Genomic DNA, 57671 nt, shown 5'->3' on the forward strand with positions numbered 1-57671 from the left:
CCGGCATCGCGCTGCAGGGCGGCATTGCGCGCGACCTGTTCGCTGAGAGCGGAGCGCGCGAACTCGCTCACGGTGACCGCCTCGGACCATTCGCGATCACCGGCGAACTGGGCCGGGGCGGCATGGCCATCGTCTACGCCGCCGAACGCGCCGACGGGGAGTTCGAGCAGGACGTGGCCATCAAGTGGGTCGCCGGGCTGCGCGTCGACGAGGAGAGCGCGGCTCTGTTTCGCCGCGAGCGGCAGATCCTCGCCCTGTTGCGGCACCCGAACATCGCCCGTCTGCTCGACGGCGGCCGCACCGAAGACGGCATGCTGTGGTTCGCCATGGAGCGGGTCGACGGCCTGCGCCTCGACCATCACCTGGCCGCCGGCCATGACGCCGGATTCGATGCGCGGCTGGCGCTGCTGCGCCAGGTCTGCGCGGCACTCGCCTTCGCACACGGCCGCGGCCTGGTCCATCGCGACATCAAGCCGGGCAACATCGCGGTCGACGGCGACGGAACGGTCAAGCTGCTGGATTTCGGCATCGCGCAACTGGCCGGACAAGATTCCGACAACCTGCGTACGGCGCACACACCGGCCTGGGCCAGCCCGGAACAGCAGCGCGGCGAATCCACCGGCGCGGCCTCGGACATCTATCAGCTCGGCCTGCTGCTGCAATGGTTGTGCAGCGACGCAACCGGTGCGCCGAACGGCCTCCGGTCGCGCGAACTCGAGGCCATCATCGACCGCGCCTGCGCAGCGACCCCGGAAACACGCTATGAATCGGTAGCCAGCTCCGAACGCGATCTGATCGCCTGGCAGCAGCGTCGTCCGCTCAACGCGTTCGCCGGCGGCTCCGGCTATCGGCTGCGCCTGTTCCTGCGCCGCCACACGCTGGCGGCGGCGGCGGCGATCGCCGCCTTGCTCGTGCTGGTCACGCTCAGCGCCGGTTTCGCGTGGCGCCTGAAGCAGGAGCGCGACTTCGCCGTGACCCAGGCACACCGTGCCGACGCCGCGCGCGAATTCCTCGTCTCGCTGTTCCGCGGCGCCGATCCGATGGCACGCAAGGGGCTCAACCTGACCGCACGCGACCTGCTCGACCGCGGCGAGGCGCGAATCGACACCGAACTGGCCGGCGAGCCCGAGTTGCGCGCCGACCTGCAGGAAACCCTCGGCTCGGTGTACTTGTATCTGGCCGAGTACGAACGTGCCGAGACGCTGGTGCAGGCCTCGCTGGATGGCACGCCCGACGATGCCGGCGACCCGCGCCGCACGCTCGATCGCGTGCGCCGCACCCTGCTGCTCGGCAGCGTCTACAACCGCAGCCGGCAATCCGCGAAGGCTCTCGAACAATCCGACGCCGCACTCGCGCTGCTGGCCACGTTGACCGGCCCGGAGGCGCTCGAACACGAGCTCAGTGCGATGAACGCGCGCGCGATGTCGTTCAAGAACCTGGGGCGAAGCGAGGACGCGGCGCAGGCGCTGCAGCACCTGCTCGCCCGCGTCGATGCCAGCCCGGAGGCTCAGCGCCACCGTGCTTATGCCGCCGACAACCTCGCCCACGTCCACCAGTCCCGTGGCCGTTGGCACGATGCGCTGGTGCAGGCCGGCGTCGCCGAACAGGCCTTCCTCGACCTGCGCGGTCCGGACCATCCCGAGCCCTGGGCGGTCGCCCGCTTCCGCGCCAGCCTGGAACTGGCGACCGGCGATCTCGCATCCGCGCGAGGACGTTTCGAGAAGGTGCTCGCCGCACAGCAACGCATCCACGATCCCGGCGATCGCCGGATCATGAATACGCGCACCGGCCTGGCGAGCGTCGCCCTGCAGCAAGACGATATCGCGGGTGCCAGGCCCCTGCTCGACGAGGCGCTGGCCGAATGCCGGCAGTTGTTCGGTGACGATCGCAGCCAATGCGCGGTCACCTGGCAACTGCACGGCGAGCGACTGCTCGCCGATGGCGATGTCGATGCCGCCCTGCCAGTGTTGCGCGAGGCGCTGTCCCTGCATGAACGGGCGACGACGCCGTCACATCGCACGATCGGCCTGGCGCAGCTGGCGCTGGCCGCGGCGCTGTGCCAGAACACCGCCATCGATGAAGGTCGCGCCCTGCTCGCCGATGCGCGCCGAGAATTGCACGTCACCCCTCCGGCACCGCTGGACCTGCAGCGGATCGACGCCACCGGACTCCTCTGCCATGAATGATCATGCTGGCATCTCGACGACACCGGACGAAGTCACCCTGTTGTTGCGCGCTATCCGCGAAGGCAATCCGGATGCGCTCAACGACGCCTTCAACCTGCTCTACGGCGAACTCAAGCGCATGGCGCAACGCGCACTCGGCAGTGGCAACGGCACGCTCAATCCGACCGGCCTCGTGCACGAATGCTTCCTGCGCATGTCGGCCGGCGACGCAAAGCCCGGCGACCGCAGCCATTTCTTCGCGCTCGCATCGCGCGTGATGCGCCAGGTGATCTGCGACCATGCACGGCGACGCCTCGCGCAGAAGCGCGACGGCGGCATCGCCGTCACCCTGAACGACGCCGACACGGCCCTGCTCGACGAAGCGCAGCGCCTGGTCGAACTGGACGAACTGCTGATCCGCCTGGCCGAACGCGACCGCCGCCAGGCCGACGTCGTGGTCTGCCGAGCATTCGCCGGCCTCACCGCCGACGAAACCGCCGAAGCGCTGGGCATATCGGTGCGCACCGTGCAGAGCGACTGGGCCGCGGCGAAGGACTGGCTGGGGGAGCATCGCGGGTAGATCGCGACGGGGTTTCGACAGCGAAGCCGGTCGGTCGCTCCCGCTGTGCAGACACGAAAAGCCCCGCGTCTCGGCGGGGCTTTTCGTTGGAGCCTGGGTTTGTCGGTGAGGAGTGCGGCCACGGATGGCCGCTTCCCGATCCTCGCGATCACGCACGATCGCTGAAGTACATCCTTAAGCGATGCTCTGATCCCTATGGCGACGAGACGCGGTTCCGCGACGCCGTCGCCCGGCCGATGGCGGCCGGGCGGAGGCGGTGGCTTCAGTTGCAGGAGGTCGCCGGGGTGCTGCCGTTGCTGGCAGGCGTGTTGTTTGATTTGTAGCTGTGCACGCAGGTGAGGTTGCCGGAGCCGGTGAACTTGTTGCCGACGTACTCGACCAGGGAGCCGGCGATTTGGACCACGGCCGTACCGGTCGTCTCCAGCAGGAAGGCGCCCGTCGTCGAGCTGGTTGCCACATGGCTGTCCTGGATGCGGACGTTGCCATTGCTGCCGAGATAAATCGCTCGGTGACCGCCGCACAGGTAGCTGTCACGGATCAGCGGTGAGGACGACGTGCCCTGGAAGGCGAAACCGGTGCCCGTGGCGTTGCTGCAGGTCAGATCCGAGGCCTCGGCACCATACAGATGGCTGTTTTCTATCAGTGCTTGCGGAAAGCCTCCCGTGTTGTTGACGCTGCCAACGGCGGCATTGACGGTGGTCGCGCCGCTGGCGCGCAGCGTGGCGCGACTGATGTGCGGTTCGGAGTCGTACAGATAGACGGCGTAGCGTGCGGTACCGGAACCGGCGGCAACGATTTCGACATCTTCGATCCGGGTGCTGCGACTGGCGCCTTCGTTCCCGTAGACGCCGATCCCGTAGGCGCCGCTGCCAGTGTGTTCGATCCGAAGATTGCTGAGGCGGGCTTGGTTGGCGAGGCTGAACACTGCCGCGTTCGGCACCGGCGAGGCCGCCGTATTGCTGGCGCGGATCACCGTGCTGCCCTTGCCCATGCCGCGGACATGGACGTAGCCGGGCACGTTCAATGGACCGGCCTCGTTGTAGATGCCGGGGCCGACCAGAACCAGGTAGGGGTTGCTCGCGCTGGGAGCGCTGATCGATGCGAGGGCGGCGGCGACGGTCGCGAACTGGCCGCCGCTCACGCCGACCGTGCGCAGGTTGGCCATGGCGATGCTGCCGGCCTCGGCCGCACCGAGAGCGAACAATGCCTGCGGCGCCGCCGTCACCTTCTGTCTCGGGCTCAGCAGCGTGTAGCTGCCGGTGCTAGCGCCGGGTCGGACTTCGATCTGCAGCCAGTGTTGGCGATCTGCGATCGGGCTGGTGCCGAAGTCGAGCTCGAGGGCGAAGGTGCCCCCGGTCACGGAGACGTCATCGCTGGTGAGCTGTGGGCCGACCAAGCTGCCTCCGGTGGGCGCGTCGTACAGGCGCAGGCGGAAGTCGAACTGGCCGTTGGACGGGTTTCCGGATTGCCGCAACTCGCCCTGATAGGTGATGGCGGTGCCCAACGGCGCAGCGGACAGGTTGCCGATGGTGGCGGTAGCCAGGACTGCCAGCATTGCGAAACGGATGCAGGTGTTCATCTCGGTCTTCCTCTCAGGGTTCGAATCCATTGGCGAAAATCAGGTCACCGGTCGATAGCGGCGATGCCCAGAACCCGCCGTGCACGGTGTAGGTGCCGCTGCCGGCCTGGCCGGGATCGGGCTGGCCGATCGTGCCGGTGAGGGCATACGCCCCTCCGGTCGAGTAGCCTCCGCCGGTGTCGATGGTGCTGCGACGGATGCTGAACTCGCCGCCAGACTGTGCCGCGACCACGGCGGCGGATGCCGCCAGCGTGGCCGCCAGGGCAAGACAAGGTTGTCTCATCTGCTGTGTCCTCCATCCCCGGCTGCACCCGCCCGATTGCGGAAGCGTGTGGGGATGACGGCCAGCCTGTGGCTACCGGCGGGGCCGATCTTGAAGAATCCTTGATGGATTCCTGAATTCGCTTGATGAACCGGGAAAACTACCCGATAGGTTGACGGCGCCTGCGAGGAAGGCTTCTGGCACTTCATCCACCGCCCGGGTAACGGCGAGGGGATCAAAAACGCCGGCCCGGATCGAAGGAGGCCGCATTGGCCACCCCCACCTTCACGATGGTGAACCCGGCCAACGCCAGGCGGCTTCCGGCGCGTTCGACGAAATCGGCGTGGAAGTCGACGCTCACCACCTCGCGAACCAGATTGCAGGTGGTGACGTCAATGGAAATGACCCGCTTGAGGCGTTGCGCCCAGGTCATCGCGCGGCACTGCTCCTCGGGGCTGCGCGGCTCCTCGTTGACGCTGACCTCAACCGGTGTGGCATCGGTCGCAGGCCGCTTGCCTCACCCCGAGGGTGTCCGTTGTGCGCGCAGGTTCGCATTCGGCGCAAACACGTCATGCAAGCGGGCGAGATGCGCACGTGAAGCAGCTCTACATCTGGCGCAAACGGGCGGCCTGATCCGCAGCGTGTGATTCCTGCACTTGCACCGACACCGCCCGCCTGTCAGCGTGCGCGTTGCGATGAAGCATTGGATTCCCACATGCGCCTGACCCTCCTGATCATGGGTCTGCTGCCCGCCTGCGTGTTCGCTGCGAATTGCGTGCGGCCCGGCGATTCGGTGTTCGCCTCCAGCTTCGATATTCCCGCGCAACGGGCCTTCTATGTCGCCAGCAACGGTAGCAATGGCGCCGACGGCAGCCTGGCCACGCCCTGGCGCACGATCCAGCATGGCATCGACGTGGCCCAGGCCGGCGACCTCGTGTGCGTGCGCGGCGGCATCTACAACGAACTGGTGAGCATGACCCGCTCCGGCTCGCTCGCCGCCGGACCCATCGTGCTGCAATCGGTGCCGGGCGAGACCGCGATCATCGACGGCACCGGCCTGCCGATCCCCGATGGCCAATACGGACTGGTCACCCTGATCGATGTCAGCCATGTCAGCGTGCAGGGCCTGGAACTGCGCAACTACACGACGGCCTCGACCGCGCTGGTTCCGATCGGCATGTACGTGACCGGCGCCGGCACCCGCATCCGCCTGCTCGACAACCACATCCACGCCATCCGCAACACCGGCAACGGCTGCGCCGCCAATGCCTTCGGTCTCAAGGTGGATGGCACGCGCGCGCCGCAATCGATCAACGACCTCATCATCGCCGGCAACGACATCCATGACCTCGTGCTCGGTTGCAGCGAATCCTTCTCCCTGGATGGCAACGTGGAGAACTGGATCATCAGCAACAACCGCGTGCACGACACCAACAACATCGGCATCGGCGCGATCGGCTTTGAAGGTGTTGCCCCGAACCCGGCCTTCGACCAGGCCCGCGACGGCCTCATCGTCGGCAACCATGTCTACAACATCAGCTCGTTCGGCAACCCGGCCTATGGCAACGAGTACGCCGCCGATGGCATTTATGTCGACGGCGGCAAGCGCATCACCATCGAGCACAACCGCATCCATCATGTCGATATCGGCATCGAGGTGGCCAGTGAACATGCCGGGCGCACCAGCAGCGAAGTGATCGTGCGCAACAATCTGGTCTATTCCGGCAATTCGGCCGGCATTTCGATCGGCGGGTATGACGCCAGCGTCGGTGGCAGCACGGCCGTCGAAATCTACGGCAACACGCTCGTGCGCAACGACCAGGCCGGCACCGGCTCCGGTGAATTCCAGATCCAGTACCACGCGACCAACAACCGCTTCGCCAACAACATCCTGTACGCCAGCAGCGACGGCGTGCTGATCAGCGCCTACACCGGCGACACACCCGCACCCGCCATCCTCAACCACAACCTGTACTGGACCGATTCCGGCAGCACACCCGCCTGGACCTGGCTCGGCACCGAGTACAACACCCTGGCCAGCTATCGCAGCGCTTCCGGCCAGGACGGCGCATCGCTCTTCGACAATCCCGACTTTTTCGACCTGGTCGCACCCGACCTGCGCCTGCAAACCGGCTCACCCGGAATCAATGCCGGCAGCGATCCAGGCAACGGCCTCGCCGGCCTCCTCGACTTCGCCGGCCTCCCACGCATCCAGGGCGCCGCCATCGACATCGGCGCGCACGAACGCTGACGTGCCTGGGCGGCTCCGTGCAGCTCAGCCGCGACCGCTATCCAGCGGCGCGCGAAGCGGGCCGTGAAGTGGGAGGGTTTGGAACTTCAACCGGCCTTTCCGGGCGGCCTGGCGGATAGGCGGCAGTCGTGCAAGCGTCGGTCCTGGCACCGAATCGGACGTTCACGCGCTGGATTTCGGCATCTCGGGGCCGCGCATCGGCGCCATCCAGGTGAGCGAGCCGGCGAAGGCGAGCGCGCAGCCCGCGATCATGAGGTGGATGATCGATTGCATGACGAAACCGCGTGACCCAGGTGCGGCCCGCCGGAGCCGGCGCTGCGCGGTGCTCACGGTTCGGCCAACCCCAGTCGCGTGGCGAGCCGCTCGGCCGCTGCGCGGCTGACTTCGTGCGCCAGCAGCGTTTCGCGCAACACCGGCAGCGCCGCATGCAACAACTCTCGCGCGCCCACGCGGTCGCCCTGGCGCAGGCGGATGCCTGCCAGTTCGCTGCGCGCGATCGCGAGGTCGACCGGCGCCGTATCGGCACGCTCGAAACCCGCGACCGCGGCGGCCTGTTCCTGGTCGGCGCGTTCGAGGTCGCCCATGTCCATGGCAAACGCCGCGCGTGCGCGGTGTATGTGCAGGAACAGCGGATGCTCGGGCGGGACCAGCGCCTGCCACAGGCGCGTCACCTCCTCCAGCATGGGCAGGCCGCGATCGGGCCGATGCATCTGCCGCGCAAGCACGACCAGTTGCCAGGTGAGCATCGCGTACTCGGCCGAGTCCACGCCGTCGATGCGCGCGGAATCGGCGCGCAACCGGGTCAACATTTCCAGCGCGCGGGCGTGTTCACCGGCCAGGCCAAGGGTGCGGGCCTGTGCGCGCAAGGCCCGTCGGCGCGCCTGGTGGTCGGCGGCGAGCCCGGCCTGGTCGAACACCGCCAGTGCCTCGCGGTACAGCGGTTTGGCCGCGGCATAGTCACCCGCGCTTTCCAGCACGCCGGCGCTGTTCAACAGGCCGATGGCCTCGTCCTGGGTGCCCTGGATGCCGACATCGAGGCGGAACCGTTCCGACTGGGCCAGCTGTTCGGCAGCTTCGCGGTAGCGGCCCAGGTCGTTGAGCGCGAGCGCGAGCTCGTTGGTCAGGTACATCATGCGCACGCCACCGGGATCGACCACGCGCGCATGCAGCGCAATGGCCTCACGCAGCAGCGTGGCGGCGGCGTTGGCGTCGCCGGAGGTGCGCAGCGCGACCGCCTTGGCCAGCAGCAGCCCCACGCGCGAGGGCGCATCCTTGGGGCGTTGTGCGGCCAGCCGTGCGAGCGCGGCATCGGCCACCGCCAGCGCGAGCGCGGGGTCTCCGGCCGTGGCACTGAGTGACGCCAGGTTCTGGGCGATGTCCACTTGCAGTTCCAGCGGCAAGGCCGCGGTTTCGCTGGCCGAACCCAGTGCCTCGCGCAGCAGCGGGATCGCCGCCTCGTCCTTGCCGTCGCGGTGCTCGATGATGGCCAGGTTGGCGAGGCTGCGCGCGCGTTCGCTGCGCTCACCCGGTGCGAAGCGCTCGCGCCATTGGGCAGCCTGCTGCGCCGCTGCGCGGGCACCGGCGATGTCGCCGGTGATACCGCGCTGGTTGGCCAGGGTGTCGAGGTCGCCGGCCAGTTCCAGCGCCTCGGCGCGATCGGTGGGCACGAGCCCATGCAGGCCCGCGCGCATCAATTCCGCGGCGCGCACCGACTCGCCCAGTTCGCCGTACAGCGACGCGAGCAGGCGCTGCATCGATTGCACCAGTACCGCATCGTCGCGTTGCGCGAGCTCGTGGCTGGCGGCGTCGAGCAGGTCACGGATGCTCACCTGGCGGTTCATCGCCACCTGCGGTGCGGCGGCGGCGAAAGCGGCACGCAGGAACTCGAGCGAGGCACGCGCGCGCCGCGCGTCGCGTTCGGATGCCGCCTGCGCGTGTTGCGCCACGGCCTGGGCCTGGCGCGCCAGGGTGCGCTCGTGGGCGAGGCGCCAGACGAAGGCGGCGGCCACCACGAGCGCGAGCAGCGCGGTGGCGACGGCGCCGCGGTAACGGCTGATGAACTTGCGCAGGCGATAGCGGCGGGTCCAGCGCGCCGCACGCACGGGCCGGCCTTGGCGGAAGCGGTGCAGGTCGTCGCGCAGTTCGCCGACGCTGGCGTAGCGCTGCGCGGGTTCGCGTGCGGTGGCCTTGGCGATGATGCCGGCGAGCTCCGCGCCCACCGTCACCGGCGGCACCACCGGCGGATCGGACGGCGGTTCGCCGCGGTGTCCGCTGAGCAGTTCGCGCAGCAGCACGCCGAGGCTGTAGATGTCGCTGGCGGTGGTGATGGTGCCGCCGGCTTCCTGTTCCGGGCTGGCGTAGCCGTGACTGAACACGCGGGTGGAGGGTTCATTGACCGGATCGGTGCCGGCATCGACCAGGCGCGCGATGCCAAAGTCGAGCAGCTTGACCGCACCGTCGGGCGTGACCATCACGTTGGCCGGCTTGAGGTCGCGGTGCACGACCAGGTGGCTGTGCGCGTGCGCGACCGCGTCGAGCATCGCGTCGAACAGGTCCAGGCGCTGCGCCAGGCCCAGCCGCTGTGTCAGCACATGGTCGAGCAGCCGTTGCCCGGGCACGTACTCGATGACCAGCCAGGGCTGGCCTTGTGCGGTTTCACCGCCATCGAGCAGGCGCGCGATGTTGGGGTGGTCGAGGCTGGCGAGGATCTGCCGTTCGTGACGCAGGCGGCGGATCGCATCGTGGGTGGGAAAGCCGCGCAACAACTTGATGGCCACTTCACGTTGGAACTGGCCATCGGCGCGCTCGGCCAGCAGCACCGTGCCCATGCCGCCCGCACCCAGTTCACGCACTGGCCGCCACGGTCCGAACTTGTCGTGCGCGCCTACCGCGCCCGCTTGCAGGCGCGCAGCACCTTCGCTGATCAGGCGGTCGAGGCGGTCGTCGCCAAGCGCGTCGGCGGCCAACATCGCCGCCAGGCGCGCCCGCTGGTCCGCGTCCAGCGGCAGGCTGGCCAGCAGCTGGCTGCGTTGCGGTTCGGGCAGTTCGCACAGGCGCTCGAAATGCGGCGCGAGTTCGGTCAGTGGCGACTGCATCGTGTTCATGCCGCGGGCACGCTGGCCAGGCCGGCGCGTACCAGGCGCAGGTCATGGCCGATGTCGGCTTCGGACCGCTGCAGCGCCTGCGCAGTGGCACGGAAGAAATCCAGATGGTCGGCGCAGGCAGGCACGGCATCGTGCATGCGGCGCACCGCCTCGGGCGCCAGCGAGGTGGCCTCGCCTGCCCTGCCCGGGAACGAGCGCTGCGCCTGCGCAACCAGCGCACGCACGTTGGCATGGACGCGCTCGACCGGCGTCACGTGCGCCGACCCGCCGCCCGCGCGCCAGGCGCGGGCCAAGCCGGTGGCTTCAAGCTCCTGGACACGCGCCTGCATGCTGTGCACCCGTTGTGGGATTGGCCATCCGGCCGCGTATCAGGATGTTGCGAAAACCCATGGAGCAAGCTGCCGTGATGATACTCCTTCGACCCATCGCGCGTGGCCTGCTGGCCGCCGCGCTCGCGGTCCCGGCCGGCGCCAACGCGCAGGTCCTGGCCGGGCCGCATACCGGCACACTGGCGCCGCTGTCCGTGCCCGGCCCGCACATGGTGATGCCATGGTACAACGGCGCGCTGGCCAACATCGGCACGGTCCAGTCCTGCCTCAGCAACCCGCCGCTGTTTGGCACACGCGTGATGGGCTATGCAGGCTTCAGCCATCCACCGCCGGACCTTCCGCCCGCGGTCGGCGAGGTGTTCTACACCCACCTCGTGCTCGCGCATCCGGGCAATCCCTGTGCCGGCAGTGCGGTGGCGATCGAGCTGATCCTGCCGGCGGGCCTGCAGACCGCGGTGTCGGCTGCCAACCCCACGTTCTGCTTCGCGATCCTGCCCAACCCCAACCGCCTCTACAACCTCGATGCCGACGTCGACTACGGTTGCCCGACGACCTTTCCGATGGGCCTGCAGGGTCTGGCGGTGCGGCCGTTGCGCGGCGGCCTGGGCAACAGTGGCGCCTGGGGCATGCACATGGGTTTCTGGCTGGAACTGCTGATCCCGTTGCGTGCGACCCAGCCGCAAAATGGCAGCAACTCCATCGTCTGGCGCGTGAATCCCGACATCGCCGTGGTTGGCTACCCGCAGGTGGCGGCGTTCGTCAATGGCGACGTGATCTTCCGCGACTCGATGGAGAACACGATGCTCAACCTCGACCTGTGCACGCTCAATCCCGCGCCGCAGGGCTGCTGAGGCTTGCCCCGCCAGGCCCGGCCGAGGGGCCGTGCGGAGATGTCGCGGGCACGCGCGCGCCTGAATCGGCGGCCGCACGTGCGCGTGTGGAGTGCGCGCGCGAGGCGCCAGGGTGCGCGGACAGTTCCAGGCCTCACCCACCGCGCGGCAATGGAGCGGCCGCCAGCGCGGGGGCTGGTGTTTTGGCCGCAAACCTGCGTTGTGTGGCGCACTCCACCAACGGAGTGCGTCCATGCGCCGGTTCCCGCAGCACCTCATCCAGTTTGCTGCCGGTCTCGTGCTGGTCGCTGCCGGTGCCGCCGCAGCCACGCCCGCAGCATGTAGTGGACACCTTCGACGTCGCTACCTGCAGCCTCATCATGCGCGCAGTGCTACGCGGCAACACCGCGCCAGAGCTGCAATTGCACAGGGCATTGCGTCGGATCGGACTGCGCCAGGTCAGTAGGCGCCGTGCGGCGGCTCGCGCTGTCGATGGCCTGCTTCAGCGCGCGCCCTTGACCAAGGCCTCGAACGCATCGGCGGGCACCGCCGCCGAGTACAGGAAGCCCTGGAACTCGTCGCAGTCGGTTTGGCGCAGCCAATCCAGCTGCTCCTGCGTCTCCACGCCTTCGGCCACCACGCGCAGGCCGAGCGTGTGGCCGAGCGCGATGATGACTTCGGCGAGCGGGCGGGAAGGCTGCGCCGCGCTGATGAACGAGCGGTCGATCTTGAGGCTGTTCAGCGGCAGGCGCTGCAGGCAAGCGAGGTTGGAATAACCGGTACCGAAGTCGTCGACGATGACGCCGCAACCCAGTTCGCGCAGGCCGTGCAACAGGGCCTGCGTGGTCTCGTCGTTGCCCAGCAACACCGATTCGGTGATCTCCAGCTCCAGCCCGCGCGCATCGCAGCCGCTGGCGTCGATGATGCGACGCAGGCTGGCCAGCAGCGAGGCACTGCCGAACTGGCGCGGTGACAGGTTGACCGCGATGGATTGCAGCACGCCCGTGCGTTGCCAGTGCTCGAGCTGGATCGTGGCCTGCTCCAGCACCTGTTCGCCGAGCGCGACGATGAGGCCGGTTTCCTCGCACAACGGAATGAATTCGCCGGGCGGGACCAGGCCGCGCTGCGGATGGTTCCAGCGCACCAGTGCCTCGGCGCCGACGATGTGGCCACGGCCGATGTGGTAGCGCGGTTGGTAATGCAACACGAACTCGCGCCGTTCCAGCGCGCGCCGCAGCTCGATTTCCATGCCCAGGCGGCTCTGGGCCTTGGTCAGCATCGCTTCGGAAAAGAACTCGAGCCGGTTGCGCCCGGCATCCTTGGCACCGTACATCGCCAGGTCGGCCTGGCGCATGAGCGTGCCCAGGTCGTTGCCGTCCCTCGGGAAACGGGCCACGCCCATCGACGCCGTGACCGACAATTCGTGGTGGCCGAGCCGGACCGGTTGCGACAAGGTCGCCAGCAGTCGCTGGCCAAGTTCGTGCACGGCCGCGTCGGCGCCGTCGGCGGTGGTGAAGATCAGGAACTCGTCGCCACCCAGGCGCGCGACCAGATCATTGCCATGCATGGTCTGCTGCAGCCGCGTCGCCATCATGCACAGCAACTGGTCGCCCGTGGCGTGGCCGAGCGAATCGTTGATCTGCTTGAAGTTGTCGAGATCGATGAACATGAGCACCGCCGGTTGTCCGACCGGCAGCAACTGATCGAGGCGCTGCTGGAACGCGTCATTGACGAAGTGGCGGTTGGGCAGGCCGGTGAGCGAGTCGTGCATCGCGAGAAACTGCGCGCGCGCCTCGACCTGCTTGAGGTCGCTGATGTCGACTTCGCTGCACAGCCACGCCCGCTGGCCGGTCACCGCATCCTGGCAACGCCGCGCCGATACGCGGTGCCAGCGCGCACCATCGGCGGTGTTCACGCGTGACACCTGCAACACCGAACCATGCTGGCGCAGGTCAGCCAGCATCTGGTCGGTTTCGGCCGGATCGACGAAATGCTGCCACAGGCCGTGGAGGGGATTGGCCACGCTGCTGCGCGCGGCGGGATTGCGGTACAACGCACGCCCCGACTCGTCGAACAGCGTGATCATGACCGGCGTGTGCAACAGCGCCTCGGCACTGCGCAGCGTCTCCGGATCGGCGTGTTGCTCACCGATCGCCTCGCACAGCATCGCCATGCGCCCATCGCCCAGGCGCACGCCGCTGAACATCACCCGCACCGTGCGCGGCACGCCCTTCGGGTACAGGGTCCACAGCTCACTGAAACGCGCGTCGTGGCGCTCGAAGTCGAGTTGGTACTGGCGCAGGCGGCGCGCCACCGATTCGGACATGTCGCTGCCCATGTCACGTGCGCCGAGCTCGGCCAGGCTGTCGGCGCACCACACCTCCAGGGCTGCCGCATTGGCCCAGTGCACGCGCGACTTGTCGATGTCGAATACCCAGATCGGCGTCTGCAGGCGCGACAGCTGCTGAATCATTGCCTCATCAAGCCGCAACAGCGCGGTCGGCTGCTGCGGATCCGCCGCAGGCATGGTCGCGGGGCAAGGCACATCGGGCCTTGCCGATGGCTGATCCGCTTTTTGCTCATCGTGACGCTTCATCAGGAATCGCCCGTCAGTGCCTGCCTGTCAGTGGGCGTGGCTGCGGGATCGCAGCCGCGCCGCGCGACTTGCGTGTCCATTTATCACATGTTTCAGCCACCCGCACTGACCCGGGCGCAGTCCCGGGCGACCTGCTCGCTGCCTCGGTTCACGTCGCCGGCGCGAGGCCCGCTTGCGGTCGTTTTCGGTCAGGTGGCGCCTGCGCAGGCTGATGGACTTGGGCGTGACTTCCACGAGTTCGTCGTCTTCCATGTACTCGAGCGCCCGTTCCAGCGACATGCGCACCGGCGGGGTTAGCTGCACGTTGTCGTCCTTGAGCTGCTCGATCGGTTCGCTGGCGACGCCGTCGGTGTCCTTGATGATGACCTCCGGGCGCGACACGGCCAGTTCGCAGCCTTCGCGGCGCATGGTCTCGATCAGCACCGACAGATGCAGCTCGCCGCGGCCGGACACCTTGAACTTGTCAGGGTCTTCCGTTTCCTCGACCTTGAGCGCAAGGCGGGCATGGGCGACTGCAGAACTGTCTCCTGGGCGCCTCAGCGCGGGGCCGCGTCGCGGGTCTGGATGCGATAGGCGGCATGGCAGGCCACACAATAACCGCTCGCCTCGGCCAGATGTTTCATCGCCTCGCTGCTGCGGCGCTCACCGCGTGCTTCATCGGCCAATGCCGCAAAGCGGCCATGTGTCGGGCGAGACATGGCGAACCAGCCCTCCGGCATCGAGGGGCGGAAATCCAGGCCGCGCGGGCCACCCTTGGCACCGGCGTCACCCCACTTCGCCACCGCCTCCCAATCGCCTGCCGCCAACGCCGTCATCGCCGAGGACAGCAGTTCCATGCGCCAGCGCATTTCCTCACGCAGCGATTCGCGTTCGGCCAGACTCAGCATGATGACGGTGCGGGGGTCACTCTGCGTCGTCTCGTCCTTATGCCCTGACACTTCCGCCCAGATCACCCCGCGCAGGTCGCCTTCGGAAAAACCGGTGGCAGCATCGGCGGGATAGCGCGCCGCAACGGCCTGGCGGATCGGTTCCGCAATGTGGGTGCCGTGACAGGTCAGGCATGGCGCTTCCAGCGCGATGCCCCGGGCCAGGCGCAAGCTGCCGCCATCACGCTCGACATGCACCAAGTCACCGGGTGCCGTGCCGGCATCCGCCTTGTGCTGGAAGCTGTCCAGCACGGCGGCCTGCCAAGGCACAGGCGCATTGTTCGGGTTGCGCAGGCGTGCGGCTGTACGGCCCACGGCCACGCCGTGTTCGGCAGATACGGCAGCGGCGATCTTCGGCGCTTCCAGATGACAGAAGTCCACCGCCGCAATCGGGCCTTCGTCTTGCATCTTGGCCATCAGCGCCGCCTTGAGGCGCTTGCCCAGATCCCCCATCGCCGCTTGCGCGCGTGCCACGTCCGGCGGCGGACTGGGCGCTTCTTGCGCAGCAGCTGCGGTGACGGCTACCGACAATGCGAGAAAAACAACGGTGCGAATCATGCGTGGGCATCCTTTGAATCGGTGGCGTCGGAAACAGGCAAGGGCCAGCGTCGGCGCAGCATCACATACTGCAACGGAATGACGATGAGTGTCAGCACGGTGGAAACCAGTATGCCGAACACCAGCGAGATGACCAGACCATTGAAGATCGGATCGTCCAGAATGAACAGTGCGCCGCCCACCGCCGTCAAGGCAATGGGCCGGGCACGCACGGCACAGCCATCGATGGCGGCATCCACCTATCGCCTGCCGAGTGCAATCTGCTGATCGATTGGGGCGATGCGTTCGCCGGCTTCCATGAGGGATCCACGCCATCGCGCAAGGGCGGTCCACCCACGCTGTCATATTGGGCGAAACGCCAGGAGCTGCCGCGCAATGGGCGATCTTCGCGTCTGACATGGCTTGCGGACAGGGAGGCCCCGCCTCGGACGCCAGAAAGCACGAAGCCCGGCGCAAGGCCGGGCTTCGTGGTCAAGCGTGCTGGAGAGCAGGACTCAGAAGTCCATCCCGCCCATGCCACCCATGCCGCCACCGGCCGGGCCGTGGCTGTGGGCTTCTTCCTTCTTCGGCGCTTCGGCGACCATGGCTTCGGTCGTGATGACCAGGCCGGCGATCGACGCGGCGTTCTGCAGTGCGGTGCGCGTGACCTTGGTCGGATCGAGGATGCCGAGTTCGACCATGTCGCCGTAGTCGCCCGTGGCGGCGTTGTAGCCGAAGTTGCCCTTGCCCTCGGCAACCTTGTTGAGGATGACCGACGCCTCTTCACCGGCGTTCGTCACGATCTCGCGCAGCGGCGCTTCCATCGAGCGCTTGGCGATGGCGATGCCGTGGTTCTGGTCCTCGTTGTCGCCCTTGAGCTTGGCGAGGCCAGCCAAGGCGCGGATCAGCGCCACGCCACCGCCCGGCACCACGCCTTCCTCGACCGCCGCACGCGTGGCGTGCAGGGCGTCTTCGACGCGCGCCTTCTTTTCCTTCATCTCGACTTCCGTCGCCGCACCGACCTTGATCACGGCGACGCCGCCGGCCAGCTTGGCCACGCGCTCCTGCAGCTTCTCGCGGTCGTAGTCCGAGGAGGTTTCCTCGATCTGCGCCTTGATCTGCTTGATGCGCGACTGGATGTTGGCGGCCTCGCCGGCGCCGTCGATGATGGTCGTGTTCTCCTTCGAGATGACGACCTTCTTCGCGCGGCCGAGATCCTTCAGCGTGGCCTTCTCGAGCTGCAGGCCGACTTCCTCGGAGATGACCTGGCCACCGGTCAGGATCGCCATGTCTTCCAGCATCGCCTTGCGACGATCACCGAAGCCCGGCGCCTTGACGGCGGCGACCTTGACGATGCCGCGGATCGTGTTGACGACCAGCGTGGCGAGCGCCTCGCCCTCGACTTCCTCGGCGACGATCAAGAGCGGCTTGCCGGCCTTGGCCACGCCCTCGAGCACGGGCAGCAGCTCGCGCACGTTCGACACCTTCTTGTCGTGCAGGAGGATGTACGGGTCTTCCAGTTCGACCTGCTGGCTCTGCTGGTTGTTGATGAAGTAGGGCGACAGATAACCGCGGTCGAACTGCATGCCCTCGACGACGTCGAGCTGGTTGTCCAGGCCCGAGCCTTCCTCGACGGTGATGACGCCTTCCTTGCCGACCTTGTCCATCGCCTCGGCGATGAGCTTGCCGATGAGGTCGTCGCCGTTCGCCGAGATCGTGCCGACCTGGGCGATCGACTTCGAGTCGGCCGACGGCTTCGACAGCTTCTTCAGCTCCTCGACGGCGGCGACGACGGCCTTGTCGATGCCGCGCTTGAGGTCCATCGGATTCATGCCGGCGGCGACGGCCTTGAGGCCCTCGCGGATCAACGCCTGGGCGAGCACGGTCGCGGTGGTGGTGCCGTCACCGGCGACGTCGGAGGTCTTGGACGCGACTTCCTTGACCATCTGCGCGCCCATGTTCTCGAAGGCATCGGCGAGTTCGATCTCCTTGGCGACGGACACGCCGTCCTTGGTGATCGTCGGCGCGCCGAAGCTCTTCTGCAGCACGACGTTGCGGCCCTTCGGGCCGAGCGTGGCCTTGACGGCGTTGGCGAGGGTGTTGACGCCGCGCAGGATGCGCGAACGGGCGTCTTCGGAGAAACGGATTTCTTTGGCAGCCATTGTGTGGAGCTCCAGGATTCGGGATTGGGGATTTGGGATGCGAAACAGCAGGAACGGGGCGGGATGGGAAGGCGCGGAATCCGGAGCGAGTACCGCTCTTACGAATCCCGAGTCCCCAATCCCTAATCCCGACTCTTACTTCTCAACCACCGCGATCAGGTCTTCCTCGCGCATGACCAGCAGTTCCTGGCCGTCGACCTTGACCTCGGTGCCGCTGTACTTGCCGAACAGGACGATCTCGCCGACCTTGACGCCGACCGGACGGACCTTGCCGTCCTCGAGGATCTTGCCGCTGCCGACGGCGAGGACTTCGCCCTTGATCGGCTTCTCGGCGGCGGCGTCAGGGATGACGATGCCTCCAGCCGACTTGGTCTCGGCCTCGAGGCGCTTGATGATCACGCGGTCATGCAGGGGGCGAAGTGCCATGGGTTCTTCCTTCAACAGGTTGATTGCATTGGGTTTGTTGCCGGGCTGCTAGCACTCGGCGCACGTGAGTGCCAATTCTAGCGGCGAGGTTTCCCACAGGGAAGCCCGCGCCGGCTGGCTCGCCAGATGGCGGCGGCACCCGGGCTTTCAAGGCCGCTGCCATGTCCTTGTCGTGGCGCAACCGCTAAAGTCGCCGGCCTGCCACCAGGACAACCGAAGGCCATGACCCTGCCAACCCGCCGTTTCCTTGTTTCGCTGACCCTCGTGCTCGCCGTCGCCGCCACCTCGCCTGCCTTCGCCCAGGACGGCAGCGTCCCGCTGGTCGGTGGCCCCCCGGCCGTGCAGACCTTCGATTCGCTGGCCAATACCGGCACGGCTTCCACCATGCCGACCGGCTGGGCGTTCGTCGAAGCCGGCAACAGCGCCAACGGCACCTATGCGGCTGACAGCGGCGCGACCAACTCGGGCAACACCTACAGCTACGGGACCGGCAGTTCGGGCGAGCGTGCACTCGGCGGGCTGCGCTCGGGCAACCTGATCCCGACGTTCGGCGCGCGCCTGCGCAACGACAGCGGCCAGACCGTCACCACGATCGACGTCAGCTATACCGGCGAGCAATGGCGACTCGGCGCGGCCGGACGCAGCGACCGCCTGCAGTTCGAGTGGAGCGTCGATGCCACGTCGGTGAACGACGGGGCGGCCAGCTGGAACACGATCGCGGGCGGCACTCTCGATTTCACCAGCCCGACCACCACCGGCACGTCGGGTGCGCTCGACGGCAACGCCAGCGCAAACCGCGCGCTGCGCAGCGCGGCGATCAGCGGCCTCACGCTTGCACCCAACGCGACGATGTACGTGCGCTGGGTCGACATCGACGTCGCCGGCGCCGACGACGGCCTCGCCATCGACGACGTGAGCTTCGGCATTTCCGGCGAGCCGCCTGAGGACGTGCCGCCCAGCGTGAGCTCGACGACACCGGCCCACGGCGCCACGAACGTGGCGCACAACACGACGCTCAGCGTCAACTTCAGCGAACCGGTCAGCTTCGCCACCGGCGCCACCACCCTGGAATGCACGACTTCCGGTGTCCACGCCGTGACCGTCCCGGCGGGATCGACGAGCTATGCGCTGTCGCACACGCCGGCCTTTGCCGCCAGCGAAACCTGCACCTGGACGATCCTCGCCAGCGGCGTCACCGATCTCGATGGCGATCCTGACAACATGGTCGCCGACCATGTCGTCACCTTCACCACCGCAGCTTCGGCGGGCGGGCCGGGCCCGAACCTGACCTGGACCTTGCCCAAGCCAGGTGCGACGGCCGTTCCGCGCGCGAGCGACCTGCGCGTGATCTTCGACACCGCGGTCACGACCGCGCCGAACGCGTTCTCGCTGACCTGCAACGGCACGCCGATCGCGCTCGCCTCGGCCGGCAGCGGCACGACGCGCACGCTGACTCCGGCCAGCGTGATGCCGGTCGGCGCGAGCTGCGCCTTCGCCATCGACGCCGCCGGCGTGACCAACGGCTCGGGCGTGCCGATGGACGCGCCGGTGACGATCGCCTTCACGGTCGCCCCGGCCTACGACTCGGCCGTGTACTACGCGCCGATCAATACGACCGCCCCGGGCCAGTTGCGCTGCACCCTGCATCAGCTCATCCGCGGCCACGTGATGTATCCGTACAGCGGTGCGACGACCAACACCTGGACGATCCTCGAAACCGTGCAGGCGCAGCCCGGCAATCCGTCCAAGGTCATCGACGTCTACCGCAACCGCGCCTACAACACGATCAGCGACCGCGCCGGCACCGGCTCGGGCCTCACCTACAACCGCGAGCACACCTGGCCGAACTCGCTCGGCTTCCCGAGCCAGACCGGCAACCTCGGCTTGCCGAATGCGCCGTACACCGACACGCATATGCTGTGGCTGTCCGACACGCAGTGGAACTCCGACCGCGGCAACAAGCCGTTCGCGTTCTGCTCGACCGGCTGTGGCGAGCGCATCACCGAAGCCAACGGCGGCGTCGGCGGTGGCAGCGGCGTCTATCCGGGCAACTCGAACTGGGTGCGCTCGCCGAACGGCAGCGATGGCTCGTTCGAGGTATGGAACCACCGCAAGGGCGAGATGGCGCGCGCGATCTTCTACATGGCGATCCGCTATGAAGGCGGCACCGATCCGTTGAGCGGACAGACCGAACCGCAACTCGAACTGACCGATGATCGCGGCCAGATCGGCAGCGGCAGCACCTCGTACATGGGCTTGCTGACCGACCTGCTGGCGTGGCACGCCGGCGATCCGCCCGACGACGAGGAACGCGCGCGCAACGACGCGGTGCAGGGCTTCCAGGGCAATCGCAACCCGTTCGTCGACCATCCGGAATGGGCGACGCGCGCGCTGTTCGAATCGACCAACCCTGCCGTCTGCGAACCGGCGAACAACGACCTGATCTTTGCGGATGGCTTCGAGGTTTCGGTGCCGTGAGGTCTGGATCTGCCGACGCCCTCCTTCTCCCCGCGAGCAGTGGGAAGGGACGGCGAAGGCGGTCATTTCCCCGGCCGCAACCCTGGGAACCTTCCAAGTCCGGGATCCTGGCGCAAGCCGGGATCCCTTCAAGGGACGCCCTGATCCACTTGCGACACGGCGTCGGAAAGGTTCTTGCTGCGTCACTTCTGCAGCGGCCCGCACGTCCGATCACCCACGGGGATCCCGGCTTGCGCCGGGATGACGATCAACAGTGGCGCAATTCGAGGTTCCCGTGAGCGGCGCACTGATCGTCTTCACCACCCTCCCCGACGCGGCCACCGCCGCGTCGGTGGCGCGCGTGCTGGTCGAGGAGCACCTCGCCGCCTGCGTCAGCCGCGTGCCGGCGGTTGCTTCGACCTATGTCTGGGACGGCGCCGTGCACGAAGAAACCGAGCTGCTGCTGCTCATCAAGACCACACGCGAGCGCTTCGAGGCGCTGCGCGAGCGGCTGCTGGCCGTGCATCCGTATGAACTGCCGGAGATAATCGCGGTCGAAGCCGCCGCCGGGCACGCGCCCTACCTCGCCTGGATCGCGGATTCCACGCGCGCCGACCGGTTGCCCTGAAACGTTCCAAGCGGAGCCCTCCGTGCTGCGAATCCTCCTCGCCGGCCTCGTCGCCCTCACCGTTCCGACCTGCGTCCTCGCCCAGGAACAGGACGGCCTGCTTCCGGTCGAACAGGCCTTCGCGCTGCGCGCCGAAATCCGCGAACCCGGCCGTATCGACCTGCACTGGGATATCGCCAAGGACTACTACCTCTACAAATCGCGCATCTCGGCGAAGACGGCCCAGGCCGGCACCACGCTCGGCAAGCCCGAGCTGCCCAAGGGCATCGAGCGCCATGACGAGTTCTTCGGCGACGTCGAGATCTACCACGATGCGGTCGATGCGCACATCGACTACACGGCCGACCCGGCAACCACGACCATCGAGCTGAGCGTCACCGTGCAGGGCTGCCACGAGGTCGATCCCAAGATCTGCTATCCGCCGCATCCGACCCGGCTTGCGCTCGTCGTGCCGGCCATGGCTGCGGCCACTCCATCGCTGTTCGGCAGCGCGCCGGCCGGGGGCGTACTCGGCCTCGCCGCGCAACCCTTGAACGACGACGAGCCGCTGCCGGCCGAACAGGCATTCGTGTTCGAGGCGATCGCGATGAGCCCGACCGAAGTGCTCGCGCGCTGGACGATGCCGAACGGCTACTACCTCTATCGCGACCGCAGCCGCGTCGACGCCGTCGATGCGGCCGGCGTCGAACTCGGCCAGCCGACATGGCCGCAAGGCATCGACCACGAGGACGAGCATTTCGGCACGGTCGTCGTCTACTACGGCCAGGTCGAACTGCCGATCGCATTGAAACGCGCCGACGGCGCGGCCGGCACGTTCACCCTGCGCGGCGAGTTCCAGGGCTGCAAGGAAAACGGCATCTGCTATCCGGTCATGCAGCGCGACGTGGTCGTCGACCTGCCGGCCGCCAGCAAGGAACAACTCGCCGCCGCCGCCGCTTCGTTCAAGCCGGCAACGCCTGCCGCCGCGATGGTCGCCGATGCCTCGGCCGACAATGCGCTGCGCTCCACCGCCCCGCCGGCGATTACCGACGGCGGCGTGCTCGGCGCGCTCCTGCTCGCCGTGCTCGGCGGCCTGATCCTCAACCTGATGCCCTGCGTGCTGCCGGTGCTCTCGCTGAAGGTGCTCGGGTTGGCCGCCAGCGGCGAAAGCCTGGCCAAGGCGCGCGGGCATGCGCTTTGGTACACCGCCGGCGTGCTCGCCGGCTTCGCCATCGTCGGCCTCGGCGTGGTCGCCCTTCGGGCGGCCGGCCAGGCGCTCGGCTGGGGCTTCCAGTTGCAGCAGCCGGGCTTCGTCGCCGTGCTCGTCTACGTGCTGTTCGCGGTGGGCCTCAGTCTTTCCGGCGTGTTCACCATCGGCGCCGGCCTCGGCGGCGTCGGCCAGTCGCTGGCGGGCAAGTCCGGCCCGGCCGGCGACTTCTTCACCGGCCTGCTCGCCTGTGTCGTCGCCAGCCCATGTACGGCGCCGTTCATGGGCCCGGCGCTGGCCTTCGCATTCGCCGCTGCGCCGGTCGTCGCCCTGCTGATCTTCCTCGCGCTCGGGCTCGGCCTCGCCCTGCCGTTCCTCGTCATCGGTTTCGTGCCGGCGCTGGCCTCGCGCCTGCCCAGGCCCGGTGCGTGGATGGAGACGTTCAAACAGGTGCTCGCGTTTCCGATGTACCTCACCGCGGCATGGTTGCTGTGGGTGCTTGGCCACCAGCGCGGCGTCGATGCGATCGGCTGGATACTGGCCGGTGCGATCGTGCTCGCGCTTGCGTTGTGGTGGCATGAGCGCAGCCGCTGGAACGGACGCACGCTCGGTCGCGTACTCGCCGGCATCGTCTTTCTCGTCGCGCTGTGGCCATTGTGGAAAGTCACCCAACTGGAGCCGCCGGCGAAGGCGGCCGTCGAAGCCAGCGACGGCTCCGTCGCGTACTCGGCCGATGCGCTCGCGCGCCTGCGCGCCGACGGCCGCACGGTGTTCGTCAACATGACCGCCGACTGGTGCGTGACCTGCAAGGCCAACGAGAAGGGCGTGCTCTCGACCGACGCCTTCAAGGCCGCGCTCGAACGCGCGGACGCGGTGTACATGAAGGGCGACTGGACCAATACCGATCCGGCGATCACCGAATTCCTGCAGCAGCATCGCGCGGTCGGCGTGCCGCTGTATGTCGTGTTCAGCGGCCGCGAGGGTCCAGGCCAGGTCCTGCCGACCCTTTTGACCACGGGCATCGTCGAGGACGCGCTCCTCGCGACAACGCGCTGAGCGATGGCAATGCCGGATCGCAACACGCTGCTCATCGTCGCACTGGCCATCGTCGGCGCGCTCGGCGGTCTCGGCCTGAGCCTGTGGCTGCGGCCGCCGTCGGCGCCCTTGCCCGTGGCGACCACGACGATGCAGGCGCGCACGCTCGCCATCGGCGACCTGCGCGAGGATGTCGCGCTGCCCGACCGCGAAGGCCGCACACGGCACCTGTCGGAATGGGATGGCCGGCTCGTGCTGCTGAACTTCTGGGCGAGCTGGTGCGGCCCCTGCCGCGAGGAAATGCCGTTGCTCGATCAGATGCAGGCGCGGCATGCGGACAAGGGGCTCACCGTGATCGGCATCGCCGCCGAGGAGGCCGAACCGGCGCTCGCCTTCCTGCAATCGCATCCGGTCGACTATCAGATCTTGATCGACGCGCCGGCCGGAACGGCCGATGTCTCGCTGCGCTTCGGCAACACGCGCAGCGTGCTGCCGTACAACGTGCTGATCGGCCGCGACGGCCGCATCCTCGCCAGCCGCGTCGGCAACTTCGACGAGGCGGGCCTCGAACGCTGGCTGGCGCCGCATCTGTGATCAGGTGGGCCGGGCCGCCACGTGCCGGCGTCGATCCGGTTGCCGCGGGCTGCGGCACACGGTTCCCGTTTCCGGATCGGCGGGCGCATGACCGTCGTCGTGGACGATGACTCGGGATGCCCTGATCAACCCCACAGACGCCATTGTGGGATTGATCGGAGCATCCCAGGGACGCCTCCTCAAACCATGTTTCCCCGCGCAACCATGGCAACGATCATGTTGATCAGATAGAGCACGTCATCGCGCTCACGCGGATCGATGGCGACGACCGGCAGGTCGAGACCGCACTGCGCGAGATGACGCACATGGTCTTCCGGCGAAGTTGCCGCGGCAGCATCCTGGCGATTCAGGGCGACGATTGCAGGCACCGCGCCGATCAGTTCCGCGCTCCAGGTCAGATGCCTTTCGAGCGTGGCCAGCGAATCCGGTCGTGTGCTGTCGATGAGGATGACCAGGCCCATCACGCCTTCGCCGAGCAGGGGTCGAAGGGCATCGAAGTTCTCATCACCCGCTATGCCATAGAGATGCAGCACATCGCCATCGTCCAGGGTGAGCTCGCCGACATCGAGGACCACGCTGATGTTGCCCAATGCCGGGATCAACAACGCTCCGGCATCGACCGGCCGATCGTCGCTGACCGCGCGGATCGCAGTCGTCTTGCCGACGCCGGCGGCGCCGATGAAGACCAGCTTGTGGGTGTTCACCGCGCCCCCGACAATTCACGCAGGCGCGCGCGCAGATGCTGCATGAACGATGGTGACGGGATCGTCGCCGGTTCCGGCGCACCGGACCGCTGTGATGGACGCAGTTCCAGTCGTGCCTGTCGCGCCTGCAACAGCCGGTAGATGCCCTGGCGCAGCTGCGCTTCGTCGAGACCCTCGATGGCCGCCGCCTCGAGCACGGCCGGCAGACGCGCACCGCGATGCAGGCAGGCGAACACGCCGATCCAACGCAAGTGGTCGGGCAGGCGCGCGAGATTCGGCCACAGCTCCAGTTTTAGGAAGGCATCCGGATGCACGAGCTTGACCGCGACGCTGCGCTGGAAGTCCGCGTCGGCACCGTTCAGCCAGGCGATTTCCTCGCGCCGCAGGATCGTGCGCGCGTTCGCATGCAGGGTTTCGGCGATCTGCAGGCTGAGCGGTTCGTGTCGCTGCACCGGCGCATTCCTGGCGAGGGCGTGGGCAACGACGGAGTAGGACTGGTCGAAGGCGATGCCGGTCCTGCCGGGGATCATCACGCAATATCCCCATTCGCCGTGGCAGCGCAGCGGACCGAGTGCCGAATCGTCCAGTGCCGTGATCAGCCCGTCCTGCGCCTTCGCGGCGGCATCGGCATCCGCTTGGCGCTTGCGCGGCACGATCAGGTCCCGCGGATCGGGAGTCGTCGGTGGCGTCGGCTGGTCGTTCATCGGCACTGGCGCTGGAGGAAGGAAGACGGCCCGTCACGTGAATGCCGTCGAATGCGCATGCGGCTCTGCAAGAGCCCTGCCAACCACGGCACGAAGCCGGAGCAGTCAAGATGTTTGACAGTTGGCGACGATGTGAAGCGCGCCTGGGCGGCATGCGCGCCGGATATTCCTCCTGGCCGGCGCGGAGGGCGTCCGGATCCATCCTGAACAGGATGCGTCGCGACATCTTCATGGCGGGCGGATTGCTGCGCCCCGGCCGCGTCCAGTGTCAGCTTCGGACACTCACGGGATGCCCGTCACACCGACAGGCGCGCCGCCACGAGATCGAGTTCGCCATCGAGTTTCTGCAGCACGGTGTCGTCGATCGCGGCATTCCTGCGCAGTTGGCGGTAGGTGCTGCGTTCGGCCTCCAGGCCGACCAGGCGCAGCTTGCGTTCGATCTCGCGCGCGTGGCGGGCCTGCCTTGGGCCGGACTGCCCCGGCGTCGCGTGCACGCGGCGGCGATAGTCCTCCATCACGCGCGCGGCGATGTCCGCATAGAGCGACGCATCGGTGCGCTCGCTTGCCAGTTCGTGGAGCTTGTCCTCGATAGCGCGGATGGCGGCGACGGCGGCGGCTACGCGTGCCTCGCCTTCGAGGTGGTCGTGATCGTCCTCGGGCAGTTCCAGGCCACGCAGCACCTGCGGCAGGGCGAAGCTCGCGGCCAGCAGTGACATCAGGATCACGCCCGCGGCGAGGAAGATGGCCAGATCTCGCGCGGGGAAGGGGCTGCCGTCGTTCATCGCCAGCGGCAGGGTCATCACGCCGGCGAGCGTAAGCGCACCACGCACGCCGGCCAGCGACATCGCCGCGACCGCGCGCCAGGCCACCGGCGGATGCGCCTCGCCACGCCTGCGCGCCCGGTACACGGTGATGCGCAACGATACCCACACCCAGGCGAAGCGCATCGACGCCAGCGCCGCATTGATCACCAGCACGTACACCAGCAGCCACCACGGGTTGTCATGCCCGGTGTCGGCCACCGTGTTGATCGAACGATCGAGCAGGGCCGGAAGCTGTTCCCCCAGCAGGACGAAGATCGTGCCGTTGAGGATGAACTGCACCGTGTCCCAGAACGCGCGGCGCTGCACGCGCGTGGTCGCCATCAACGTGCCTGACTCGAAAAAGGTCATGCTGATGCCGGCCGCGACTGCGGCGAGGATGCCCGACGCATGGAAGTGCTCGGCGGCGAGATACGAAGCAAAAGGGATCAGCACGCTGATCAGGATGCTCGAACCCGGATCTTCACCAAAGCGACGTACCGCGAAGCTCTTGACCCGTGTCACCACCCAGGCCACCGCGACACCGATCCCAAGGCCACCAAGCGCCACCCAGCTGAAGCTGACCAACGCATCGGCAAGCGAGAACGCACCGGTCAGCGCGGCGGCCACGGCAAAGCGCATGCAGACCAGGCCTGAAGCGTCGTTGAGCAGCGACTCACCTTCCAGGATGTGCATCATCCGCTTCGGAATCGGCACACGCTGCGCGATCGCCGACACCGCGATCGGATCGGTGGGCGAAAGGATCGCCGCGAGCGCGAACGACACCGCATACGGCATGGCCGGAATCAGCCAGTGGATGAACAGGCCGACACCAAGCACGGTCATCACCACCAGGCCGAGCGCCAGCTCCAGCACCATGCCCTTGTCGCGGAACAGTTCGTCCTTGGGGATGCGCCAGCCGTCGAGGAACAGCAGCGGCGGCAGGAACAGCAGGAAGAACAGATGTGGATCCAGTTCCACGCTTTCACCGGTGACCTGCACCAGGGCGAACCCGAGTGCGATCTGCACCAGTGGCAACGGCAGCCGCGTGGCGCGCGCGAGCAGGCCGCTGACGGTGACGGCCAGCAGCATGACCAGAACGATGGTGATGGTGTGCATCGCGCGTGCCTCCGTGGCGGGATCGGCCTGCGGGTGGTCCGAAGCGCGAAGGATACCGAAGGCGTGTGAGAGCCGGGATTCGGTGGAGCCGGGATTGGGGATTGGGGATTCGGCAGAGTGGAAAAGCAGCGGCGCGCGATACCCTGCTTTGCCGAATCCCGAATCCCGAATCCCGAATCCCCAATCCCGGCTCCCATGGTTGCTGCCAGCCCCCAAGCGAGCGAGGATTGGCCGGTGAATGAAGTAAGCCAATTGCTGGCCGCAGCCAACGACGGTGACCGCGAGGCGGGCGACCGCGCATTCGCGCTGGTGTACGCCGACCTCAAGCGTCTGGCGCGGCGCCAGGCGATGTCCGGCGGGGCCGGGCACGGCGCCACCTCGCTGGTGCATGAAGCCTGGTTGCGCATGAACCAGGCCGACGCCCTGCGCGGCAACGACCGCGACCACTTCTATGCCCTGTCGGCGCGCGTCATGCGGCAACTGGCCGTCGATCGCGCGCGCCACGTGACCGCGGCCAAGCGCGGCGGCGGGGAGGTCGAGGACGACATCGACATGCTGGCCGATCATGTCGGCGCGCTCGGCCAGGCCGAGCGTCTGCTCGAACTCGACCAGGCCCTGCAGCGCCTCGCAGCGATCGATCCGCAGTTGGTGCGACTGGTCGAGATGCGTTTCTTCGCCGGGCTGGAACTGGAAGAGATCGAATCGCTGACCGGCCGTTCGGCGCGCAGCCTGCGGCGCGACTGGCGGCGCGCGCGCGCCGTGCTGAACATGGCACCCGATGGCGGAGCCGACGCGGATGGATGAGGCGCGCTGGCAGGCGCTCTCGCAGCATCTGGCCGAATTGTTCGAGATGGACCCGGCGCGGCACGCCGCCTATCTGGCACGCATCGCCGCCGACGACACCACAATGGCCACGGATCTGGCGCGCCTGCTCGAAGCCGAGGCGCGCGAGGGCCTGATCGACGAAGGCATGGCCGGCGCGGCACCGGCGATCCTCAGTGAACTGACCGGCGGTTCCGCCGCTGCCGCCACATCGGGCCACGAGCGCCGCGTCGGCCCGTACCGGCTCGTCGAATGCGTCGGTCGCGGCGGCATGGGCGAAATCTGGCGAGGCGAGCGTGACGGCGATTTCACCCAGATCGTGGCGGTGAAGCTGATCCGCCCGCTACTCGACAGCCCACACCTGCGCGAGCGTTTCGCGCGCGAGCGTCGCATCCTGGCGCGCCTGGAACACCCAGGCATCGCGCGCCTGTTCGACGGCGGCGTCACCGATGACGGCATCCCGTGGTACGCGATGGAGTTCGTGCGCGGGCAGGACATCGTGCAGCATGTGCAGCACAAACAACCCGGCCTGCGCGAGCGCGTCGAACTGATGCTGCAGGTCTGCGACGCGGTCGCCTACGCGCAGGCGCAGCTTGTCGTGCATCGTGACATCAAGCCATCCAACCTGATGATGGACGAAGCCGGCCGCGTGCGTGTGCTTGACTTCGGCATCGCCCACCTGCTCGATGACAGTCTCGAAGCTCGCCTCACCGGCACCAGCATGCGGCTCTACTCGCCGAGCTACGCCGCGCCCGAACAGATCCGCGGCCAGCGCGTCGGTACCGCCACCGACGTGTTTTCGCTCGGCGCAGTGCTGTACGAACTCATCACCGGCCAGCCGCCGTACCCCGCGCGCAGCGCCGCGCCCGATCGCCTGCTCGCCACGCTCGACGAGGAAACCGCGCCGCGTCCGAGCCGCGCGCTGCGCGCATCGACCGGCACCTCGTCGATCAGCCTGCGCGGACTCGACGCGGACCTCGACACCATCGTCGCCACCGCGCTGCAACCCGAAGCCGCGCGCCGCTACGTCGGCGCGGCGCAACTGGCTGACGATCTTCGCCGCTGGCTCGACGGCCACCCGATCGCCGCGCGCCCGGATACCACCGGCTACCGCGTCGCGCGCTTCGTCGCGCGCCATCGCGTGGCCGTCGCCAGCGCCGCCGCCATACTGCTGGCCCTCATGGTCGGCCTCGGCGTGGCCCTGTGGCAGACCCGGATCGCACGCGAACAGGCCGAGCGCAGCGAGCAGACCTTCAGCTTCGTCATGTCCCTCATCAACCAGATGACCCCAGCCCGCACCGGCACCGACATGACCGTCAACGCCCTGCTGCACGAAGGCCTCAAGCGCATCGACGAGGAGTTGCCCGACGCGCCGGACATCCGCGCCTTCCTGCGTGGCGATTTCGCCAAGGCGCTCTCCGGCCTCGGCGAATACGAGGCCGCGCTGCCGCACCAGGAGCGTGCGGTGCGCGAGATCGACACCCTGCCGGCCAGTGCGCGACGCGACGACTCCATGGCTGCCACCCTGGTCAACCTCGCCCTCACCTATCGCCAACTGGCGAGGCTGGAGGATGCCGAAACCGCCGCACGACGCGCCCTGGCCCTGCTCGAACGGCTGCCCGGCGACGACCACCGCCTCCACGCCATCCGCGCGCGCAGCATCCTCGCCAACATCGCCACCCGGCGCAACCGCACCGACGAGGCCATCGCCCTGCACGAGCGCGTTCTCGCCGACCGCAGCACCTTGCCGAACGTGGGGCCGGCCGATCTGGCCGTGGACTACAACAACCTTGCCGCCGCCCATCTCACTGCGGATCGCCATGTGGATGCGGAACGCCGCTATCGCGAACTGGATGCGCTGCTGCTGTCGGATCCGTCCACCCCGCCTTCGCGCCGTGTCTACGCACTGACCGGGCTGGCCTGGGCACTGTACGGGCAGGCACGCCACGACGAGGCCATCGAATTGATCGACGTCGCGCAGGAACTGGGGGCGCGCACGCTCAACCGCGAACACCCGGTGGTCGTCAACGGTAACGTGCTGCGTGCCCGCATCGCCCTCGCGCAGGGCGCCGACAACGAGGCCGACGCGTTGTTCGCTGCCGCCATTCCGAAGCTCTCGCCGCTGTATCGCGGCGCGGCAGAGCTGTACTGGGGCATGGGCTTGATGCGGCAAGGCCGCGAAGCCGACGCACTGGCGCAGCTCGATGCCGCCGTCAAGCATCTCACCGACGACAGTGCGCAAGCCCTGCTGGCGAACACCGCGCATGCCGCGCTGCGTTCGCGCACGGAACCGCAGGCGCTCGACGAAGCGCGGCAAAGCCTCGCCCGCTTCGTCGACAGCGCGCAGACGCAGATCGACGAGTATCCGCGCGCCATGCTGCTGCTGGCCGATGCCCTCGCCCACCACGGCGGCCACGCCGAAGCACAGGCCCTGCGCCGCGAAGCCGCCGACGCCTTCGCGCGCATCTTCGGCCCGGAGCATCCCGATACGCGGGCTGCGATGGCAATGCCCTGATCCATTCGATCGCGACTAAAGTCGCTCCCACAGAGGATGTTGATTTTGTGGGAGCGACTGACCAGCCGTTCGGTTGTTGAAAACCAGTCGCGATGCTTCTGGCCACCGATCGAAATGCCTTGGCCGCTGATTCGCGCTTTTTTTTCGTCAGGTGAATCGACCGCCCTTTTTCCCGGGCGTTCAAGGAGCCGCCATGCCTGCCGCGTCCCCGGTCATGGCCTGGCGGGAACCACCGGCGCGTCGAACCGCAGCTCGAAGGGTGGGGACATCTGCAGATCCTCCGCGTCACCGGCGTACTTCACATCGCCGGCGATGCGCCCCTTGCGCACCTTGACCGTCGATTTCACGCTGCGCTGGAAACAGTAGCCACAGCCATTTCCGGAGTAGCCCTCCCACGAGCCGTCCTTGGCGAACATCAGAAAAGCCACACGGAATCCCGGCACGCCGGTTTGCCTGATCGCCTTCGTGCGATCGGGCGCGGCATCGATCGCGGCGGCATCCAGCGGTGCGTTGGCGATCGCCACGCGGATTCCCGGATTATTGAAAATGCCTACACCATCCTCCCAGGCATAGGCCCCGACGACATCGAAGGCGCCGCCCGCCGCAGCGAACTTCCCCTCCGCTTTGGCACCGGCCTTCACCGGCACCTTGCCGGCGTTGGCACCGATGCCAACGAAAACCGCAACAGCGATGGCCACTCCCGCGCAGCCAAGCATCCCCAACGCCGGGCCCATCAGCCTCTTCGACATCGTGTGCTCCCCGTTCCGGTCATGTCCGGTATCCCGTCAAAGCGGAAAAAGCCGGCGCCGGCGGCCAACACCCATTGCGGGCCTTGGCTGCTGACTCCGGCTTTTTCCGTTGAGATGGATGTTGCGCAACGCCGCCGACCCGGAGATCGACACGCATGCCCTTCCGTTCACACCGCACCTTGGCCGCGTGCCTGCTGGCAGCGCTGCTGGCCATGACCGGCGGCTGCGCCTCGCTCGGCGGCTACGACACTCCGGTCGTCGACGCGTACGGCTTCTTCGACGGCCGCAAGGTCATCGACGCCGTCGCCGTGCGCGACGGCGAAGGGCTGATCCTGATCTTCGCGCGCCTGCGCTTCGATCGCCGCCAATGGCAGGACGATGCCCTGCTCACGCCCGAGGATCTCGGCCTGTTCCTGCGCAACGACGACGACTACGCACCGCGCCTCGAACTGCGTCTGGACGCGTCCGGTCGCCTGCTCGGACATCGCCTGCGCTACGGCAACCACTCGGCCGACTGGCACGACGCGAGCGCGCGCGCCGACGCGCTGCGCATCACCGTCCACGACGCCGACCGCCTTGCCGGTCATCTCGATCTGGTGACTCCCCGGCACGAAGCGCACATCGACTTCGACCTGCCGCTGCTGGCCTTCGGCCCGCTGCCGCGATCCGGCACGCCCCTGCCGGCCGATGGCGGCGAACCGGGCCGCTTCCTGCTGGAAAAATCCCGCGCCGCATGGGGCGGCGACCTCGACCGCGTGCTCGCCCTGATGACACCACGCGAACGCAGCGCGGCGCTCGGCAGCCACGACGACGAGGGCCTGCGCGGTGACCTCGGCATGAGCGGTTCGTCGTTCTTCATGCTCAAGCAGCGCATGGCGATCCCGTACGTGGAACGCGTCGCCGGCGGCGTGCAGGATGGGGACACCGCCTGGGTGGACTTCATCGGATCGGACGGCATCATCGGTCACCACGACATCACCGGAACCGTGGTGCTGGTACGCGACCGCGGCGGCTACTGGCGGGTGGACCGGGTCATCACGGCGGACGAAATCGAGCGCGAGCTGGACGTGCTCGAGTATGGAGAGAGCCCACGATGACCGTGACACGCCAGCGTGGGCACCTGCTCACGGCCGCCGCGTCTTGCCGCTAGCGGCAGGCCTTCGGCAACGCCCGGTGCTGCGCGAGAACATCCACGCCTGCATGAAGATGCCCTGATCGAGGCCACCAGCGCAGCCGCCGGGGATGCCCGGGAGCATCCCTGCTGGACACAACTTCGCCGAACGTCGCCGAACTGGACATGTCGGGCGCGTTCCACGACACTTGCGGCCGCGTTTGAACCGGCCCTTCGGCCGGCGCGGCGGAGTCGTCTTGGCCTCGATCCTCGTCCTCCATGGACCGAACCTCAACCTGCTCGGCATGCGCGAGCCGGAGGTCTATGGCACGACCACGCTGGCCGCCATCGACGCCGATCTCGCCGCACGTGCGCAGGCGGCCGGACATGCGCTGAACGTGTTCCAGTCGAATGCCGAGCATGCCCTGATCGAACGCGTCCATGCCGCCAGGGCCGATGGCACCGCGTTCATCCTGATCAATGCGGGCGCCTTCACGCATACCAGCATCGCCCTGCGCGATGCCCTGGCGGCGGTGGCGATTCCTTTCATCGAGGTGCATCTGTCGAACGTGTACGCGCGCGAACCGTTCCGCCACCACAGCTACCTCAGCGACATCGCCGTCGGCGTGGTCTGCGGGCTCGGGCCGATCGGCTACGGGCTGGCCCTGGCGGCGGCGATCCAGCGCCTGGAACGCACGAGCTGATTCCCCGAGCACCGCCCGCATGCCGGCGGCCGTCCCCATTCACGAGCAAGAGGCCCACCATGGACCTGCGCAAGATCAAGAAACTCATCGACCTGCTCGAGGAGTCCAACCTCGCCGAACTCGAGATCAAGGAAGGCGAGGAGATCGTCCGCCTGTCGCGTTTCCCGAAGGGCATGGCACCAAGCTTCGCGCCACAGGTACCGGTCGCGCACGTGCAGGTCGAAGCGCCGCGCGCCACCGAACGCGCACCCGACAGTGGCGCTGCGGCAGCGACCGCAGCCGCTGACGCCGAACAAGGCCATACCGTGCGCTCGCCGATGGTCGGCACCTTCTATGCCTCGCCGAACCCTGAAGCGCCGCCGTTCGTGAAGGTCGGCCAGTCGGTCAAGGTCGGCGACACCCTCGGCATCATCGAGGCGATGAAGATGTTCAACCAGATCGAGGCCGACGTCTCCGGCACCGTCCTCGCGGTGCTTGCGCAGACCGGGCATCCCGTCGAGTTCGACGAACCGTTGTTCGTGATTGGCTGAATAGCCGGGATTGGGGATTCGGAGTTCGGCTCGTGAAGGGTGATTCGTGATGTTTGATTCGGCAAAGCGGCCACGCGAACGACTGGACGTCCGGCAGGACGCCATGTCGCTCGTCGAGGCCGTCTGTCGCTTGACGACACGATTCCCGGACAACGGAAGGTTCGGCCTCGTCAGCGAGATGCGGCGCGCCGCGATCAGCATCCCGTCCAACATCTCGGAAGGTGCCGCAGGACGATCCACATCGGAATATCTGCGCTGCCCCTCAATGGCTCTCGGCTCGCTCGCGGAGCTCGATACACAGATCCAGATCACCAACCGCCTCGAACTGTCGACGCCATCGACGGAACTCGGGGATCTGCTGCAACGGACTTTCGCTCGGCTGAATGCATTGATCCTCGCGATCGAGAAGCGGCGCAACGATGCGCGCTCTACCGAATTCCCAATCCCGAATCCCCAATCCCGGCCCTCCCATGCTCGATAAGGTTGTCATCGCCAACCGTGGCGAAATCGCCCTGCGCATCCTGCGCGCCTGCCACGTGCTCGGCATCAAGACGGTGGCCGTGCATTCGACGGTCGATCGCAACCTCAAGCACGTCGGCATGGCCGACGAGTCGGTGTGCATCGGCCCGGCTCCGGCGGCGGAGAGCTATCTCAACGTGCCGGCGATCATCGCTGCCGCGGAAGTGACCGATGCGCAGGCAATCCACCCGGGCTACGGCTTCCTCAGCGAGAACGCCGACTTTGCCGAGCGTGTCGAGCAGTCGGGCTTCGTCTTCATCGGCCCGCGTGCCGACACGATCCGCATGATGGGCGACAAGGTCGAGGCGATCCGCGCCATGAAGGCGGCCGGCGTGCCCTGCGTGCCGGGTTCAGGCGGACCGCTCGGCGACGACGGCGCCGACAACGCACGCATCGCCCGCGACATCGGCTATCCGGTCATCATCAAGGCGGCTGGCGGCGGCGGCGGCCGCGGCATGCGCGTGGTGCACACCGAGGCTCACCTGGCCAACGCGATCGCGATGACCAAGAGCGAGGCCAAGGCCGCGTTCGGCAACGGCGAGGTCTACATGGAGAAGTTCCTCGAGAACCCGCGCCATGTCGAGATCCAGGTGCTGGCCGACGGCCAGGGCAATGCGATCCACCTCGGCGAGCGCGACTGTTCCATGCAGCGCCGCCACCAGAAGGTCGTCGAGGAAGCGCCGGCACCGGGCATCAGCGACGAACTGCGCGCCGAGATCGGCAGAGTCTGCGTCGAGGCCTGCCTGCGCATCGGCTATCGCGGCGCCGGCACCTTCGAGTTCCTGTTCGAGGAAGGGCGCTTCTACTTCATCGAGATGAACACACGCATCCAGGTCGAGCATCCGGTCACCGAGATGATCACCGGCATCGACCTCGTGCGCGAACAGCTGCTGATCGCTGCCGGCGAGAAGCTGTCGATCCGCCAGGAGGATGTACGCCTGACCGGCCATGCGATCGAGTGCCGCATCAATGCGGAAGACCCCGATACGTTCATGCCGAGCCCCGGCACGGTGAAACGATTCCTCGCCGCCGGCGGGCCAGGGGTGCGCACCGACACGCACATCTATGATGGCTACCGCATCCCGCCGAACTACGATTCGATGATCGGCAAGCTGATCGTGCACGGCCGCGACCGCGCCACTGCCGTCGCGCGCATGCGCAACGCGCTGGCCGAGGTCGTCATCGAGGGTGTGAAGACGAACCTGCCGCTGCAGCAGCGCATCATGGCCGATGGCGGCTTCCAGACTGGCGGCATGAACATCCACTACCTCGAGAAGCGCATGGCCGAGGCGCGCGAGAAGGCGATCGGCCTCGGCTGATCGTTGCGCTGCCATGTTCGAACTCTGCTTGAACCTGCGCATCGACCAGCAGGCGGCCGTCGAGGCCGCGCTGGACGACGTCGGCGCACTGTCGATCACCCTGCTCGACGCCGACGCAGATACCAGCAACGAGCAGGCCATCCTCGAGCCGGCGGTCGGCGAGACGCCGCTGTGGCCGATGATCGCGCTGGTCGCGCTGTTCGAGGCCGACGTCGATCGCGCCGGTCTCGTGCACGTGCTCGGCGAACTCGTGCCCGACATCACGCCGGAGCAGATCGGCTTCCGCGAGGTCGAGGAACAGGACTGGACGCGCGCGTGGATGGATCGCTTCCAGCCGATGCGTTTCGGCGAACGCGTGTGGATCTACCCGTGGAACATCGAGCCGCCGTCCGATGGCGACGCGGTCGTCGTGCGCCTCGATCCGGGTCTCGCCTTCGGCACCGGCACGCACCCGACCACGGCCCTGTGCCTCGAATGGCTGGATGGCGCCGACCTGGCCGGTCGCGACGTGATCGACTACGGCTGCGGCTCGGGCGTGCTGGCGATCGCCGCAGCCCTGCTCGGTGCGCGCCGTGTCGTCGCGGTCGACAATGATCCGCAAGCGCTTTCGGCCACGCTCGACAACGCGGCACGCAACGGCGTCGACGCACGCATCGCCGTGGCCGCACCCGGCGACGAGGACACCGCGCCGGCCGACGTGCTGGTCGCCAACATCCTCGCCGGCCCGCTGCACGAGCTCGCCGGCCTGTTCGCCGCGCGCGTGAAACCCGGTGGCGGGCTCGCCCTGTCCGGCATCCTCGTCGGCCAGGACGCGGAACTGTGCACGCGCTACGCCGAATGGTTCGATGATCTCGTGGTGACGCAGCGCGAGGACTGGGTGCGCATCACCGCCCGGCGATCGGCGCGCTGAGCCCCGCACCTCACCGGCAGGAGCCTCTTCAGGGGCGATGCTTTTCGAAGCGCCCGCCAAAAGCCGCGCCCGCAAACGGGCTCCTACGGCTAGAATTTGTGCATGTTCGCGCAATGCCCCGAGTGCCTGACCATCTTCCGCATCACCACGGCCGATCTCGCCGCGGCGCGCGGCAGCATGCGTTGCGGCCACTGCAATGCACTGTTCGATGCCCTGGCAACCTTGACCGCGCAGCTGCCGCCCGAGCCGATCGGCGAACTCGCGCGAAACCGCGAGCATGAATCGCCGCCGCAGCTCAGCCATCCGGTGTTCCGGCCGACGCCGCCAGGCCAGGGCTCGCTGTTTGTCGATGCGGATGACCGCCCGCGCCGCAGCCATGGCAGCATGGCACCCGAGTTCGCGCGGCGTACGTCACGCACGCATGGAGCAAGGCGCAACGGTCGCTGGATCGCCGGCAGCGCCCTGCTCGCCGTCGTCCTCGCCGGCCAGATCGCCTGGGCCGAGCGGGCGCACTGGATCGATGATGCACGCTTCCGGCCATGGCTCGATACGGTCTGCGACACGCTCGGCTGCACCCTGCCGCTGCGCCGCGACGACGCTCTGCTCGAACTGGCCTCACGCGACATCCGCCCGCACCCATCGGTGCCTGGCGCACTGATCGTGTCGGCCACGCTGCACAACGCGGCCGACTTCGCCCAACCATTCCCACCAGTGCAGGTCACCCTGTCCGACTTCGACGAGAAACGCATCGCCATGCGGCGTTTCCTGCCGCGCGACTACCTCGCCGACGAGGCGGGCCTGCGCAAGGGGCTCGCTCCCGGCGCGAACGCCGCGATCGTGTTCGAAGTGGTCGATCCGGGGCGCAACGCGGTGGCGTTCGAGTTCAGCTTTGAATAGCAGGGAATGCGGCATGGTTGGGAGCAGGAGCGAAGAGCCGAGCCGTTTTGACCATTCCCTGCTCCCCATTCTCCATTCCCATCTTCTCCCCCCGCGCCGGCCGGAGTAGACTCGTTTCCCCCTCGCGTGGGCCGGGCTTGTACAACGGTCTGCGTCGAAGCCTCCAGCCATCGGGATCCCGACAGCCGTGAATGCCGTTGCCCCTCTGCGTGTCGACGCCGCGCAGGATTCGTCATTGCAACCCGCGCTGCGCGAATGTGTCGCGCGCGCCGTGCGCCGCTACCTTGCCGATGTCGATTCGCAGCCGGGCGAAGGCCTGCACGCATTGGTCCTCGCCGAAGTCGAGTGCCCGCTGCTGCGTGAAGTCATGGCCTGGTACGGCGGCAACCAGAGCAAGGCCGCGGCGGCGCTCGGCATCAATCGTGCAACCCTGCGCAGGAAGCTGCAGCACTACGGCCTCACCTGAATCCTGCGCACGCGCGTGCGGCGCGGGCGCGTCGCACCGACCCCCACCCGCCCCAAGACCAGCCCGAGAATCCGGAGAGCTCGATGTTCGACGCCTCGCTCGTCCACCCGCGCCGCGCCCTGCTGAGCGTCTCCGACAAGACCGGCCTCACCGACTTCGCGCGCGGTCTCGACGCACTCGGTATCCGGCTCGTCTCGACCGGCGGCACCGCAACTGCGCTGCGTGACGCGAAACTCCAGGTCACCGAGGTCAGCGCCCTGACCGGCTTCCCGGAGATCATGGACGGCCGCGTCAAAACCCTGCATCCGCTCGTGCACGGCGGCCTGCTCGGCCGACGCGGCGTCGACGAAGCCGTGATGGCCGAGCACGGCATCCGCCCGATCGACCTGCTGGTGGTCAACCTGTATCCGTTCGAGCGGGTCACCGCGCAGCCCGATTGCGGACTCGCCGAGGCCATCGAGAACATCGACGTCGGCGGTCCGGCGATGCTGCGCGCGGCGGCGAAGAACCACGAGCACGTCGCCGTCGTCGTCGATCCGGCCGACTACGCCGAAGTGCTCGAGGCGCTGGCCCATGGCGGCACCACCATCGAACTGCGCCGGCGCCTCGCCGCCAAGGCCTTCGCCCATACCGCCGCCTACGACGGGCGCATCGCCAACTGGCTCGGCGCGCGCATCGACGGCGACACCAGCGAGGCCTTCGCGCCGACCCTGCACATGAGCTTCGAGCGCAAGCAGGTCCTGCGCTACGGCGAAAACCCGCACCAGGGCGCTGCGCTGTACGTGCAGCGCGAGATACCGGCCGGTACGGTCGCCGGCGCACAGGTACTGGCCGGCAAGGAACTCTCGTACAACAACCTCGCCGACGCCGATGCCGCACTCGAGTGCGTGAAGGCGTTCCAGCGCACGCCGGCCTGCGTCATCGTCAAGCACGCCAATCCCTGCGGCGTCGCCCTCGCCTCGAGCATCAGCGAGGCCTATGAGCACGCCTACGCCTGCGATCCGGTCTCGGCCTTCGGCGGCATCATCGCCTTCAACCACCGCCTCGATGCCGACACCGCCACGCGCATCCTCGAACGCCAGTTCGTCGAGGTGGTGATTGCGCCGGAGGTCGACGAAGGCGCGCTCGCCGCGTTCATGAGGAAGCCGAACGTGCGCCTGCTCGCCAGCGGCAACTGGCCTGAACACGCACCGCCGTATGCCGATTTCAAGCGCATCGCCGGCGGCCTGCTCGTGCAGGACGTCGATCGCGACACCCTGCTGCTCACCGACCTCAAGGTCGTCTCGCGCCGCGTGCCCGAGCCCGACGAACTGCGTGACCTGCTGTTCGCCTGGCATGTCGCCATGTTCGTCAAGTCGAATGCGATCGTCTACGCACGCGGCGGCCGCACCATCGGCATCGGCGCCGGACAGATGAGTCGCGTGATCAGCGCGCGCATCGCCGCGATGAAAGCCGAGGAAGCCGGCCTCGACGTACCGGGCAGCGTGATGGCCTCCGACGCCTTCTTTCCGTTCCGCGACGGCATCGACACCGCCGCCGCCGCCGGCATCCGTGCCGTGATCCAACCCGGCGGCTCGATGCGCGACAGCGAAGTCATCGCCGCCGCCGACGAGCACGACATGGCGATGGTGTTTACCGGCGTGAGGCATTTCCGTCATTGAGGGCGGCAATGGCGGCGGAGCCGGGAATGCGGAACAGGGAATGGAGCATGGTTGAAGCCGCCCTGTTCTTCGCTCCCTGCTCCTGACCAATCCGTGTTCCCCATACTCCATCCAAGGTTCCACCACTATTCCCCATTCCCGGCTCTTCCATGAAACTCCTCGTCATCGGTTCCGGCGGCCGTGAACACGCCCTCGCCTGGAAGCTCGCGCAGTCGCCGCATGTCGGCGAGGTGATCGTTGCGCCGGGCAATGCGGGCACCGCGCGCGAACCGCGCGTACGCAATGCCGATGTCGCCGCGTCCGACATCGAGGGCCTGCTCACGCTCGCACTGGAAGAGGACGTCGCGCTGACCGTGGTCGGCCCGGAAGGGCCTCTGGTCGCCGGCATCGTCGACCGCTTCCGCGATGCCGGCCTGGCCTGCTTCGGCCCGCGCCGCATCGCCGCCCAGCTCGAGGGCTCGAAGGCCTTCGCCAAAGCCTTCCTCGAACGCCACAACATCCCGACCGCGCGCTACGCGGTGTTCACCGAAGTCGATGCAGCACTGGCCTACATACGCAAACACGGCGCACCGATCGTCATCAAGGCCGATGGCCTCGCCGCCGGCAAGGGCGTCGTCGTCGCCCTGACCCTGGGCGACGCCGAGCAGGCCGTACGCGACATGCTCGGCGCACATGCCCTCGGCGATGCCTCGGCGCGCGTCGTCATCGAAGAGTTCCTCGACGGCGAGGAGGCGAGCTACATCGTCATCGCCGACGGCACGCATGCGCTGCCGATGGCGACCAGCCAGGACCACAAGCGCGTCGGCGAGGCCGACACCGGCCCGAACACCGGCGGCATGGGCGCCTACTCACCGGCACCGGTGGTCACTCCCGAGGTCGAACGGCGCATCCTCGACGAAATCATCAACCCGACCCTCGCCGGCATGGCCGCCGAAGGCGCGCCGTTCATCGGCTTCCTCTACGCAGGACTGATGATCGGTCGCGACGGCGCGCCGAAGGTGATCGAGTTCAACGTGCGCTTCGGTGACCCGGAAACGCAACCGATCCTGCTGCGCCTGCGCTCGGACCTCGTCGAACTCGTCGAGGCCGCCTTGCAGGGCCGCCTCGACCGCGTCGATGCGCAATGGGATCCGCGTCCGGCGATCGGCGTGGTGATCGCCGCACAGGGCTATCCCGGCAAGGTGCGCACGGGCGATCCCATCGACGGCCTCGATGCGCCGCCCGGCGCGGACACGAAGCTGTTCCACGCCGGCACGCGCGTTTCCGACGGCAAGGTGCTCAGCGCCGGCGGCCGCGTGCTGACCGCCTGCGCGCTCGGCGACGACATCGCCCAGGCGCGCGAGCGCGCCTACGCCCTCGCCCGCTCGATCCGTTTTGAAGGTTGTTTCTTCCGCCGCGACATTGGTCATCGCGCGCTGGGGCGTAGCTAAGCTGGAGCGGGGAATCGAGAATGGGGAATGGTCAAGAGCAAGAAGCGAAGAGCTGAGCGGCTTTGACCATTCCCGATTCCCTATTCGCCATTCCCGACTCAGGAGTCCGCCATGTCCGTTTTCCTGCGTCCGCTCATCGCCATCATCGCCGGCCTCGTGGTCGGCAGCATCGTCAACATGGGCATCATCACCTTCGGCGGAAAACTGATTCCGCCACCGGCCGGCGCCGATGTCGCAACGATGGAAGGCCTCACCGCGACGATGCACCTGTTCGAGTCGAAGCATTTCCTCACGCCGTTCCTCGCGCATGCGCTCGGCACCTTCGTCGGCGCGCTGGTCGCCGCGCTGATCGCATCGAAGCGTCCGCTGATTCCGGCCTGCATCGTCGGCGGCCTGTTCCTGCTCGGCGGCATCGCCGCCGTGTTCATGCTGCCGGCGCCGGCCTGGTTCAATGCCACCGATTTGCTGCTCGCCTATGCACCGGCGACCTGGCTCGCCTTGAAGCTGGCGCAACGACGCCACCCCACGCGGGCCTGATCCACTCGGAGATGGCGCCATGTACACGACGATCCTGTTCCTGCACATCCTCGGCGCGACGATCTGGACCGGCGGTCATCTCGTGCTTGCGTTCAGCGTGCTGCCGGCGGCACTGAAGGCACGCGATCCGGCGCGCCTGCTCGCCTTCGAGAAGAGCTACGAGGGTCTCGGCATGAGCGCGCTGGCCGTGCAGGTGCTTACCGGCCTCTGGCTCGCCCACACGCTGCAACCGTCCATCGCCGACTGGTTCGCGCTGGCGTCGCCGCAGTCGAAACTGATCCTGCTCAAGCTCGGCCTGCTCCTGCTCACCGCGGCCACCGCGATCGACGCGCGCCTGCGCATCATCCCCAAGCTCGACGCGCGTACGCTGCCGAAAATGGCCGTGCGCATCGCCCTGGTCACGCTGTTCTCGGTGCTGTTCGTCGCCGCCGGCGTGTCGTTCCGCGGCGGGCTGCTGTTCGGGATGGTGTAACCACACCCTGCAGGAGCCCGTTCACGGGCGATGCTTTTTGATGCGATCCAAAGAAAGCATCGCCCCTGAAGGGGCTCCTACGAAAGCATGGAAGGCCGCAGGAGCGCATCCTGTGCGCGATCGTTCTTGTGTTGCGCCAATCGCGCTCAGGATGCGCTCCTGCACGGAAGCAAGTCGGGTGGTCAGGCTACGCGCCGGCGCCACGCGCGCAGCGGTGCGGCGGCGGTGTCGCGGCCGAGCAGGGTCGCGGCGACGTGCTCGCCGGATTCGCAGCCGCCTTCCATGAAGCCCTGGTTGTCGAACGAGCAATGCTCGCCGGCGAAATGCAGATCGCCGACCGGCATGCCGATCGCACCGCGCAGCGTGGTCCACTGGCCCGGGCGGAAGCAGGCGTAGCTGCCGAGCGACCAGGCATGACTCGGCCAGTGGAAGCGCGCTTCGCGCATGCCGGCGCGCGCCGCGGCGATGCCGGGCCAGATCGCTTCGAGTTGGTTGGCGGCGGTGTCGGCCTGCATGCGCGGCGTGCCTTCGCCGATGGCGATGCCGTGGCGGCCGCCGGTGAAGTTGGTGAGGATTCCCGCGGCGCCGCCCTGCATGCGGCTGGTTTCCCATGTGGTCTGCAACGGCAGGTCGGTGAAGCTGCTTGCCGTCATCGCGTGGCGCGTGCGCCAGACGCGCTCGCTGAAACCGATCATCAGCTTGGCGTTGGTGCCGTAGCCGAGTTCGTCGATCGCGCGCCGCTTGACCGCCGGCAGTTCGACATCGAGGCGCACGCGGCGCAGCGTGGTGAACGGGATCGCCAGCACGACGCGGCGCGCGCGCACTTCGACCGTGGCGCCGCCGCGCGCGAAGGCCAGCACATGCCTGCCATCGGCATTGAGGCGAACCGATTCGAGCACGTGGCCGGTGTGGATGGCGTCGTCGATACGCGCGGCCAGCGCGCTGGTGACGCGATCGTTGCCACCGCGTACGTGGTAGCGCTCGTCGCTCTCGCCGAAGATGCGGAAGTGGTCGAGGCCCGGATCGATGAAGTCGAGCAGGTTCAGCGCCGACTGCTCGTCGCATTCGAGGCCCATCTCGGTCGTGTAGGCGACTTCGATCAAACGACGCAGCCAGCCCGAGGCGCCGTTGCGGTCGAGCCAGCCGCTGATCGTTTCGCGGTCGAGCGCTTCGGTACCGCCCGGAGCGTCCCAAGTGATGTCGGCTTCGGGCAGGGTGTCGGCGTCGCGCGCGATCACTTCGGCGATCGGCGCGAAGGCGTGCAGGATTTCGGCTTCGTTGTAGCGGCGTCCGTCGCAGAACCAGACCTCGCCGTCGGCGGCGGTCGGATCCTGGGCGAGGTCGTCGAGTTCGAGGCCGAGTTCGGCGGCGAGCGCGTGCATGCGCACATGGCCGGTGTCGATAAGTTCACCACCGAGTTCGCAGACCTGGTTGTCGGCGAAATGGCCGCGCAGGCTGAGCATGCGTCCGCCGACACGCTCCTGCGCCTCGAACAGGCGCACGCGCACGCCGGCCTGGCGCAATCGCCATGCGCAGGCGAGGCCGGCGATGCCCGCTCCGACGATCACGACTTCATCGTCGTCCACCGGACGTGCGGGCACGCGCGCGCAGGCGGCCAATGCCAGGGTCGCCGCGGCAGCGCCGCCGGCGAGCACGCGCCGGCGCGAGGCATCGAAGCGCGCCGCGCGTTCTCGCTCGATCAGTTCATCCAGCGGCGCGCCGGTGGCGCGCGCGATCGCCGCCAGCCGGGCGCCACGACGCAGCAATCCCGCCCATGGAGTCCTCGCCATCGCCACACTCCCTCATGTGCTGTGGAGAACGCAGCATAGCCGAGGCCTGCCGCGCGCAACAAAGCATTGCCGGGTCGCCGCAGCCCCGTGGCCGCTGGCACCACCCTTTTTCGTGGAAGGGTGCGTACCCGGCACAACGCCGACAGGGGGATCCACCATGCGCCAGTCCATCTTCGTCACGAGCCTGCTCGTCCTGTTTGCCGTGGAAGCACAAGCCGCCACCTTCAACGTCACCCGCATCGACGATCCGGAACCTGATGCCTGCGTCCCCGCCGACTGCTCGCTGCGCGAAGCCGTGCTGGCTGCCAACGCCGCCGCCGGAGCCGACACCGTGGTGCTGCCGGCGGGCGTCTACACGCTGACGCGCGGCGTGCTGCCGAGGGTGGAAGGCCAGTCCATGCTGCTGCAGGGCGCCGGCTCGGGCCAGACTCGCATCACCTCAAACGAGATCACCGGCGTGACCCGGTTTCTCGGCGCGCGCACCAACGCCGAACTGGGCATCACCGGCCTGACCCTGGCGGTGCAAGGCGGCGCCGGCCTGACTGCGCTGGAAATCCTCAATTCGACACTGCTGGCAACCGACCTCGTCACCGAAGCCAGCGGTCGCATCGACATCGACGGCGGTTCGACCGCGACCTTCCGCAACGCCAGGCTCGAGCGCAGCCTCAACAACAGCGGAGCGCTGCTGGTCGAAGACAGCGAGCTGTTCAACGTGTATCAGAGCGGCAGCACGGCGCAGGCCACGCTGCGCCGGGTTCTGATCGACAAGCTGGACCCGGACTACGCTTTTCCTTCGAGCGTCCTGTTGACGACCGGTGTGATGACGATCGAGGATTCGACGGTCACCCACAGCTCGATCGCCGCCACCGGCGGGGCGCTGACCCTGCACCGCCTGCACTACCTCGACAACGGCTCGCCGGTGAGCATCCAGTCGGGCGCCAGCGTCGCCATCGACGACAGCCTGTTCGAGAACAACACTGCGCGCGCGCTTTTCCTCGACTCTCCGCAGTCCAGCTCGACCATCAGCGGCTCGACGTTCAGCAACAACCGCACGAACAGCGAGTTCGGTGGTGGCGCCCTCTACGTGGGCACCGGGACCACACTCGACATCCGCAACAGCACGTTCGCCGGCAACACCTTCGAGACAGGCATACCCGCCGGCACGCGCGGCGCGGCGATCGGCTTCGCCGGCAACGACGCGCAGCTGACCCTGCGCCACGTCACCATCGTGCCGCCGACAGCCGTGCCCTCCGGCATCCACGGCACCGCCATCGGCGGCTCCGGCAACACGGCCACGCTCAAGATATTCAACTCCATCGTGCGCGGCACCTGCGCGCTGGAGGCCGGCGTCCTGCAAGGCATCTCCCGCGGCAACATCGAAAACCCCAACAACACCTGCGGACTGAACACGGCGACCAATCAGGTCAGCGTCACCAACGCCGCGCTTGCCCTCGGCACGCTGGCCGATCACGGCGGCCCCACGCCAACGTATTCCCTGAACGAGGGCAGCGTCGCCATCGACAACGCCCATGTCCTCTACTACCTGTCCCTCGACCAGCGCGGCTATTCGCGCTCCGGCCCGAGCACCAGCGACATCGGCGCCTACGAATTCGGCGCGACGATCGAGCGGCTGTTCGCCGATGGCTTTGACGGGTGAGGCGCGAGCCTCGACGAACCTCCTTGCTCGCTCGTCCCGGCGCAGTCCGGGGCGACGAACTTTGACACGCTTTCAGGGCTATCCACGACTCCTTGGCCGCCGTCACCGCGGTTTTTCGTGGAGTGAAGGGCAACCCGACACGCTGCCGACAGCGAGGCCCCCCATGCGCCCGTCCACCGTCTTGATCCTGCTCACTCTGCTCGCGCTGGATGCCGGTGCGGAGACCATCACCGTCAACCGCACCGACGACCCCGCCCCCCGTCCCTGCATAAATGACGCCTGCCGCATCGAAGGCTGCGAACCTGTCGCCTGCTCGCTGCGCGAGGCGATGCTGACGGCCACTGTCAACGGCGCCGCGGACAACACCATCGTGCTGCCGGCCGGCGACTACACGCTGACCCGCGGCGTGCTGCCCGCCATGAACGGCCAAGACCTGCACATCCAGGGGGCCGGCTCGGCGCAGACCCTCATCGCCCTGGACGCAGGACATTCGGGGGGCATCATGCTCAAGACGGGCCTCAACAGCCAACTGCGCCTCACCGGCATCAGCCTCAAGGCGGGGGGCAATCCCGAGTGGGCATTGATGATTTCGAATTCGGCGTTTTCGGCGGACGACATCGTCATCGATGCCGGCTCGGTCCTCATCTCGGACTCCACCGCGACCCTGCGCAATGCCGTCGTGCGGCGGATGTTCAGGAACACCGGCACAACGCTGATAGAAGACAGCGCCTTGCACAGGGTGCACCAACCGAGGGTCGACTTCCCCGCCGTTCCCGTGCAGCTCACCCTGCGCCGAACCCTGGTCGACGACGCGATCTTCCCGGACGCTCCCTTCAGCTCCAACTTCGAACTGCGCGGCGGCACGATGACCATCGAGGATTCGACGATCACGCGCAGCAGCATGCTCGTCGACAAAATGCTGCTGACGCTGCGCCGCGTGCACTACGTCGACAACGCGGGACCGGTCAGCAGCTACGGCGGGACCACCATCGTCATCGAAGACAGCCTGTTCGAGAACAACACCAACCTGGCGCTGTTTGGTCAACTCGCACTGAATGGCGACGGCAGCCACTGGACCATCCGTGGATCGACGTTCCGCAACAACCGCTCGAGCAGGAGCGTCGTTGGCGCCGTCTACATGGCGGACGGAACGACACTCGACATCCGCAACAGCACGTTCGCGGGCAACAGCTTCTCTCTCGACGCGCCCGCTGGCGCACGCGGCGCGGCGATCGGCTTCAACGGCAACGCACAGGTTGCGCTGCGCCACGTCACCATCGTCCCTCCGGCCGTGATGCCCATCGGCACCACCGGCAGCGCCATCGGCGGCACCGGCACCACGGCCACGGTCGGCATCTACAACTCCATCGTGCGCGGCACCTGCGCGCTGGAGGCCGGCGTGCTGCAAGGCGTCTCCCGCGGCAACATCGAAAGCCCCGGCAACACCTGCGGACTGAGCGCGGCGACCAATCAGGTCAGCGTCACCAACGCCGCGCTTGCCCTCGGCACGCTGGCCGATCACGGCGGCCCCACGCCGACCTATTCCCTCAACCCCGGCAGTGTCGCCATCGACAATGCCAACACCCTGTACTACCTGCACACCGACCAGCGCGGCTACCTGCGCTCCGGTGCCAATACCAGCGACATCGGCGCCTTCGAGCACGACGGCATCGACCGCATCTTCAAGAACGGGTTTGATGGGTGAGCGGGTTTGATGGGTGAGGATGCCTTCGGCCGAAAATCCCTACCCCAGCGCAGCGAGGGAAGGTGCAAATAGTTCGGAGCATGGCCACGCAAGAGGCCACAACACGTCGCCGACGACCATCCTTCCCCGTCGCGCACAGACGCGATCTAATGGCGGCAACTCGCCGACGGGATTGCCGCCATGAAACCGCTATCGATCGTCGTCCTCGGGGGCACCGGCTTCGTCGGCCGCCGGCTCGTGCCGCGCCTGCATGCCGATGGCCATCGGATCCGCGTGCTCTCGCGCAACCGCGAGCGGCGCCGCGAACTCGGTGTGTTGCCACGGGTATGCGTCGAGAACTGCGACGTGCACGACCGCGCCGCGCTCAAGCGGCATCTGGCCGGTGCCGATGCGGCGATCAACCTGGTCGGCATCCTCAACGAGCGCGGCAGCGACGGCAGTGGCTTCCGCAAGGCCCATGTCGAGCTCACCGCCACGCTGATCGCCGCCTGCAAGGCGACCGGCGTGCACCGCCTGCTGCAGATGAGCGCGCTGCGCGCCGGCGAAGGCGCCAGCCACTACCTGCACACCCGCGGCGAGGCCGAAGCGCGTGTGCGCGCCTCGCACCTGGCGTGGACGATCTTCCGCCCGTCGGTGATCTTCGGTCCCGGCGACGGCCTGTTCTGCCGCTTCGCCGAGCTGCTGCGCAAGGCGCCGGTGCTGCCGATCGCGCGCGCCGGGGCGCGCTTCGCACCGGTGTACGTGGGCGATGTCGCAGAGGCTTTCGCGCGCGCGCTCGTGCATCCGCACACGACCGGTCACACCTACGAACTGATCGGCCCGCGCGTCGTCACCCTGCGCGAGATCGTGCGCTGGACCGGCCATCTGAGCGGCCATCGCCGTCCCGTCATCGGCCTGCCCGACGCACTCGGCGCCATGCAGGCACGCATCGGCGAATGGCTGCCCGGCAAGCCGATCTCGCGTGACAACTTCCGTTCGCTGCGGCTCGACTCCATCGGTGACAAGGATGGCCTCGGCCAGCTCGGCATCGTCGCCACACCGATGGAACTCATCGTGCCGGCCATGCTCGGTGCCGATCGGCGTGAAGCCGAGCTGGCGCGTTACCGCGCAACGCATCGCGGCTGAGCGGCCGCGGCGCTCTGGCACAATCAGGCGATGAAGACCTATCTCGTCGGCGGCGCGGTGCGCGATCGCCTGCTTGGCCGCACCGTCAACGACCGCGATTTCGTCGTCGTCGGCAGCACGCCCGAGGCCATGCTCGCGGCCGGCTACCGTCCGGTCGGCAAGGATTTTCCAGTGTTCCTGCACCCGCAAACGCAGGATGAGTACGCGCTCGCGCGCACCGAACGCAAGAGCGGGCGCGGCTACCATGGTTTCAGTGTCGTCGCCGATCCGTCGGTGACGCTCGAGGACGACCTCGCCCGGCGCGACCTGACCATCAATGCGATGGCCGAGGATGCCGACGGCCAGTTGGTCGACCCCTGGGGTGGTGCGCGCGACCTTGCCGACCGCGTGCTGCGTCATGTCTCGCCGGCCTTCGTCGAAGACCCGGTGCGCGTGCTGCGCGTGGCGCGATTCCTCGCCCGCTACGCACCGCTAGGCTTCACCATCGCCGACGAGACGCTCGCGCTGATGCGCACGATAGTCGACGACGGTGAAGTCGACCACCTGGTGCCCGAGCGCGTCTGGGCGGAGACGCGCAAGGCGCTCGCCGAGCCGCAACCCTCGGCCTTCCTGCAGGCCCTGCGCGCCTGCGGTGCGTTGCGCGTGCTGTTTCCCGAAGTCGATGCACTGTACGGCGTGCCGCAGCGCGCCGAGTTCCATCCCGAGGTCGATACCGGCGTACACGTCGAGATGGTTCTCGACATGGCCGCGCGCCTGGCGCCAGGCGACGACCTGGTCGGCTGGTGCGCGCTCGTGCACGACCTCGGCAAGGCGCTGACGCCGAAGGTCGAGTTGCCGAGGCACGTCATGCACGAGGAGCGCGGCGTCGCTGCGGTGCGGGCGATCTCGCAGCGCCTGCGCGTGCCGGCCGAGCACGCCACACTGGCCGAACTGTGCTGCCGCCTGCATCTGCTCGCGCACCGTGCCGCCGAACTGAGGCCATCGACCATGCTCGAACTGTTCGAGAAGCTCGACGCCTTCCGCAAACCGCAGCGGGTCGAACAGTTCCTGCTCGTCTGCGAAGCCGACAAGCGCGGCCGCCTCGGCCTGTCCGAATCGGACTATCCGTCCGGTCCGCTGCTGCGCGACGCCTTTGCCGCCGCCTGCACGATCAAGGCCGCACCGTTCGTCAGCGCCGGCCTCGAGGGTCCGGCCATCGCCGTGGCGATGCGCAAGGAGCGCGTCAAGGCGATTGCCGCCATTCCGCGCGGGTAGAAAACGGCTGTAGGAAACGGCTTCAGCCGTGATGCCTTGTCTGTACAACCTCACAAAAAGCATCACGGCTAAAGCCGTTTCCTACGGGTCGACGCAAGATTGCGGCAACGCGTTCCGCGCACAATCGCTTTACCGCGACGCCGGCACATACCCGAGAAAATCCAACCCCGCCTGCAGCATCGCCAGCGTGCCCGTGCGCAACGCACCTTCGTCGACGAAGAAGCGCGGCGAATGGTTGCTCGGCGCGGTATCGGGATCCTGGCCCTCTGGCGTGGCACCGAAGAAGAAATAGACGCTCGGCGCACCGGCGCCGATGGCGAGGTGCGGGAAGTCCTCGGAGGCAGTCCAGCGCTTTGCTTCGATGACCTTGTCCTTGCCGATCGCGTTCTCGATGCTGGCGCGGCCGCCTCGGCCTGTCCGAATCGGACTATCCGTCCGGTCCGCTGCTGCGCGACGCCTTTGCCGCCGCCTGCACGATCAAGGCCGCACCGTTCGTCAGCGCCGGCCTCGAGGGTCCGGCCATCGCCGTGGCGATGCGCAAGGAGCGCGTCAAGGCGATTGCCGCCATTGCGCGCGGGTAGAAAACGGCTGTAGGAAACGGCTTCAGCCGTGATGCCTTGTCTGTACAACCTCACAAAAAGCATCACGGCTAAAGCCGTTTCCTACGGGTCGACGCAAGATTGCGGCAACGCGTTCCGCGCACAATCGCTTTACCGCGACGCCGGCACATACCCGAGAAAATCCAACCCCGCCTGCAGCATCGCCAGCGTGCCCGTGCGCAACGCACCTTCGTCGACGAAGAAGCGCGGCGAATGGTTGCTCGGCGCGGTATCGGGATCCTGGCCCTCTGGCGTGGCACCGAAGAAGAAATAGACGCTCGGCGCACCGGCGCCGATGGCGAGGTGCGGGAAGTCCTCGGAGGCAGTCCAGCGCTTTGCTTCGATGACCTTGTCCTTGCCGATCGCGTTCTCGATGCTGGCGCGCACGCGCGCGGTCAGGGCCGGATCGTTGTAGTTGACCGGGTTGCTGCCGGGTACGACCGGGATCTCGGCTTCGATCGTCGCCCCGTGCGCGGCGGCGACGTGTTCGGCGACGTTGCGCAGATCGGCCAGGGCCTGCTCGCGCATCGCGCTGTCGAAGGTGCGCACGGTGCCGTGCAGTTCGGCGCTGTCGGGCACGATGTTGAAGCGCTGGCCGCCGTTGAAGATGCCGAAAGTGACGACGGCCGGTTCCTTGTTGATGTCGAGGCGGCGGCTGACGATGGCCTGCGCCGAGGTGACGATTTCGGCGCCGGCGACGATCGGATCGATGCCACGCCACGGCGTCGCGCCGTGGCTCTGGCGACCCCGGATGGTCAGGCGGAAGGTATCCGAGCTGGCCATCATGCCGCCGGCACGCAGGGCGACCGTACCGACCGGATAGGCGCTGGTCACGTGCATGCCGAGCACGGCGTCCGGCTTGAAATCCTTGAACACGCCTTGCTCGACCATCAGCGGCGCGCCGCCGGTCTCGCCGGGCGGCGAGCCTTCCTCGGCGGGCTGGAAGATCAGCATGACCGAGCCGGGCAGGTCCTTGCGGATCGCGGCAAGCGCGCTGGCGACACCGAGCGTGGTCGCGGTATGCACATCGTGGCCGCAAGCGTGCATGACGCCGACCGTCTTGCCGAGGTATTCGCCTTTCGCCTTCGAGGCGAACGGCAGGTCGACTTCCTCGGTGACCGGCAAGCCGTCCATGTCGGCGCGGATCGCGAGCTTCGGGCCGGGCTTGCCGCCTTCGAGGATGCCGACCACGCCGGTATGCGCGATGCCGGTGCGTACCGCGTAGCCGAGCTTCTTCAACTCGGCGGCGACGATGCTCGCGGTGCGCGTCTCGCGGTTGCTCAATTCAGGGTGCTGGTGGAAGTCGCGGCGCAGTTCGGTGATGCGCGCGAGGCGCGCATCGACAAGGGTGGATGCCTCATCGGCCGCCATCGCCGCGGCAGCGGCCAACATGGCGACCAGCGCGGCGGCGGATTTCATTGACATGCGCGTCTCCCGTGGGCGTGGTGAACGCAGTCAAGCGCATGCGCGTGCGCGACGCAAGGCGACCACGCCAGCCGCATATGACTGCGCGGGATCTATCCCAGTGCGAACCCCCGGTTCGAAGCCGGCGCGAGGCGCGCGCCGCAGTCGGTTCCACGGAGCGATTGCGGCGACGTCGTCGCCACACTGGTGACCGAACCGGGTTGCCGGCCGCGCTCAGGCTTAAGCGTTGTTCGCGGCCCGCCTCATCCGCGGAAGGCGCGCCGCCGATGCCGACTCAAGCGAGATGTTCGCGGGCCATGTATTCCTCGCTCTGCATCTCGATCAGGCGTGACTCGGTTCGCGCGAACACCGCGCGCAGGCGGCGGCCGTCATAGAGCTCGATGATCGGCACGGCGGCCGACAGCACGAGGTTGACGCCGCGGTCGTACAGCTCGTCGACCAGTTCGACGAAACGCTGCGCGGCGTCTTCGGTCTGCGGAGTGAACTCGGGCACGCCCGAGACGAGGATCGTGTGGTAGCTGCGCGCAAGTTCGATGTAGTCTGCGACACCACGCGGACCATCGCAGAGCGCGGCGAAGTCGAACCAGATCACGCCGTCGGCTTCACGGCGCACATCGATCGGGCGCTCGTTGAGCGTCATCGTGAAGCACTCGCGCTCGGCACCGCGCGCGACACGATGGAAGGTCGCCAGCATCGCACGCTCCGCACGCATGTCGGGCGGCACGTGGTAGACCGGCGCCTGACGCAGCGCGCGCAGCCGCCAGTCGGTCGCCGAAACCAGTTCGACGACTTCGCAGTGCCGCTCGATCAAGGCGATCGCCGGCAGGAAGCGCTCGCGCTGCAGGCCGTCCCGGTAGAGGTTCGGCGGCGCCGTGTTCGAGGTGGTGACAAGGACCACGCCATCGGCGAACAAGGCCCTCAGCAGGTTGCCGAGGATCATCGCGTCACCGATGTCGAGCACGAAGAATTCGTCGAGGCAGAGCACGCGCGACTCGGCGGCGATGCGCGCGGCGACCGCGACCAGCGGATCGCTGTGGCCACTGAGCGTGCGCAGTTCGGCGTGAATGCCCCGCATGAAGCGATGGAAGTGCACGCGGCGCTTGTTCGGCGTCGGCAACGACTCGAAGAACAGGTCCATCAGGAAGGTCTTGCCGCGACCGACGCTGCCCCACAGATACAAGCCGCGCGGCGACGGCGAACGCTGGCCACGCAGACGCTGCCACAGGCTCGGCGGCGTCAACGCAGCCAGTTCGGCGTGGATGCGGTCGAGTGCGACCAGCACCGGCGCCTGTGCCGAATCGGCCTGCCACTCACCCGCGGCGACACCGCGCGCATAGCGCGCGCCCGGACTTTCGTGGCGGTTCATGCGGGCGCGCGCGGCGGCGGCAGGTGTGCGCGCATGGCGTTCTTGATCGCCCCGCGCAGATCCATCAGGCGGCGATGGAAGAAATGCGAGGTCTCCGGCATGCGCACCAGCTGCGGCGGATGCGGCAGCGTCGCGACCCAGGCAAACACCGCGGACGGATCGACAATTTCGTCCTCTTCGCCCTGCACGACCAGCCATGGGCAATCAGGCAGCTCGATCGTGTCGAAATCCCAGCGCCCGACCGGCGGTGCGACCGAGATCAAGGCCGCCGCACCGAGGCGCTTCGCCGCGGCGAGCGCGACATAGCTGCCAAACGAGAAACCGGCCAACCACAGCGCATCGCCTGGGCTGGCGCGGCGCGCCCACTCGACCACCGCAACGAGATCGTCGACTTCACCACGCCCTTCGTCGTGCACGCCCTCGGAATGACCGACACCACGGAAATTGAAACGCACGCAGGCGAGACCGAGCTCACCGAGCGCACGCTCGACGATGGTCACGACCTTGTTGTGCATGGTGCCGCCATGCAGCGGATGCGGATGGCAGATCACGGCCACGCCGCGCACCGGCGTACAGTCGGCATCGGCAGGCGTCGCCACGACTTCGAGTGCACCGACCGGACCGGGCAGCAGGAAGGCGGTGTGTTCGATGGGAAAAGTGGGTGGTGGGGTGGTGGGGACGGGCGGCATGGCGCTGATGATACGGCGGAGAAAGGGGCGAGGGCTCGACAATCGAACATCATCGCGCGAGGGAACGTTGTACGGCGATCTTTTGTAGCACCATTGCGAGCTCGTTCCAGCCTGCGCGTATCGAGCCCTCGCCCCTGGCCCCTGCCCAGTCCCTCCGATGAACCACCTCGCCCACGCCCTCCTCTCCGGACCCGATCCCGAACTCATGCTCGGCGGGCTGATGGGCGACTTCGTGCATGGCCGCGTCGATCCGGCCCTGCCCGACGGACTGCGCCGCGGCATTGCCCTGCATCGCGCGATCGACAGCCATACCGACGCACACCCGACGCTTGTCGCATTGCGGGAGCGTTTCGAGCCACCGTTCCGGCGCTACGCCGGCATCGTCATCGACATCTGGTTCGACCACCTGCTCGCCCGCGGGTTCGCCCACTGGAGCAACGAGCCGCTGGCGGCGTACTCGCGGCGCATCCACGACGTGATCGACGCCGCGCCGGTACCACTGCCGGAGCGCATGCGCGCGTTCGTGCGCTACATGCGCGCACACGGCCTGCCGGCTGCCTACACCGACCGCATGCTCGTCGCGCGCGTGTTCGCCGGTGTCAGCTCGCGCCTGCGCCACGCGAACCCGCTGGACCGGGTGATGCCCGAAGTCGAGCGGCTCGAGGATGCGCTCGAAGAATCCTTCCTCGCGTTTTTCCCGCAACTCGTCGAGTTCGCCGAAACCTGGCGCGCGCAAACTCTTCCGCCGTAGGAACGCACCCTGTACTCGATCCTCGCACCATCACCGAAAGGCAATCGCGCACAGGGTGGGCTCCTGCGATGATGGGGGATGCACGCAGGCGGCCCCTGAACACCCCGACTCCGCGCACGCGCTCGCCAGGCTTCAACTCTCGTAGGCGGACTCGCCGTGGCTGGCGATGTCGAGTCCCTCGCGCTCCTCGTCCTCGCCGACCCGCAGTCCGCCGACGACCCGCTTGACGATGAACAGGGCGATGACCGTCACTACCGCGCACCAGAGGATGGTGAACAGCACGCTTACGACCTGCACCGCGACCTGCCCGCCGATCGAGTAACCCGCCTCCTTGACGCCACCGAGCGACGGCGCGGCGAACACGCCGGTCAGGATCGCGCCGACGATGCCGCCGATGCCGTGCACGCCGAATACGTCGAGGCTGTCGTCTGCTCCGAGCCGGCGCTTGAGGCCGGTGACGCCCCAGACGCAGACCGCCCCGGCGACGAAACCGATGGCGATGCCGCCGAGCGGGCCGACGAACCCGGCTGCCGGCGTGATGCCGACCAGGCCCGCGATGGCGCCGGAGGCCGCGCCCAGTGCGGACGGCTTGCCCTTGGTGAAGGCCTCGACCAGCGACCAGCCGACCACCGCCGCGGCAGTCGCCACCAGGGTATTGATGAAGGCCAATGAAGCCAGCGCATCCGCCGCCAGCGCCGAACCGGCGTTGAAGCCGAACCAGCCGACCCACAACAAGGCCGCGCCGATCACGGTAAACGGCACGCTGTGCGGTTTGATCGCTTCCCTGCCGTAGCCCAGGCGCCTGCCGAGGAACGCGGCGCCGATCAGGCCGGCAACGCCGGCATTGATGTGCACCACAGTACCGCCGGCGAAATCGAGCGCACCTTCCGCGCCGGCGAGTTCAATCCCGGCAAGGTAGCCGCCACCCCAGACGATGTGCGCCATAGGCAGGTAGGCGAACGTGAACCACAGGATCGAGAACAGCATGACCGCGCCGAACCTCATGCGTTCGGCGAACGAGCCGACGATGAGCGCGGTGGTGATGCCGGCGAAAGTCGACTGGAAGGCGACGAACAGGAACTCCGGCAGTCCGTTCGTGACCGAGTCCGCACCGATGCCCCGCAGGAACGCCTTTTCGACGAACGAACCGAAGAACGGATTGCCCGCGGTGAACACCGCACTGTAGCCATAGGCAACCCACAGGATCACGGCCACGCAGAACACCAGCAGCACCTGCATGAACACGGACAGCACGTTCTTGGCACGCACCATGCCACCGTAGAACATCGCCAGACCCGGCACGACCATCAGCAGCACCAGGAAGGTCGAGGTCATCATCCAGGCCACGTTGCCGCTGTCGGGAAGCGCGGCCGCGACCGCCTCCGCCGCAAGTGCAGCCGGCGGCGCTTCGAGTGCGGCATCCTGGGCCGCGACGCGGCCCGCCGCGCCCATCATCAGCAGGCCGGACGCGATGATGGACGACGCATGAAAGCGCTGTTCGCAGCGCGACGACATCGACTCGTTCATGGCTGCTCCCGGCATCGCGTCAGAGGGCCTCCGCACCGATCTCGCCGGTGCGGATGCGGATGACCTGTTCGACCGGCGACACGAAGATCTTGCCGTCGCCGGTCTTGCCGGTGGCGGCGACAGCGAGGATCGCCTCGATCACGGCTTCGACACGCTCGTCGGTGACGACGGTTTCGATCCGCACCTTGGGCAGGAAATCGACGACGTACTCGGCGCCACGGTAGAGCTCGGTATGCCCCTTCTGGCGACCGAAGCCCTTGACCTCGGTAACGGTGATGCCGGACACGCCAACCTGCGACAGCGCTTCGCGGACTTCGTCGAGCTTGAACGGCCGGATGATGGCGGTGACCAGTTTCATGACGCGACCTCGATCGGGGGAGACGGAACACGGCGAACCTGTCGCCGGTGGGACGCGGGGCCATGCCGCCCCGCATGCCTCAGACGGAGTAGTACATCTGGTATTCGATCGGATGCGTCGCCGCGCGGAAGCGCGTGACTTCGCTCATCTTCAGTTCGATGTAACCGTCGATGAAGTCGTCGGAGAACACGCCGCCGGCCTTGAGGAAATCGCGGTCGCGGTCGAGCGCATCGAGGGCCTGATCGAGGCTCGAACACACCTGCGGAATGTTCTTCTCCTCCTCGGGCGGCAGGTCGTAAAGGTCCTTGTCCGACGGCGCGCCTGGATCGATCTTGTTGAGGATGCCGTCGAGGCCGGCCATCAGCAGCGCGGCGAAACCCAGGTACCCCGAGTTCATCGGATCGGGAAAGCGCACCTCGATGCGGCGCGCCTTCGGACTCGACACGAACGGAATGCGGCAGCTCGCCGAACGGTTGCGCGCCGAATAAGCCAGCATGACCGGCGCCTCGAAGCCCGGCACGAGGCGCTTGTAGCTGTTGGTCGTCGAGTTGGTGAAGGCGTTGATCGCGCGGGCATGCTTGAAGATGCCGCCGATATACCAGAGCGCGGTCTGCGAGAGGCCACCGTAGAGATCGCCGGCGAACAGGTTGACCCCGCCCTTGGCCAGCGACTGGTGCACGTGCATGCCAGAGCCGTTGTCGCCGACCAGCGGCTTGGCCATGAAGGTCGCCGTCTTGCCATTGCGGTGGGCGACGTTCTTGACCACGTACTTGAGCATGGCCAGCTCATCGGCCTTCTTCACCAGCGTGTTGAACTGCGTGCCGATCTCGCACTGGCCAGCAGTGGCGACCTCGTGGTGGTGCACTTCGACGACCTGGCCGAGCTCGGTGAGCACATTGCACATCTCGGCGCGCAGGTCCTGCAGCGAGTCCACCGGCGGCACCGGGAAGTAACCGCCCTTGATGCCCGGCCGGTGGCCACTGTTGCCTTCGGCGTAGCGATTCCTCGACGACCATGCGGCTTCCTCGGACTCGACCTCGAAGAACACGCGGCCCATGTCGTTCTGCCAGCGCACCGAATCGAAGATGAAGAACTCGGGCTCCGGGCCGAAAAACGCCGTGTCGGCGATGCCGGTGGACTTGAGATACGCCTCGGCGCGCTTGGCCAACGAGCGCGGATCACGCGAGTAGGCCTGCATCGTGTGCGGTTCGAGCACGTCGCAGTTGAGGATCAGGGTCGCATCGGCAAGAAACGGATCGACCACGGCAGTGCCCGGATCCGGCAACAGGACCATGTCGGACTCGTTGATGCCCTTCCAGCCGGCGATCGACGAACCGTCGAACATCTTGCCGTCCTCGAAAGTCGACTCGCTGATCGTCGACGCCGGAAAGGTCACGTGCTGGTGCGCACCGCGCAGGTCGGCGAAGCGCAGGTCGACGTACTTGATGTTCTGGTCCTTGATCAGCTTCAGGACGTTTTCGGCGGACATGGAAACCTCGGCAGATGGATGTGCCGAGGAATCAGCAACAGCCGTGCCAGATTTGCTGCTGCGCGGAAACTCTTTTGATTCAGATGGTTATGTTTGATTCTTGCGCGCGAAGGCGGCGCAGTCGCACCATATTGGTGCATTTGCGTGCGGCATTGCACAAGAATGCATCAGAGAATGCGGCGCAATGGGAGCGGGACGCCATGCGCGATTCCTCCCGACACGATTCCTTTCCGCATCGCCGGGACCAAAAAAAAAGCCGCCCGGTGGGCGGCGTTCTCATATGCGATGTGGGCGAGAACTACTTCACCTGGGCGATCATC

Annotated in this window: 49 protein-coding genes and 2 pseudogenes (2 of these 51 running past the window's edge); 27 read left to right on the forward strand and 24 right to left on the reverse strand. The window is 67.6% G+C overall.

The features are described 5' to 3' along the window. Both KF907_RS02215 and KF907_RS02220 read left to right on the forward strand, forming a co-directional pair. Window positions 1-2186, forward strand: the 3' portion of a protein-coding gene (locus KF907_RS02215; protein ID WP_291217721.1) for a serine/threonine-protein kinase. 28 nt of this gene lie to the left of the window's left edge; 2186 of the gene's 2214 nt are visible here — the last part of the coding sequence; its start codon lies beyond the left edge, outside the window; its stop codon occupies window positions 2184-2186. After that, on the forward strand, window positions 2179-2745 hold the full coding sequence (locus KF907_RS02220; protein ID WP_291217723.1) for an ECF-type sigma factor: 567 nt from the start codon (window positions 2179-2181) through the stop codon (window positions 2743-2745). Before KF907_RS02215 ends, KF907_RS02220 begins: the two co-directional genes overlap by 8 nt. A gap of 262 nt (window positions 2746-3007) precedes the next feature. Here the strand turns inward: KF907_RS02220 and KF907_RS02225 are convergent, their stop codons facing one another. The 3 genes and pseudogenes from KF907_RS02225 to KF907_RS15420 all read right to left on the reverse strand — a co-directional run. Continuing rightward, window positions 3008-4324 (reverse strand): right-handed parallel beta-helix repeat-containing protein, encoded by a 1317-nt coding sequence (locus KF907_RS02225; RefSeq protein ID WP_291217725.1) that lies wholly within the window; start codon window positions 4322-4324, stop codon window positions 3008-3010. Window positions 4325-4337: 13 nt separating this feature from the next. Further along, window positions 4338-4607 (reverse strand): hypothetical protein, encoded by a 270-nt coding sequence (locus KF907_RS02230; RefSeq protein ID WP_291217727.1) that lies wholly within the window; start codon window positions 4605-4607, stop codon window positions 4338-4340. 214 nt (window positions 4608-4821) lie between these two features. Then, window positions 4822-5181 (reverse strand): annotated as a pseudogene (locus tag KF907_RS15420) (IS91 family transposase); the annotation flags it as partial. A 120-nt stretch (window positions 5182-5301) separates the two neighbouring features. Between KF907_RS15420 and KF907_RS02240 the strand changes: the two are divergent. Then, the gene (locus tag KF907_RS02240; RefSeq protein WP_291217731.1) at window positions 5302-6837 is read left to right on the forward strand and encodes a right-handed parallel beta-helix repeat-containing protein; all 1536 of its coding nucleotides are present in this window, start codon (window positions 5302-5304) and stop codon (window positions 6835-6837) included. A 162-nt stretch (window positions 6838-6999) separates the two neighbouring features. Here KF907_RS02240 and KF907_RS02245 read toward each other — a convergent pair whose 3' ends face one another. Genes KF907_RS02245 through KF907_RS02255 form a run of 3 tightly spaced genes read right to left on the reverse strand, consistent with a single transcriptional unit; the run spans window position 7000 to window position 10270 of the window. Further along, window positions 7000-7167 (reverse strand): hypothetical protein, encoded by a 168-nt coding sequence (locus tag KF907_RS02245; protein WP_291217734.1) that lies wholly within the window; start codon window positions 7165-7167, stop codon window positions 7000-7002. Then, window positions 7164-9941, reverse strand: coding sequence for a serine/threonine-protein kinase (locus KF907_RS02250; RefSeq protein WP_291217736.1), 2778 nt, complete (start codon window positions 9939-9941; stop codon window positions 7164-7166). The genes KF907_RS02245 and KF907_RS02250 overlap by 4 nt, the downstream gene beginning before the upstream one ends. Further along, window positions 9938-10270 carry a hypothetical protein gene (locus KF907_RS02255; RefSeq protein WP_291217739.1) on the reverse strand — a complete coding sequence of 111 codons (333 nt, stop codon included), beginning with the start codon at window positions 10268-10270 and terminating at the stop codon, window positions 9938-9940. Before KF907_RS02255 ends, KF907_RS02250 begins: the two co-directional genes overlap by 4 nt. Window positions 10271-10344: 74 nt before the next feature. Between KF907_RS02255 and KF907_RS02260 the strand changes: the two genes are divergently transcribed. Beyond that, entirely contained in the window at window positions 10345-11121 is a 777-nt protein-coding gene (locus tag KF907_RS02260; protein ID WP_291217741.1) for a hypothetical protein, read from the forward strand. A gap of 481 nt (window positions 11122-11602) precedes the next feature. Here the strand turns inward: KF907_RS02260 and KF907_RS02265 are convergent, their stop codons facing one another. The 6 genes and pseudogenes from KF907_RS02265 to groES form a co-directional block, all read right to left on the reverse strand. Further along, complete coding sequence (locus KF907_RS02265) at window positions 11603-13573, reverse strand: putative bifunctional diguanylate cyclase/phosphodiesterase (RefSeq protein ID WP_291217743.1); 1971 nt, start codon at window positions 13571-13573, stop codon at window positions 11603-11605. Between the two features lie 150 nt (window positions 13574-13723). Then, a pseudogene (locus tag KF907_RS02270) lies at window positions 13724-14194 on the reverse strand (hypothetical protein); the annotation flags it as partial. 38 nt (window positions 14195-14232) lie between these two features. After that, on the reverse strand, window positions 14233-15180 hold the full coding sequence (locus KF907_RS02275) for a Tll0287-like domain-containing protein (RefSeq protein WP_291217745.1): 948 nt from the start codon (window positions 15178-15180) through the stop codon (window positions 14233-14235). Continuing rightward, a complete protein-coding gene (locus tag KF907_RS02280; RefSeq protein ID WP_291217747.1) occupies window positions 15177-15419 on the reverse strand; it encodes a hypothetical protein in 243 nt (80 codons plus the stop codon). The genes KF907_RS02275 and KF907_RS02280 overlap by 4 nt, the downstream gene beginning before the upstream one ends. 255 nt (window positions 15420-15674) lie before the next feature. Then, a complete protein-coding gene (groL, locus tag KF907_RS02285; protein WP_291217749.1) occupies window positions 15675-17321 on the reverse strand; it encodes a chaperonin GroEL in 1647 nt (548 codons plus the stop codon). 135 nt (window positions 17322-17456) lie between these two features. Beyond that, window positions 17457-17747 (reverse strand): co-chaperone GroES, encoded by a 291-nt coding sequence (gene groES, locus KF907_RS02290; RefSeq protein ID WP_291217752.1) that lies wholly within the window; start codon window positions 17745-17747, stop codon window positions 17457-17459. Between the two features lie 222 nt (window positions 17748-17969). On the opposite strand from groES, the gene KF907_RS02295 reads away from it, so the two are divergent. The 4 genes from KF907_RS02295 to KF907_RS02310 all read left to right on the forward strand — a co-directional run bounded on the left by KF907_RS02295 (window position 17970) and on the right by KF907_RS02310 (window position 23647). Beyond that, window positions 17970-20225: an endonuclease gene (locus tag KF907_RS02295; protein WP_291217755.1), complete on the forward strand. Its 2256-nt coding sequence runs from the start codon at window positions 17970-17972 to the stop codon at window positions 20223-20225. Between the two features lie 274 nt (window positions 20226-20499). After that, the gene (gene cutA, locus KF907_RS02300; RefSeq protein ID WP_291217758.1) at window positions 20500-20832 is read left to right on the forward strand and encodes a divalent-cation tolerance protein CutA; all 333 of its coding nucleotides are present in this window, start codon (window positions 20500-20502) and stop codon (window positions 20830-20832) included. A gap of 22 nt (window positions 20833-20854) precedes the next feature. Continuing rightward, entirely contained in the window at window positions 20855-23074 is a 2220-nt protein-coding gene (locus tag KF907_RS02305) for a protein-disulfide reductase DsbD family protein (protein WP_472843817.1), read from the forward strand. A 9-nt stretch (window positions 23075-23083) separates the two neighbouring features. Next, window positions 23084-23647 (forward strand): TlpA disulfide reductase family protein, encoded by a 564-nt coding sequence (locus tag KF907_RS02310; protein WP_291217760.1) that lies wholly within the window; start codon window positions 23084-23086, stop codon window positions 23645-23647. Between the two features lie 179 nt (window positions 23648-23826). Here KF907_RS02310 and KF907_RS02315 read toward each other — a convergent pair whose 3' ends face one another. The 3 genes from KF907_RS02315 to KF907_RS02325 form a co-directional block, all read right to left on the reverse strand. Then, the gene (locus tag KF907_RS02315) at window positions 23827-24351 is read right to left on the reverse strand and encodes a GTP-binding protein (protein WP_291217762.1); all 525 of its coding nucleotides are present in this window, start codon (window positions 24349-24351) and stop codon (window positions 23827-23829) included. Then, a complete protein-coding gene (locus tag KF907_RS02320) occupies window positions 24348-25055 on the reverse strand; it encodes a hypothetical protein (RefSeq protein ID WP_291217765.1) in 708 nt (235 codons plus the stop codon). The genes KF907_RS02315 and KF907_RS02320 overlap by 4 nt, the downstream gene beginning before the upstream one ends. 296 nt (window positions 25056-25351) lie before the next feature. Continuing rightward, window positions 25352-26974 carry a Na+/H+ antiporter gene (locus tag KF907_RS02325; protein WP_291217766.1) on the reverse strand — a complete coding sequence of 541 codons (1623 nt, stop codon included), beginning with the start codon at window positions 26972-26974 and terminating at the stop codon, window positions 25352-25354. Between the two features lie 234 nt (window positions 26975-27208). On the opposite strand from KF907_RS02325, the gene KF907_RS02330 reads away from it, so the two are divergent. Beyond that, entirely contained in the window at window positions 27209-27778 is a 570-nt protein-coding gene (locus KF907_RS02330) for an ECF-type sigma factor (RefSeq protein WP_291217769.1), read from the forward strand. Next, on the forward strand, window positions 27771-30311 hold the full coding sequence (locus KF907_RS02335) for a serine/threonine-protein kinase (protein ID WP_291217771.1): 2541 nt from the start codon (window positions 27771-27773) through the stop codon (window positions 30309-30311). The genes KF907_RS02330 and KF907_RS02335 overlap by 8 nt, the downstream gene beginning before the upstream one ends. A gap of 212 nt (window positions 30312-30523) precedes the next feature. Here KF907_RS02335 and KF907_RS02340 read toward each other — a convergent pair whose 3' ends face one another. After that, window positions 30524-31045 (reverse strand): hypothetical protein, encoded by a 522-nt coding sequence (locus KF907_RS02340; RefSeq protein ID WP_291217773.1) that lies wholly within the window; start codon window positions 31043-31045, stop codon window positions 30524-30526. A 170-nt stretch (window positions 31046-31215) separates the two neighbouring features. On the opposite strand from KF907_RS02340, the gene KF907_RS02345 reads away from it, so the two are divergent. The 12 genes from KF907_RS02345 to KF907_RS02400 all read left to right on the forward strand — a co-directional run bounded on the left by KF907_RS02345 (window position 31216) and on the right by KF907_RS02400 (window position 41616). Further along, entirely contained in the window at window positions 31216-32157 is a 942-nt protein-coding gene (locus KF907_RS02345; protein WP_291217775.1) for a hypothetical protein, read from the forward strand. A gap of 271 nt (window positions 32158-32428) precedes the next feature. After that, a complete protein-coding gene (aroQ, locus tag KF907_RS02350; protein WP_291217776.1) occupies window positions 32429-32875 on the forward strand; it encodes a type II 3-dehydroquinate dehydratase in 447 nt (148 codons plus the stop codon). 59 nt (window positions 32876-32934) lie between these two features. Beyond that, window positions 32935-33405 carry an acetyl-CoA carboxylase biotin carboxyl carrier protein gene (accB, locus tag KF907_RS02355; protein ID WP_291217778.1) on the forward strand — a complete coding sequence of 157 codons (471 nt, stop codon included), beginning with the start codon at window positions 32935-32937 and terminating at the stop codon, window positions 33403-33405. 46 nt (window positions 33406-33451) lie between these two features. Next, window positions 33452-33886 carry a four helix bundle protein gene (locus KF907_RS02360; RefSeq protein WP_472843818.1) on the forward strand — a complete coding sequence of 145 codons (435 nt, stop codon included), beginning with the start codon at window positions 33452-33454 and terminating at the stop codon, window positions 33884-33886. Continuing rightward, the gene (gene accC / locus KF907_RS02365) at window positions 33876-35243 is read left to right on the forward strand and encodes an acetyl-CoA carboxylase biotin carboxylase subunit (RefSeq protein WP_291217782.1); all 1368 of its coding nucleotides are present in this window, start codon (window positions 33876-33878) and stop codon (window positions 35241-35243) included. Before KF907_RS02360 ends, accC begins: the two co-directional genes overlap by 11 nt. 13 nt (window positions 35244-35256) lie before the next feature. Continuing rightward, on the forward strand, window positions 35257-36153 hold the full coding sequence (gene prmA, locus KF907_RS02370; protein WP_291217785.1) for a 50S ribosomal protein L11 methyltransferase: 897 nt from the start codon (window positions 35257-35259) through the stop codon (window positions 36151-36153). A 102-nt stretch (window positions 36154-36255) separates the two neighbouring features. Next, window positions 36256-37050, forward strand: a complete 795-nt coding sequence (locus KF907_RS02375) for a zinc-ribbon and DUF3426 domain-containing protein (RefSeq protein WP_291217787.1) — start codon at window positions 36256-36258, stop codon at window positions 37048-37050. A gap of 187 nt (window positions 37051-37237) precedes the next feature. Beyond that, window positions 37238-37516 carry a helix-turn-helix domain-containing protein gene (locus KF907_RS02380; RefSeq protein ID WP_291217789.1) on the forward strand — a complete coding sequence of 93 codons (279 nt, stop codon included), beginning with the start codon at window positions 37238-37240 and terminating at the stop codon, window positions 37514-37516. An 83-nt stretch (window positions 37517-37599) separates the two neighbouring features. After that, window positions 37600-39177 carry a bifunctional phosphoribosylaminoimidazolecarboxamide formyltransferase/IMP cyclohydrolase gene (gene purH, locus KF907_RS02385; RefSeq protein WP_291217792.1) on the forward strand — a complete coding sequence of 526 codons (1578 nt, stop codon included), beginning with the start codon at window positions 37600-37602 and terminating at the stop codon, window positions 39175-39177. A gap of 149 nt (window positions 39178-39326) precedes the next feature. Further along, entirely contained in the window at window positions 39327-40607 is a 1281-nt protein-coding gene (gene purD / locus KF907_RS02390; protein WP_291217793.1) for a phosphoribosylamine--glycine ligase, read from the forward strand. Window positions 40608-40718: 111 nt separating this feature from the next. Beyond that, window positions 40719-41144: a hypothetical protein gene (locus KF907_RS02395; RefSeq protein WP_291217795.1), complete on the forward strand. Its 426-nt coding sequence runs from the start codon at window positions 40719-40721 to the stop codon at window positions 41142-41144. Window positions 41145-41163: 19 nt separating this feature from the next. Further along, the gene (locus KF907_RS02400; protein ID WP_291217797.1) at window positions 41164-41616 is read left to right on the forward strand and encodes a CopD family protein; all 453 of its coding nucleotides are present in this window, start codon (window positions 41164-41166) and stop codon (window positions 41614-41616) included. A 182-nt stretch (window positions 41617-41798) separates the two neighbouring features. Here the strand turns inward: KF907_RS02400 and KF907_RS02405 are convergent, their stop codons facing one another. Further along, entirely contained in the window at window positions 41799-43406 is a 1608-nt protein-coding gene (locus tag KF907_RS02405) for a flavin monoamine oxidase family protein (protein ID WP_291217799.1), read from the reverse strand. A 157-nt stretch (window positions 43407-43563) separates the two neighbouring features. Here KF907_RS02405 and KF907_RS02410 point away from each other — a divergent pair, with 157 nt between their 5' ends. From KF907_RS02410 to KF907_RS02425, 4 genes are all read left to right on the forward strand, one after another. Beyond that, window positions 43564-45063 carry a right-handed parallel beta-helix repeat-containing protein gene (locus tag KF907_RS02410; RefSeq protein WP_291217801.1) on the forward strand — a complete coding sequence of 500 codons (1500 nt, stop codon included), beginning with the start codon at window positions 43564-43566 and terminating at the stop codon, window positions 45061-45063. Further along, a complete protein-coding gene (locus KF907_RS02415) occupies window positions 45053-46768 on the forward strand; it encodes a choice-of-anchor Q domain-containing protein (protein ID WP_291217803.1) in 1716 nt (571 codons plus the stop codon). Before KF907_RS02410 ends, KF907_RS02415 begins: the two co-directional genes overlap by 11 nt. A 180-nt stretch (window positions 46769-46948) precedes the next feature. After that, window positions 46949-47893 carry a complex I NDUFA9 subunit family protein gene (locus tag KF907_RS02420; RefSeq protein ID WP_291217805.1) on the forward strand — a complete coding sequence of 315 codons (945 nt, stop codon included), beginning with the start codon at window positions 46949-46951 and terminating at the stop codon, window positions 47891-47893. A 30-nt stretch (window positions 47894-47923) separates the two neighbouring features. Continuing rightward, on the forward strand, window positions 47924-49147 hold the full coding sequence (locus KF907_RS02425; RefSeq protein ID WP_291217807.1) for a multifunctional CCA addition/repair protein: 1224 nt from the start codon (window positions 47924-47926) through the stop codon (window positions 49145-49147). 710 nt (window positions 49148-49857) lie between these two features. On the opposite strand, the gene KF907_RS02430 is transcribed toward KF907_RS02425, so the two are convergent. From KF907_RS02430 to KF907_RS02440, 3 genes are all read right to left on the reverse strand, one after another. Continuing rightward, window positions 49858-51171 carry an amidohydrolase gene (locus KF907_RS02430; protein WP_291217809.1) on the reverse strand — a complete coding sequence of 438 codons (1314 nt, stop codon included), beginning with the start codon at window positions 51169-51171 and terminating at the stop codon, window positions 49858-49860. A 274-nt stretch (window positions 51172-51445) separates the two neighbouring features. Then, window positions 51446-52537 (reverse strand): cell division protein ZapE, encoded by a 1092-nt coding sequence (zapE, locus tag KF907_RS02435; RefSeq protein ID WP_291217811.1) that lies wholly within the window; start codon window positions 52535-52537, stop codon window positions 51446-51448. After that, complete coding sequence (locus KF907_RS02440; RefSeq protein ID WP_291217812.1) at window positions 52534-53226, reverse strand: alpha/beta hydrolase; 693 nt, start codon at window positions 53224-53226, stop codon at window positions 52534-52536. The genes zapE and KF907_RS02440 overlap by 4 nt, the downstream gene beginning before the upstream one ends. A gap of 157 nt (window positions 53227-53383) precedes the next feature. On the opposite strand from KF907_RS02440, the gene KF907_RS02445 reads away from it, so the two are divergent. Next, window positions 53384-53977, forward strand: coding sequence for an acyl carrier protein phosphodiesterase (locus KF907_RS02445; protein WP_291217814.1), 594 nt, complete (start codon window positions 53384-53386; stop codon window positions 53975-53977). Between the two features lie 132 nt (window positions 53978-54109). Here the strand turns inward: KF907_RS02445 and KF907_RS02450 are convergent, their stop codons facing one another. The 4 genes from KF907_RS02450 to KF907_RS02465 form a co-directional block, all read right to left on the reverse strand. Next, a complete protein-coding gene (locus tag KF907_RS02450) occupies window positions 54110-55504 on the reverse strand; it encodes an ammonium transporter (protein ID WP_472843819.1) in 1395 nt (464 codons plus the stop codon). A gap of 19 nt (window positions 55505-55523) precedes the next feature. Next, a complete protein-coding gene (locus tag KF907_RS02455) occupies window positions 55524-55862 on the reverse strand; it encodes a P-II family nitrogen regulator (protein WP_291217816.1) in 339 nt (112 codons plus the stop codon). A gap of 79 nt (window positions 55863-55941) precedes the next feature. Next, complete coding sequence (gene glnA, locus KF907_RS02460; protein ID WP_291217818.1) at window positions 55942-57351, reverse strand: type I glutamate--ammonia ligase; 1410 nt, start codon at window positions 57349-57351, stop codon at window positions 55942-55944. A gap of 298 nt (window positions 57352-57649) precedes the next feature. Next, window positions 57650-57671: the end of a c-type cytochrome gene (locus KF907_RS02465; RefSeq protein ID WP_291217820.1), read on the reverse strand. It continues 509 nt past the right edge of the window; the window shows 22 of its 531 coding nt (coding positions 510-531); its start codon lies beyond the right edge, outside the window; its stop codon occupies window positions 57650-57652.

The organism is Dokdonella sp., assembly GCF_019634775.1.
Classification (GTDB): domain Bacteria; phylum Pseudomonadota; class Gammaproteobacteria; order Xanthomonadales; family Rhodanobacteraceae; genus Dokdonella.

Coding starts and splice junctions, on each gene's coding strand:
- KF907_RS02230 (WP_291217727.1), bottom strand. CDS start 4,607: ATGAGACAACCTTGTCTTGCCCTGGCGGCCACGCTGGCGGCATCCGCC.
- glnA (WP_291217818.1), bottom strand. CDS start 57,351: ATGTCCGCCGAAAACGTCCTGAAGCTGATCAAGGACCAGAACATCAAG.
- KF907_RS02405 (WP_291217799.1), bottom strand. CDS start 43,406: ATGGCGAGGACTCCATGGGCGGGATTGCTGCGTCGTGGCGCCCGGCTG.
- KF907_RS02340 (WP_291217773.1), bottom strand. CDS start 31,045: ATGGGCCCGGCGTTGGGGATGCTTGGCTGCGCGGGAGTGGCCATCGCT.
- KF907_RS02250 (WP_291217736.1), bottom strand. CDS start 9,941: ATGAACACGATGCAGTCGCCACTGACCGAACTCGCGCCGCATTTCGAG.
- KF907_RS02410 (WP_291217801.1), top strand. CDS start 43,564: ATGCGCCAGTCCATCTTCGTCACGAGCCTGCTCGTCCTGTTTGCCGTG.
- KF907_RS02265 (WP_291217743.1), bottom strand. CDS start 13,573: ATGATTCAGCAGCTGTCGCGCCTGCAGACGCCGATCTGGGTATTCGAC.
- KF907_RS02240 (WP_291217731.1), top strand. CDS start 5,302: ATGCGCCTGACCCTCCTGATCATGGGTCTGCTGCCCGCCTGCGTGTTC.
- KF907_RS02310 (WP_291217760.1), top strand. CDS start 23,084: ATGCCGGATCGCAACACGCTGCTCATCGTCGCACTGGCCATCGTCGGC.
- KF907_RS02335 (WP_291217771.1), top strand. CDS start 27,771: ATGGATGAGGCGCGCTGGCAGGCGCTCTCGCAGCATCTGGCCGAATTG.
- KF907_RS02400 (WP_291217797.1), top strand. CDS start 41,164: ATGTACACGACGATCCTGTTCCTGCACATCCTCGGCGCGACGATCTGG.
- KF907_RS02375 (WP_291217787.1), top strand. CDS start 36,256: ATGTTCGCGCAATGCCCCGAGTGCCTGACCATCTTCCGCATCACCACG.
- purD (WP_291217793.1), top strand. CDS start 39,327: ATGAAACTCCTCGTCATCGGTTCCGGCGGCCGTGAACACGCCCTCGCC.
- KF907_RS02395 (WP_291217795.1), top strand. CDS start 40,719: ATGTCCGTTTTCCTGCGTCCGCTCATCGCCATCATCGCCGGCCTCGTG.
- KF907_RS02225 (WP_291217725.1), bottom strand. CDS start 4,324: ATGAACACCTGCATCCGTTTCGCAATGCTGGCAGTCCTGGCTACCGCC.
- KF907_RS02345 (WP_291217775.1), top strand. CDS start 31,216: ATGCCCTTCCGTTCACACCGCACCTTGGCCGCGTGCCTGCTGGCAGCG.
- KF907_RS02220 (WP_291217723.1), top strand. CDS start 2,179: ATGAATGATCATGCTGGCATCTCGACGACACCGGACGAAGTCACCCTG.
- KF907_RS02420 (WP_291217805.1), top strand. CDS start 46,949: ATGAAACCGCTATCGATCGTCGTCCTCGGGGGCACCGGCTTCGTCGGC.
- KF907_RS02275 (WP_291217745.1), bottom strand. CDS start 15,180: ATGATTCGCACCGTTGTTTTTCTCGCATTGTCGGTAGCCGTCACCGCA.
- groL (WP_291217749.1), bottom strand. CDS start 17,321: ATGGCTGCCAAAGAAATCCGTTTCTCCGAAGACGCCCGTTCGCGCATC.
- prmA (WP_291217785.1), top strand. CDS start 35,257: ATGTTCGAACTCTGCTTGAACCTGCGCATCGACCAGCAGGCGGCCGTC.
- KF907_RS02455 (WP_291217816.1), bottom strand. CDS start 55,862: ATGAAACTGGTCACCGCCATCATCCGGCCGTTCAAGCTCGACGAAGTC.
- KF907_RS02450 (WP_472843819.1), bottom strand. CDS start 55,504: ATGAACGAGTCGATGTCGTCGCGCTGCGAACAGCGCTTTCATGCGTCG.
- KF907_RS02425 (WP_291217807.1), top strand. CDS start 47,924: ATGAAGACCTATCTCGTCGGCGGCGCGGTGCGCGATCGCCTGCTTGGC.
- accC (WP_291217782.1), top strand. CDS start 33,876: ATGCTCGATAAGGTTGTCATCGCCAACCGTGGCGAAATCGCCCTGCGC.
- purH (WP_291217792.1), top strand. CDS start 37,600: ATGTTCGACGCCTCGCTCGTCCACCCGCGCCGCGCCCTGCTGAGCGTC.
- KF907_RS02325 (WP_291217766.1), bottom strand. CDS start 26,974: ATGCACACCATCACCATCGTTCTGGTCATGCTGCTGGCCGTCACCGTC.
- zapE (WP_291217811.1), bottom strand. CDS start 52,537: ATGAACCGCCACGAAAGTCCGGGCGCGCGCTATGCGCGCGGTGTCGCC.
- KF907_RS02430 (WP_291217809.1), bottom strand. CDS start 51,171: ATGTCAATGAAATCCGCCGCCGCGCTGGTCGCCATGTTGGCCGCTGCC.
- KF907_RS02320 (WP_291217765.1), bottom strand. CDS start 25,055: ATGAACGACCAGCCGACGCCACCGACGACTCCCGATCCGCGGGACCTG.
- groES (WP_291217752.1), bottom strand. CDS start 17,747: ATGGCACTTCGCCCCCTGCATGACCGCGTGATCATCAAGCGCCTCGAG.
- KF907_RS02255 (WP_291217739.1), bottom strand. CDS start 10,270: ATGCAGGCGCGTGTCCAGGAGCTTGAAGCCACCGGCTTGGCCCGCGCC.
- KF907_RS02445 (WP_291217814.1), top strand. CDS start 53,384: ATGAACCACCTCGCCCACGCCCTCCTCTCCGGACCCGATCCCGAACTC.
- KF907_RS02440 (WP_291217812.1), bottom strand. CDS start 53,226: ATGCCGCCCGTCCCCACCACCCCACCACCCACTTTTCCCATCGAACAC.
- KF907_RS02295 (WP_291217755.1), top strand. CDS start 17,970: ATGACCCTGCCAACCCGCCGTTTCCTTGTTTCGCTGACCCTCGTGCTC.
- accB (WP_291217778.1), top strand. CDS start 32,935: ATGGACCTGCGCAAGATCAAGAAACTCATCGACCTGCTCGAGGAGTCC.